This window comes from Acinetobacter sp. YH12136 (assembly GCF_013418545.1).
In the GTDB taxonomy this organism is placed as follows: Bacteria; Pseudomonadota; Gammaproteobacteria; order Pseudomonadales; family Moraxellaceae; genus Acinetobacter; species Acinetobacter towneri.
Window position 1 is genome coordinate 1 of record NZ_VPBV01000002.1, and the last position, 57,671, is coordinate 57,671.

Sequence of the window (57,671 nt, forward strand, 5' to 3'; positions counted from 1 at the left end):
TGTAATTTAAAACCATAAAACCACCCCGTACTACTTTTTCCTCGACCAGCCAAACCTTTAAATACACGATGTCTTTTAATCCGAAGATTATGGCAAACCACCAATTTAGTGGAGTCAATGATACTGATTCCCGTATCTTTTCCTTTCACTTGATGGAAGAAACTACTCAGCGCTTGCAAACAACGGGGCATGATTTCAATAAATCGGTTGTAGCTAAGCAGTTTAGGAAAAGCAGATTTCCAGAATGGAACGATCATTTGGCAATAAAAATATTTAAAGAATCTAAACCCAGATTGATGAAATAAAATGACAATGGTCATTGCTTCAGACAAGCTTAAAGCTGACTTTTTCAACCTAGTTTTTTGATCAGAAATTAAAGCTTTCTCTAAAGATTCATTAAATTTTTTGCAGAAATCATCCAAAATACAAAATAATTCGGTAATATGATCCATTGAAAAGCCTTGTTTTATCACATTTTGTCTTGAGAACCAATATGTTACAAATACAGGGCTTTTTTTCTACTCTTTTTTTATATCGAACTCAGGTTATTTTAGTTTTAGACGTTTTATTTACTTAGGCTATTTTTGATAAAAGATATAGAGGTACAAAACATATTTCAATTTTAATTCATAAAAAAACCGTTCTTTTAGAACGGTTTGTAATCAGGCATTTTATCATGCGGGGTCGCGATACATTTTTCAGTAAATTGCGTACGGACTTTTTCACGTGCCGCATCAACATCACCATTAATTTCTTCAAGTGGCAATGCATATACTTGCTCAATAATCTCTGAGATAAAATTACGGGTAATGTCATCTTCAATTTTATTGGCATGCTCAATGGCACGTTCTTTTTCAATCGCATTTTGACGATCTAGCATGATGGTACGCGCAGCATTGCCAACACTTCGGCAATAGCCTTGCCATTGTTCTTCAGGGGTTAAGGGTTTCTTTTCTGCACAACCCATTAATGCAAGCACTGCAGTCACCACCAAAATCTTTTTCATTGAAGCTCTCCTGTTGTGCTTATGATAATCAAAAGTTGACATAAATACGAAACTATCCATGCACAAGCTTAAAAAATGCGCTCTGATAGAACGCATTTTTAAGTGAGGTTGCCGTTAGAAGCGCCAGTTATAGAAAATATCCACTGCGCGTTCTAAAGCTTGGCTGGCTTCTAAGTACAGTCGCTTATTCATTTGATAACGCAAAGTCAATTTATTGACAGGTGTGAAAACCCCCACACCATAACGAATAAACAAGTCTGGGGTGATATAACCCGTCAAACTGACTTGGGTATCATCGCCTGTACCTTGGGCATCAAGTGCCAAACCACTTAAACCGAAGGTACGTCCAATTTGATTGGTCAAGGCACGTGTACCACCCAATCCCATACTAATACCTGCCGCTGCAATAGTATTGTTGACGTCTGACTTAAAGCTTTCGGTCTGACTTAAACCACTGGTACCTTCATTGATACGACCTGTGATCAAAGCATTTAATGCTTCTTGTTCAGATAAGCCTGCATCGTTATAGACCTGAATGTTCGGACTGCTGGCTGTGCCTGTAACTCTAAAGCCGACCATGCTGCCCTGTACATTTTTATTGGCATCCATATCTAAAGTTGGGTTAGAAATTGGGCCATTAAAACGCGCAATGGCACGGTTCAAATCCAGACTTTGTCCATAGGCTTCAATTTTCACACGCTGGCTGACCCCAATCGCACCATTGGCACGCATCGCAGTTTCTAAACCACGTTGAGATAAATACAAACGTCCAATCAGTGGAATACGGCTATTAAAACCTTGGAAAATGACCAGATCACCCAAATTCAATTCAAGATCGGCACGAATATCCCATGGACGAGCTGAACGTATTAATGCCAGTTGATCTTGTCCTTCATGTACCACACGCACATCCGAAGACACGTTAACCACAGGTGCAGACACTTCAGGCATAGAAATTAAAGCCCGTGGTACATCTACACGGCCTTTTAAACTCAGTTTTTTCTGGAAAGGTAAAACATCTAAGGATACATCTGGCGTAATCATTGCAGTAATCAGCGGTGCTTGACGAATCAATAAATCTTTACCGTTTAAATTTAACTGAATACGCGGATCATTTTTCCAATCTACACTGCCTGTTAAACGCCCTACACCACCACCGCTGTTAAATGCGCCATTAATACTGGCCTGATCTTGGCGGATAGAGGAATAGACCTGCACATTGGTCAGATTTACAGGTAACGAAATCATGCTGATCGCACCATCTTTCAGGCGCATTTCACCTGTGAGCAATGGTGAAGTTAAAGTCCCATTGATCTTGCCAGCAAAGGACAAAATGCCTGCCATTGATCGCACATCGGCAATAAACGGTTTAAAAACTTTAAGTTGTACCTGATCAAAGGCAATTTCACCGCGCATTGGCATGTTTTTAGTGTAAGGATCAATCAGCACATTGGCATAACCTGTACCAATTTCAGGTGTTTTCACATCTATGCGTAATTTCAAGCCTTCGGCAATGCTTTTTGCGACCACAGCCACTTGTTCATAGCGCAAGGTTGAGCCTATATCTTGTGGATCGTCCGCAGCAAGTCCAATGACGCCATCACGCGTGACCAAATGTGCATCAATTTTTGGCTTCTGTCCTTTTGCCCACGCCGCTTTGGCATACCCATTAACCTTGCCTGTAATCGCCAAACCTTCAGGCATAAATGCAGAAAAGTCATTTAAGTCTAAGTTTTGAGTCACAAATGATGCATTGGCTTTGGTTTTACTCACACGAATAGGTTGATCAAAACACAATTGGCTTTGCTGACTCATCCAACAATGCGCACCAACATACAACTCACTGGTTCTATGTTGATATATCACGGCCGCGTTTTGGCGCTGTGCCAAATGGGTTCTTAAGGAGTCAAAATCCCCTTTCTGAATTTGTCCCATCCAATCATTTTGTGCATTTAAACCACCCGCCAATTGCACATAAAACTTACTCAACTTATTTTCAGCTTCCAGTTTTAAAATATGCGCCTGACGTGTGCCTGCTAAAGAAATCTGCCCTTGCTCAATGCCACGGTTACCACTGCGTAAATTTTCCATGGATGCCGTCATCAGCGTTGGCGTATTTTCAGAAGTTGGCAATTCACCTTGTAAGCGCAACTTACGCACGCTGAAAATATTATTGAGGCTGAACTGATCAACAGCGAAATTGGCAGTGGCTTGTAAGCGTGGCTGCGACTGCACATTAATATAGCCATACGCACGTCCACGTAAACCTGAATAGATTTCGTATAAAGCAGGCGCATTGACTTTAATACGCAGATTTTGTGCATTCCCCGTTGCTTGTAACTGATTTTTGGCATAAGACAAAAATAGATTATTGGCTTCAAACTGTTGAGGTAAAAAGCCTTTTTGATTGGCATCAATCAACATGGCTAAATTCCCCGTACCACGTACAGGTTTATTATTGAGCATGCCTGCCAAATTCAGATGTTCAATGTTGATCCGTTTTTGAGTGTCTGACCAAATACCTTGAGTGCGGATATTGCCCGATAATTCACCACGCACACTGGACACAAAATAGTGCGGCTTAAAGCGAATTAATGAGGCATTTAAATTCCAACCTATGCCATTATTCAAATGCAGCAAACCATCCGCCACAATTTGCCCTGCAACACCATTATGGCGTAAGTCGCTAATTTTAATTAGTTCCGGCGTACCCGATAATTTTAGTTTTAAATGTCCTTCACTGCCTTGAATGGCACTGGCATTTAACCCACCATCATAATTCACGGCAAAACTTTTAAAGCCACCACCAGCTTTCACATCATGGAACAATAAAGCGATGGTGCTTTGCCCAGTTAAATGTACGTTTTCATTTTGATTGACCAAACGCCCTGTCAAATTAATATCTTTCAAATGAATAATTTGCTGATTCGGCAATGCAAAACCATTGGCTTTAAACTGCCCATTTAACACATTAACAGGTGCTGCGGTGCTGATACTTTGCGGATTAAAGTTTTTCGCAGCCAATACCGCATTCCATTTCAACTGACGTTTGTCGGTTGGTAAATCAATGACGGCGCTGCCTGCCAAATGACTATCTGCGGTATCAAATTTAAAATTAGGAATATTTAAGCGATTATTCTTTAAATTCAGTTTAGCTTGGTACATACCTGCAGGTAACATGGTTTTTTCATGTGTGCTGACTTTGGTCGCCACAAAAATATCTTGCTGACCTTCTACCAAGGCCATTTGCACATCACCCAATTCACTTTTTAACCAACCCACATACGGCACAGCACGGTCTATGTTGTTCCAGCGCACATCAAGCAACATCGGATTTGCCGCTTTGCCCTGCGCAGGTTTTTGATCGAGTTTTAAATTCCAAGTTTCATATTGGTCAAAATCGACTTGTGCAGTTAAGTGTGTGCCTTTTTCCAAATGACCTTTAGATGCTAAATTGGCATCTAAACTTGGCGGTAAAAAGTCTTTGACCACTTGAGGAATTAGTGGATCTTTAGGATTAATTTTATCCAGACGTCCTGTTAAATCCCAATTGACTTTTTTATCCCAACTGACAATGCCCGCTACATTGGCAGCACCTTGCATAAGTTGTGCATTTAAATTGCTGATATTCAGTTGATGAACTAAGTCGGTATACATCAAACCTGTATATTGACCTTTAGGAATGTGTTTACCGCTCAAATCTGTATTGACATCAATATCTAAACGCTTGATATCACCTTTAAATTTGGCTGCACCTGCTTGGGTAAAAAGCTCCTGCTCGGTCAAAATAGGCCAACGGTAGTCTTTAAATTGTAACTCACCAAACATTGGCACTTGCTTACGCATTGGATGCAGCACCACCCATCCCGTGAGCAAGTCAGGCGTATTTGTTGCAACACCCGCCTGAATCGTGTCGAGTGTGCCTTTACCCACCACTTTAATATCGTGAATATTTAAGCTGTCATGTAAAGAGGGAATATTTAAATCACCCACCACATTAAGCGGATATTTACCTTCAAATTTCATATCGCCTGTGGCATTGCGTACATTCAAATATCCCATATCCATATTGGAATCTTCAAATTTCAGTTCTGTACCCGACCACAAGGCATTATTTAAATGAATATCGTAAAAATCGACCTGCGTACCAGAGGCGGTTTGAATCAATAAATGATCGACATCGGCAGTATCTAAACGCAAAACAAAAGGTAAGCGAATTTCATTGAATTTGAATGGATCATCACTTGGTGGGCCTTTCGGATAAATCCGCAGATTACGCACATCGGCACGATTGAGATGGATTTCTTTATCTAAAATGGCACGCCAACCAAGAATGACATCGGCACGGTCAATTTTGACATCAACAGGTTTTAAACTGACGATGATATTGCGCAGAATAATCCCGCGCCATAAATTACCGCCTTCATATTCATAATGAATAATTTCTTGGCGCTGCAATACGCTGTCTAATAAGAACTTTGAGCCACGGTCTGTTGAGAACATCACCACCAAAGCGGACACCAATAAAACCAGCATCAACAGCAGTGACAGTAAAACACTCCTGAGTATTCGACGCTTTTTAGGTGGCGTTACTGGAGTTTCTGGTTGCTGTTCAACTTCAGCCATAATGTTCTCTAAGTCTTAAATTTATAGTTGAGAGCCAATAAAGAAATGTAAACGGATTGGATGGTTATCATCTGAAATACCAGAAGCCACATCAATCCGAATTGGGCCAATTGGTGATGCCCAACGTACCCCCAAACCTACGCTATATTCGGTGTCGTTGCTAAAGTCTTTATCGTAAGCATTACCAAAATCACTAAATACTGCTGCGCGCCACCCCTCTTTAAATTGATAGTTATATTCTAATGAACCAACCGCCAAAGCCTGACCTCCAATTTTAAAGCCTTCAATTTGTGGTGTTAAAGACTTGTAGTCAAAGCCACGTAAAGACTGGTCACCACCAGTAAAATAACGCAAATTATAAGGCACTTTATTAAAATCTTCGGTGTAGATATAACCTAAGTCACTGCGTCCGACAAACTGATGATCGTCATTTTCACCCAATGAATAAATAAAACGCCAACCTGCATTTAGAATGGCTAAATCTGCATCGCTGAGCAGTGATTCACTCCCCAGTTCTATTTTATAAATTTGGCGGAAACCTTTGCTTGGGTTAACACGACGGTTACTGTCGGTACGTGAAACTTCATAGCCAAGCAATAACGATTGTTGCTCGACATCACCATTGGCAATAAAGGCATCAGGCACTTTTTCCAAAAATACAGTGCCATCTTCAGTTAAGCGATCCAGTCGATAACGCAAGCCAAAAGTATGTTGCCAACTGCCCATTGGGTTTTTAATCACACGGTCTACACCTGCAACCGCAGATTCAATCATCAAGCCGCCACCTTGTGCAACATCGTCACGTTCTTCACGCTCATAACCGCCAACCAACGCGACATAATCATTCAGTGGATGGTTATAAGGAATGTTATAGCGTCCATCAATGGCTTGACGAATTTGTGAAAGCTCCAAGTTGGCATCGAAAGAGTGACCACGTTTATTGACAATGGCACGGCGATATTGCCCACGCAAACGCACGCCTGTGTCAGTTCCGTAACCTGCACCGACTTCGGCACTATTTAAGCGGTCTGCATTTAAAGTCACAATCACAGGAATTTTTTTGTCTATGCGTGCTTGCTGTTTTAAGCGTTCTTCTTCTGATTGTTTGTCTTCTTGCTGTGCTTGTAGCATGCGCAGCTTATCGTTGCTCGCACCTTCTTCTGTGCCAGCAAATTCAGCTTCGTTCACCACAGATTGCGTCACTTCCTGAGATGACGCCACCCGTTTTTGATCGACGACTGTGGCATCGTAAACTGAGATTTTTTGTTGATCGACCAAAGCCTGAATATCAGGTGGCAATTCCAAAGGATGCTCTACAGGATCAGGACGGATCGTATCAACTAAGGTGTAGTTGAAATAACGCGAGTTGGTGAGGTTATTGGCCAAACCATTTACACGCCAAAAAGTATAGTCAGCATTGTCCTGCCAAGTGACCATACTTTGCAGAATATCCATATCCAAAGGGAATTCTTGATTTGGATCGCTCATACGAAATTCAACATTTCCGAGTTTATAACGCTCGCCTGTTTCATAACGTAAATTGATATCGGCTGTATTTTGAGGTTGAGCGACTTTAACGTCATGCAAACGCCAGTAACTGTCAAAATAACCGTTATCTGAAGCGGCATCGGTAATTCGTTTTTTGGTTTGCTCATACAAACCATGATTAAACACATCATCTACTTCTTGATCAGGCAAGACACCAATAACCTGAAATTGTGCCTCGTATTGTCCTTCACCTGTAAATTCAATATTTTGCTGTTTAATCGCCACAGGTGGATTTGGCACAACCTGCACACGCACGCGGCTATCACTGAGTTTTTCAAACTTAAACTCGGCATTATAAAAACCCACCGCCTGCGCAGCCTGATTTGACAACGTACGCAGTTGCGGCAATGCCGATGGAAAATCTGCAAAAGACTCCTGGGTAAAACTGGACAGTTTGGCCTTAATATTGGCACTTAACTGATCTACCGCTGTACGATAAGCATCGGGCGATACCTCTCCAATTGAGTTTTGTGTACCATTGGCGCCTTTTGCGGTAATGACTACATCTGCACTAATACGCGGCACTTTGGCTGTATTTAGCTCACGCGGTGGACGGACTTTATACAGTAAACGTCTGAAAAAACCGAGTTTATCGACATTTTCGACCTGCGTCATCCAGCCCAATTCAGTCATTAAGGTATCGTTAGGATTGGCTTCCACTACAAAATTACTGTCTGCCTGAATATTGGTTATGAGCTGATCGACATTTACAGGCGCTTGATCAATTTGCAGTAGCTCCTGCTGTGTTGCGTCTTGAACCAACGTTTCTGGCACTTGACCATTGCGGTCTAGCATCGCTTCTTGTTTGGCTTGTTCTGCCACCTGAAAAATTTCATTGGCAAGCCCCTGATCTACAGGTGCAATGGGTAAATATTCTAAGTCTTCAAATTCGATAGGCTGAAATTCAGCAAAAGATGCCCCTGCCTGTTGTTGCTGTTGCAGCATTTCTAGACTATTAAATTCAGGTGTTTGCGCTTGCTCTAAAGCTTCTTCTATTTTTTGTAGATCTTGGGCACTGTCTTTACCTTGTGCTGCTGCCAGTTGTTTAATTTCTTCAGCTAAATTTTGTGCTTCTTCTGTAGTTGGAGTCTGCAGTGATGTAGGATTTTCAGCGAGTTGGGTGTTGGAGTTAGATACCTTAAGACTTTCTGCAAAACTTGAGGATGCAACTAAACCTAAAAACAGACTTAGTCCGAGCTTTTTCGGCATATTCCAGCATAAAATTGCATGCATACTGGAACACAGTACTGATTTTTTAAAGTTTGTATTTACAAGCATAAAAAACTCTAAACTGATTTAATTTTTTGGATAAACCCCAATCAACCCACGTATAAACACTATTTGTTCGATTTTTTCATTAGTGAAATACTTGAAACATCATACATGATTTTCTGTACAATTATATCAAGTGGTCACATTTCTTAATAAAACTAAACGAAGTTAATCACGCATGAAAAAAAATGAACATTTGTTAAAGAGTCGTCGCTTTTTGCCGATGTTTCTCACCCAATTCTTTGGCGCACTCAATGATAACGTATATAAACAAGCGCTGCTTTTGGTCTTTACCTATGGATTGATTAGCCAGCAATCTGCAAATGTCAGCACCCTGAACAATTTGGCTGCCTTGCTGTTTATTTTGCCTTATTTCATTTTTTCTGCCACCGCAGGACAGCTGGCAGACAAGTATGAACGCGCCCAATTGGTACGTGCCATCAAATTGCTGGAAATTATTATCATGCTGATTGGTACCGTTGGTTTTATTTTAGGAAATTTGTGGCTATTGCTGATTGCCTTATTTTTAATGGGCGCACAATCGACCTTTTTTGGCCCAATCAAATATGCCATTTTGCCTGAAGTACTCAAACCGCATGAACTGATGTCGGGCAATGCAATTTTCCAGTCAGGTACATCCATTGCAATTTTATTGGGGATGATTTTAGGCGGTGCAGTGATTTCGGTATCTGCAGGCAATTTAGTCTGGATTAGCTTAACTGTGGTGATTATTGCACTAATTGGTTATGCCTCAAGTCGTTTTGTGCTGACGCAGCGCGTCACGGCACCCGACATTCAAATTGACTGGAATTTTTTCCGTACCAGTTTCCAGACTTTAAAATATGCCAAAAGCCTGCCGATGATTTTTCTAATATTATTGGGCAATTCTTGGTATTGGTTTTATGGGGCAACGTATTTAACCCAAATTCCACAGCTCACTCAACAAAACTTGCATGCTTCTGAAAATGTGGTGAGTTTATTACTGACACTCTTTTCTGTCGGTATTGGCGTAGGTTCTTTGCTCTGCCGTAAAATAGGCGGTACCGAGGTCAATATTAAAATGGTGCCTATTGGCGCAGTCGGTTTAACCGTCTTTGCTTTTTATTTGGCAGGCACATTGGCTTTTGTACCAGAAAAAACAGGCGCACTACTGGGCTTAGCCGAAGTCTTTCAGCAAGGCTGGAGTTATTATCATGTCATGTGTGCAGTCACTTTACTGGGCATTAGTGGCGGTTTTTACATTGTGCCCTTGTATGCCATGATGCAAGCCTATTCCCCTCGCTCGCACCGCGCACGTGTGGTCGCAGCCAACAATATTTTAAATGCGGTATTTATGGTGTCATCTGCCATTTTTTCGATTTTAATTTTAAGCATTTTAAAAATTGATTTAAAAATTTTATTTAGTATTACGGCTGTTTTAAGTGCTGTTTTCACCTTTTGGCTCTTGTTAAAGCTCAAGCCAATGTTAGATACTGCACAGGACTCTTTGGAGGATTAATTTCATGCGTCATTACACAGGCATCGACAAGTTTATTCATTCATTTGACCAAGCCTTACGTAGTTTAGTACCTGGCACAACTTCGGCTCAACGTGAAAACCCGGGCAATACGGTTGAAACCAAATTGGCTGTGAGTGAAGCACGTCATGTTGCAGGCTTAATGCGAGTAAACCATAGTGGTGAAGTCTGTGCACAAGCCTTATATCACGGTCAGGCTTTAACTGCGAAATTGCCCAATGTACGTCGTGAAATGGAACAGGCTGCAATTGAAGAACAAGACCATTTGGCGTGGTGCGAAGACCGCTTAAAAGAGTTAGACAGTCACACCAGTTTGCTTAATCCTGTATGGTATGGCTTGTCTTTTGGGATGGGTGCAATTGCAGGTATTGCGGGCGATAAATACAGTTTGGGTTTTGTGGCAGAAACTGAACGTCAAGTCAGCTTGCATTTAGAACATCATATTAGCCAATTGCCTGAACAAGATGATCGTTCACGTAAAATTCTAGTCCAAATGAATGAAGATGAATTGCATCATCGCGATACGGCGCTCAAAGCAGGTGGTGTAGATTTGCCTGTACCTGTACGTTTGACCATGACTGCGATTTCCAAGCTCATGACCAAGACCAGTTATTATATTTAATGAATTGATAACACTTAAACGCTCACAATTGTGGGCGTTTTTTTATGTCATTGGAATAGAAAACATCTCGATTAAAACGATCAAAAAATAACAGAGAAAGAGCCGATCTTGAGTTATCCCAAGATTTATCCGCAGATTTTGTGGATATTTTTTAAGTGCAAAGCCGTATAAATACAGAAAAATATTGTTTTTGATGGTTTTTCATACAAATATATCAGAAAGATATGACACGGTGATGTTAACCGAAACGAGATCACAGATCACAGCCAAAATTTAAAGATGTGTAGTACGAATCTACACCTTTTATTGGCTGATTTATTCTTCACAACTCACAATGGGATAGTCATGCGCAGAATGCACAAAAGCCTCATCTTGCCAAATATCCCACATTGGAATTTTAACATCTAAAGCAAGTGGCATTTTTTTCGGATTGAATTGCATTTGAGCTAAATTTTCACCCCACGCAATAATATCAATATCCAGCGGAATATCATGCGATGGGCGCACACGCCCTGCTGCAACTTCCAATTCCTTAAGGATGACGTTTAGATGCTCAAAGCTTAAACGGCTTTTTAGCAAACAAGCAGAATTCCAATAGTCTGCACCAATTCCATCACGGCATGGAATCAGATAAATGTGCGAAAAATGCACTTCACCCAATGCAGCAATTTGCTGATAGGCATTTTTAAACTGACGCGGTGCTTCGCAGTTACTCGCCAGAGCGAGGGCAAAAATCGTTTCGGTGGCGTTCAAGACGAATTCCTACAGAATTGGCTTCTGGAATAATGGCAGGTTTGCGAATGGTGATGGTAATGGATTCAATGGCGGCAAAAGTCGTAAAAAGTGCATCCAATACCAATTGTGCGGCATGCTCAATCAATTTGGGCGCAGCCTGCTGAATCACTTGCGCTGAAATGCTGCAAATTTCTGCATAATTGAGCGTGTCTTGCAACTCATCTGAAGCTGCAGCTTGGCTTAAATTGGTGGCAATAATCAAATCCAACATAAGCGGTTGTTGAATCTGACGCTCCCATGCAAAACAGCCGACGACTGTTTCTACCTTTAAGCCTTCAATGATAATTGCATCCATGACCACACTCTATATTTCATTTTAAATCCTTCTATCTCTTTCTATTGAAAGGGATATTTGCCGTATTTTAAAGCCACACTGAACTCATAAAACAAAAGATCGGTGGCTTTAAAATATGCAACCAGAAAGCTTGATTCGACCAATATGGGTAATTAATGCTTTAACAACAAATTCGGATCAATGCTTTGTACCATCTGCAATCGTTGATCGGCATAAATATCGGTATAAGGTGCTAAAACGCGCATGAAACGGTCAAAGTACAGCATTTGCTTGAACAGTAAAGCAAAGTCACGCGGGAAACGAATCCCATGACGCTCACCCACTGCAACCATATCGAGCATAATGTCATTTAAATCGGCAGGGTTAGAAGTCAGCAACTCTTGAGGATCGGCCAGCAATACGCCACTAAATAAACGCTCTAAATCTGCTGCCAAAACCTGAGTATCAATTTGCGTGTCAGTCATGCCCATTTTGAGCATATTTTCCGCCATAAGCGTGTAGTTGGTATTTTGCAAGGCATCCATAAAAGCCATACATGCAGTCCACACTTCAGGATTCAGCTGTCCAACAATACCAAAATCAATAAAGCCGACACGCCCATCTTCAAGCAACATCAGGTTGCCTGCGTGTAAATCGGCATGGAAACTGTTACACATCATCAAGCTACCAAACCATGTATTCATGGCAGTAATCAACACTTGCGATGGATCGTTAGATACTTGTTTCACCACGTCAAAATCGGTCAAAGGTACGCCATACAAACGCTGCATGGTCAATACGCGACGGGTGGAATATTGATGATAGACCTTAGGTGCAGTAGCTTTTTTGTTTTGGGTCAAATTCAGATAATTAATAAAATCATCTAGGTTACGCGCTTCTTCAATAAAATCGACTTCACGCACCATACGGGTTTTGATTTCTTCGACAATATCGGCCAATGACGCAAATTTGACTTTGGGCACAGCTTTTTCGAGCAGTTTAGTCGCCCAGTGCAAGACGTTTAAATCGGTATAGAGAATAGTTTCTACCCCCGGTTTTTGCACTTTAATCACCACATCTTCGCCACTTACCAATTTTGCAGCATGCACTTGTGCGATAGATGCTGAAGCTAAAGGCTTTTCATCTATTGAGGCAAATATTTCATCTAAATTGCGCCCTGCAAATTCAGATGCCAATACTTGCTGCACATAGCTAAACGGTAAAGTTGGAGTTTGGTCTAAACAACCTTGAAACTCTTCGACATATTCACGCGGGAACAATGACGGTGTACTGGCAATAAACTGCCCAAGTTTAATGTAGGTTGAACCTAAAGATTCAAATGTTTCGCGCATGAGTTTGGCATTACTTGGCTTTTCAGTGGCATATTTAATGCCTGCTTTGGCTGCCACTACGGCAGTTTCACCCATGCGAGCAACTGAACGTAAACCATCTAACCAGATATTATTTTTCATCATGTCTGAGTCATATTAAAGTAGTGAGAGTTTAACAAAAAATTGCCAAGTAAAAAGGCTATCTTGCCTGACAAACTGGACAGTTGTGGTCTTGATCAAACGACAATAAGCGTTGTTTCATGCTTAAACCATCCCAAAGTAATAGCTTTTGTTTCAGCGCGGTGTTGCCTAAACCCAAGTACAATAAGGCATGATGCGCTTGTAAACTGGCCATGACGTTGGGAGTGGTTGCCAATACGCCACTGTCAGCGCAGCGCAAACTTTCATTGGCATGTTGTTCTTTCGGGAACAGACATTCATAGCAAGCAGAATCACCTTCGACCATGAACATTTGCCCTTGAAAACCAATGGCAGAGGCACTGAGTAAAGGTACATTCAATTGTCGGCAATATTGATTGACCAAATATCGGGTACTGAAATTATCACAACCATCTAAAACTAGGTCTTGTTGGGCAACTAAAGTGCCTGCATTTTGCGCATCTAACAGCGTGGTTAAACAAACAATCTCGATATAAGGATTAATTTGCATTAATCTTTTTGCGAGAATTTCGGCCTTATAAAAGCCTAAATCTGCGGGGGTATAGGCGATTTGTCGTTGCAAATTACTGGTTTCAATCACATCAGCATCAATCAGAGTGATTTTTCCCACGCCTGCACGTGCAAGTAATTCTGCGCTTAAACAGCCAATCCCGCCACCCCCCACAACAAGTACGTTGGCCAGTTTTAATTTTTCTTGGGCTTCAATATCCCAGCCATCCAATAAAATTTGTCGGCTATATAGATGCATTTCTGCATCGCTCAATTCCAACTGAGTATCGAATATGCTTTCCAAGAAAATGCCCTATTCTGCAAAACCAAAACGCCAAGTATAACGGGTATTCAAAGCAAACCGCCATGACGGCGGTTGAATTGTTGCGTATTTGAACAGATGGAGATGTGCAACGACTTGCTTAAAAGTGCATCCGCATGCCTACGTTATAAGTAACGCCATCGGCATCGCCTATATATTCATTATAATAGGCAATTCCACCATTCCAGTAACATGCCGTATTCCCGACTTTGTCTGAGGTTGCCCCATCTTTACAGGTGGTATTCGAGGTGCTGTCATATAACCATTTATAACCGGCAGTGGCGTAAATCGAGAAATCAGGAACAAAGTTCAAACCGACTTCTACGCCCACAGGTAAAGTGACAAAATTGACATCATTGGCAAGCAGCTTTGAACTTGCGCCGCTATAACCTAGACCTGCGTATGTATTGAAATACAAACCATGATAGCTGATCAGGTTTAAATTCCCACCCATATTGAATTCATAATAATCCAAATCGTATTCATTGTTTTTTAAGAATTCCAATCTGCCATAAAAACCTGAGCGATGTGGCGTGGTGGAAACACCCAAAGCAAAACCATCTAGTTCTACTGTATCGCCACTGTCAAAATCTGCTTCAAAATTGGCGTATTCGGCAAAGACTGCATAATTTTTTTGTGGCGTTTTTGCTGCTGGATAGCTGGAATAGGCTGTACTTTCAGCAGTTGGCGCTGGGTTCCAGTTTTGTGCATAACTGCCAGAGGCACACAACAGTAAAGCTGCGCCCATCCATATCGACTTCGTAAATATCCGCTTTGACGGCTGCGTGAAATTTAAATGAGCTGTTACCATGATGTTCTCCCCCAATATGTATTGCGCTGCCTACATGCTTTTATCGTAATCGAAGTACATGCAGCCTTGTTCATTGTGTCAGCATAAAGTTGAAAATATCACATCACCAATATGATGCACACATTTTCTATCGATTCAGTTCGTGCTTGCATAATCGGGTGGTTTAAATAAAGAATACAGATTTAAAAAAACGCCAATCTGTATGAATGGCGTTTTTCTTATGGCGCAATAATTAACAGGGCCTATTGGCTGAATTTAGCTCACTTTTTTAAAAGCATTTTGTTTTGCAATTTCTTGTTGCTTCAATAAATTACGCTGAATTTTTCCACTGGATGTTTTAGGCAAACTGCTGACAAATTCAATTTCTTTAGGATAGGCATGTTTCGATAAGCGTGAACGCACATACTGTTGCAGCTTTTCCTGCAATGCAGTGCTTGGTTGATATTGATTTTTTAACACCACAAAGGCTTTTACCACTTCTGTACGCTCTGGGTCTGGCTTACCAATTACTGCGGATTCAAGCACTTCCTCACATTCAAGCAAAGTACTTTCTACATCAAAAGGCCCGACACGATAACCCGAAGTTGTAATGACATCGTCTGCACGACCAATAAAATCAATCCCACCAAATTCATTTAAACGTACCGTATCACCCGTTAAATAATACTGTCCCACAAATGATTTACGGTCATCCCCATCGTAACCTTTGAACCACATTAAAGGCGATTGTGATTCATCCAGTGCAAGTGTGCCAATTTCGCCGTGAGCGACTTCCTGATGCTGTGCATTTAAAACCGCGAAACGATGTCCAGGAATAGCATAACCCGCAGAACCTACTTTTTTCTGATGTTCCAGTGCATGATGATTGGCAATCACCATCCCCAATTCGGTTTGTCCATATTGATCATAAATATTGACTTGTAAATCATGCTTAAACCAATGAATCACTTCTGGTGTGAGCGGCTCGCCTGCACTGCTAACCACACGCAGATGTCGTTGAATATCACCATCAAACTTTTCTTTAAAACCAAAGAACATTCTAAATGCGGTTGGTGAACCTGTTAAATTACTCACCTGATATTTACGGATAATTTCCAGTGCATGATCAACACTAAATGGACGTTCATCCATAATAATGCTATGCCCCAAACTCAGTGGCCCTGTAATACCGTAATACAAGCCATAAGCCCAACCAGGGTCGGCTAAATTCCAAAATGAATCTTCTGCTCTTAAATCGACTGCATGCTGCATATAACCTTTAAATGCCACAATGGCTTTTAAAGGCACAGGTACAGATTTAGCTAAACCCGTAGTGCCTGATGTAAACATCATCAGAAAATCATCTTCAAAACTGCGATACACGGTTTCAAAGTAAGTGTCTTGAGTGCTTAGAACTTGCCAAAAATCTGTATCATGGTTTTGAGCTTGATTTGCTGCGTCCACAGTTAAAATTTTCACATTAGACAAGGCATTTAGTTTTGGACGCTGCTCAGTATTGGTCACAATGAGCTGCGTCTTTGCAGTTTGAATACGGTGCTCAATCGCTTTAGATTCAAAGGCTGTAAATAAAGGCTGATACACTGCCCCAATGCGCCATGTGGCAAAAACCGTAATTAACAATTCAGGCGTACGCGGCAATAATCCTGCAATACAATCACCTGCTTTTAAGCCCAGTTGAGTAAAATAATTTGCCAATTTTCCAGATGCTTCTGCCAGTTGATCAAATGTCCACGATGCAGTTTGACCGTGTTTGCCTTCCCAAATTAAGGCAGTTTGTTGAGTACCCGTATAGCGTCCGCAACATTCTTCATAGGCATTAAGTGCCGTTGGCGTTCCTGCCAATTGGGTTTGAATCAGTTGCTCAATATCAAACTGTTGATATGCCTCTTGCAAAGTTTTCATTCTTTTAAGCTCCGTCTTAAACTGATGACACTGCAATTCATTTGCAGCAATATGCGTTATTGTTTTAACCGTTTTTACAAGTTAGGATTGAATCGCTCTTTAAAATTTAAATTAGGTTTGCTGTGTTGAAGTCGATCATGCAACGCAATCACGACATGATCTTCGCGTATTTTGCAATCAAGTTAGCTAAACATGATTTGAACATTTTCTCAATTTCCACATCCTGCAATAACCTTGCAAGCTTTGGACACCGACTAAAGTTTTAGATACTCAGCTTTAACGCTTAGTCACTTCACGTGCAATCACCAAACGCTGAATATCGGATGCACCTTCATAAATTTGGCTAACGCGCACATCGCGGTAAATACGTTCAACTGGGAAATCAGATACATAGCCATAGCCCCCATGTATTTGAATCGCATCTGAACACACACGCTCTGCCATGGTTGAAGCAAAAAGCTTGGCCATAGATGCTTCTTTTAAACACGGTAAGCCTGCATCTTTGAGGCTTGCGGCATGTAGAATGAGCTGTCGTGCAGCTTCAATCTGTGTTGCCATATCTGCCAAGCGAAACGCGACTGCCTGATGTTGCACAATTTCAACTCCAAAAGCTTTACGCTCATTGGCATAGTCCACGGCTGCATCTAAAGCTGCTCGCGCCATACCCACCGATTGCGCGGCAATACCAATACGCCCCGACTCTAAATTAGAGAGTGCAATTTTGTAGCCTTCACCTTCTTGCCCCAATAGGTTTTCTGCAGGAATACGGCAGTTTTCCAACACGATGGTGGCGGTATCGGAACAGTGCTGTCCCATTTTGTCTTCTAAACGTGCCACGATATAACCTGGTGTGTTCGTCGGGACTAAAAAGCAGGAAATGCCTTTTTTACCCGCAGTTTTGTCCGTTACAGCAAAAACTAAAGCAACATCTGCATATTTGCCTGTGGTGATAAACTGCTTGGTGCCATTTAAAACCCAATCCTCGCCATCTTTTTCAGCTTTACATTCAATCGCGCTGGCATCAGAGCCGACTTGTGGTTCAGTTAAACAAAAGCAGCCTAACCATTCGCCTGTTGCCAGTTTAGTTAAATATTTTTGTTTTTGCGCCTCTGTGCCGTAGCGTTGTGTAATTCCGCATGGCAATGAGTTTTGCACACTCACAATCGTTGAAATTGCACCATCACCCGCAGCAATTTCTTCTAAGGCTAAAACGAGAGATACATAATCTAAACCTGCACCGCCCCATTCTTCTGCAACGGTCATGCCCAAAGCACCTAGCTCACCCAGTTCTTTTAACTCCTTTGCAGGGAATTCAGCAGTTTTATCACGTGCCGCTGCAGTTGGTTTAAGCTTTTCCTGTGCATAACTGCGCAGCATATCCTGAATCATTTTTTGTTCATGGCTTAAAATCATGGTGACCCTCTGTTTATATGGTAGATGTTGTTTTTGTCAGGAATGCGCGCAACATCCTTGTGCTGTATTGCAACGGTTTTTTAGTATCCAGTTTTTCAATACTTGAATTTTTGCTTAGGCTATTTTATGGATATAGCATCGTCATAACTTATTTCGGTTGCATACGAATTGCGCCATCCAAACGAATCACTTCACCGTTTAAATAACCATTTTCAAAAATATGACCCACCAATTGCGCAAATTCTTCAGGCTTTGCCAAACGTGGTGGAAATGGCACCATTTGCCCTAAAGCATCTTGCACATGCTGTGGAAATGCTTTCAGCATCGGGGTTTCCATAATACCGGGGGCAATCGTCATCACCCGAATGGCTTCACGTGCCAATTCACGTGCCAAAGGCAGCGTCATCCCCACAATTGCACCTTTCGATGCAGAATACGCACTTTGTCCAATCTGCCCATCAAATGCTGCAACCGAAGCAGTATTCACAATCACACCACGCTCTTCTTCATCGGCGGCTAAGTCATATTTCGCCATCAGTTGTGCCGCAAAACGGATCATATTAAAACTGCCCGTGACATTAATATTCAGCACTTTTTGGAACATTGCCAAATCATGCAAACCATCACGTCCCAAGACTTTGGCAGACGGTGCAATGCCTGCACAATTCACCAAGCCATTTAACTGTCCGTATTTTTGCTCAATATGGTTAAAAAGCTGCTGTACTTGGTTTTCATCGGTCACGTCTACAGCTACGAAGTCTGCATTTTCGCCCAATTGCTGTTGAAGCTGCTGCCCAAGTTCTTGATTCATATCAACCAAAATAACTTTTGCACCTTGCGCAACTAAATGTTGTGCAGTCGCAGCGCCTAAACCCGATGCACCACCCGTGACCACACAGACTTTTCCTTGAATTTTCATTTTATTTTCCTTATAAATTTTCAGGTTGATACAACTTAAGAAACAGATTAATCACACTCAAGCTAGAGTACAATTTCCAAACCCTGCATCGACTATGATGTATTTGAACACTCAACTTGTAAATGGAATACCACGCCATCCCATGAATGCAACTCAGCTCACTTACAGCAAAGGTACAATTTCAATTGCTTTAGTCCATGAAGCTTTGCATACTGCACAGCAACGCGGTATGGATACGCATGCTATTTTGCAGACGGCGGGTATTCCTGCAGAGCTGTTACATTCCAACAAAGCGAGGGTGTCAATTCTGCAATATGGTCAATTGTGGATTGCACTGGCAGATGCCATGAACGATGAATTTTTTGGCATGGACAGCCATGCTATGCGTCGTGGCAGTTATCAACTCTTGTCTAAATGGGTGTACCAAGCAGAGCATTTAAAGGCCGCATTACAGGACATTTTAAATTTCTTTAATTTAATACTGGATGATTTTTCAGGTGAATTAAACGTAGATGGTGAATATGCAATCTTAACCATTCACGATAAAGATCAAGTGAAACCGATGTTTAGTTATGCCACTTATTTAATGCTGATTCATGGCTTGATGTGCTGGCTGACAGGACAACGTATCGCTATTTTAAACATGCAACTCAAATGTGCTGCCCCGCAGGATGATGCTGATTATCGTGTCCGTTTCTGTGATGAAATTGAATATGCGTGTACAGCGCATAAGATTTATTTTGAGGCAAAACATCTTGATTTAAAAATCAAGCAGGATAAAAAAAGTTGGAAACGCTTTTTAAAACAAACACCTTTTAACCTTTTGGTGCGTTATAAAAACCCACATGCGCTGAGTCATAAAATCCGTAAACAATTAATGCGATTGCCGCCGAGTGAGTGGTTAGAACTGAACGAATTAACCCAACATTTCAATATGTCTGAAGCGACGTTCCAACGGCGTTTAAAGCAGGAAGGCACCAGCTATAAGCAATTAAAAAATGAAATCCGTCGAGATACGGCAATTGAATTGTTGAGCAAAACCCAACAATCACTTCAGGAAATTAGCGATCAATTAAATTTCCATGATCCTAGCGCTTTTCATCGTGCCTTTAAAAAATGGACTGGGGTCAATCCTGGTGCATATCGACAATATACCGAAAGCTCATAATTGAAAGCTCATAATTGCGTGACTTATCACCTACTACTCAGCCACTATTTTGTGTATTTTACAAACAACTTAATTATAAAAGAAAACTCATCGCTGTGATTTCAAGGTTGAGCAGTGAACTGGACGTTCATCGGCACTGCATTGTCAAAGTATTAAATTTAGTTTACTTTTCAATCAATTTAAAGCATAAATTTTATGCAATTCGGCTGTCATACTCCCCCTGTAATATTAAATGTACGAGCATCTTTGGAGGTTTCCCCATGCTTAAGATGATGGATGTACTTGAACACAATCTAGTTCAAAATTTCTCTCACTCCCTCAACCAAGCTTCTGACCAATTAGATGAATTACTCAATCAAAGTATTCTAAATACCTCAGAAGAACAGTTACGCAATGTCATGTCTGCGTTTTTCAAACGTGAAGATGCACTTGAAGCAGCGCAAGCCCTAGATATTTGCCAAGAAGATTTACAATCTTTACAAGCAGGTTTAGCACTCAAAGATGAACACCTGTGCGATACCGCTAAAATTGTTGCACTATGTTTAGCTTTAGAAACAGACAGTTTGGCACAAGTTGAAATTCCAGACTGTTTGCAAGATTACCCGATGTAAGCTAAAACTTTGAGCATTCAGTTGCTGAAAGTATTTAAAAAGTGATGTCTTCATGGCATCACTTTTTTATTGGCTGTTGCAATAATAAATAAGAAAAATTGACTTTAAGCCGCTTGCTGCTTTTTGAATCAAAAGCTAGCTATCATCTTGCCAAGCGTTGTTTGTCTATGAAACACTAAGGACAGCTTCAAGGATGCATCAAGATGATTATTCGCAATAAAAACAACAGTTTTACCCTACTGTTTGCATGGTATGGGACAATTTTACCCACGGTCTTACCTGCACTTGCAATTGTGGTCTTCCTTTCTACGGTCTTAGTGTATTTGTCTTCTCACCACTTTTTTCAAGTGCCGAGCGTACCAGCCATTGGCTTTACCATTTTCGGTATTATTTTGTCTATTTTCCTCAGTTTTAGAAATAACGCCAGTTATGAACGTTGGTGGGAAGGTCGAAAATTGTGGGGGACGTTAATTGCAACATCACGGCATATTTCACGTGACTCATACGTACTGCCAGATCAACAGCGTCGGGTCTTGATGTATCGGGTCATGTTGTTTAGTAATTTATTGCGTAACCGTTTACGCAATCAAAACCAACCTATCGATTTTTATCAAAACAAAGTCAACCTCACATCTGCAGATTATGAAGCATTATTTCCGCATATTAATGCCGCACAGTTTATTTTAGAAAGCATTCAAAAAGAGTTAGTCAGCGCACTGAAAACAGGTGAAATTTCCGATATTATTTATCAAGGCTTGAATCAACATATTGTTGAATTGGGTAATGTGCAAGCAGGTTGCGATCGAATTCTCAGCACACCCTTGCCTTTTTCTTATTCAGTCTTGTTGCACCGCACTGTGTATTGCTTCTGCTTTATTCTGCCTTTTAGTTTAGAAGCAAGTTTAGGAATCTGGACACCAATTTTGGTGGGTTTAATTGCCTATTTATTCTTAGGTTTAGATGCTCTCAGCGAACAACTTGAAGAACCTTTTGGCCTGCAAGACAATGATTTACCGCTCAACTCCATGGTGCGATTAATTGAACGGGAAATGCTGAGTTCACTTGGCGAAGAACTGCCACCTGCAATTTTGGCAGTGAAAGGCAACCTAAGCTGACATCAGTTGAGTTGAGGCTCATAAATTGGTCTTGCACTTAAACTTTGCTAATCATTCGTCTATGTTTGCAAGCTGATAAATAGATCTCACAAGATTTTTAACTGATATAACACATCAGCCAGCAAGCCATTGTGCTAAAGTCACCCGATCATTGCCTGCATAATCTTTGACTGTACGAATGTCAGAAAAACCGTGTTCTGCAAAAATCGCTTGCACTGCTAAAGCTTGGTCATAGCCATGCTCTAGTGCAATCCATCCATTTGCTTTCAGCCAGTGCTTACCCTGCGAAATAATCTGCAGAATATCTGCCAAACCCTGATCTGCTGCCACCAATGCACGTTCAGGCTCTGCTGCCAAAGCAGACATGTGTGCATCATTAGCATCTATATACGGCGGATTAGATACAATTAAATCAAAACGTGGCTCGGCTGCTGAACCCAATGCCTCAAACCATGCACCACGGGCAAATTGCACCTGATTTAAAGCATGCTTGCTTGCATTTTCTTGAGCAACTGCAAGCGTTGGCAGGTAAATATCGGTTGCGGTTACCTGCCAATCTGGACGTTCAGATGCTAAAGCCAAAGCAATCGCCCCTGTACCTGTGCCTAAATCGACAATTACAGCATCACGTTGTAATGACAAAGCCAACACAGTTTCGACCAAAACCTCGGTATCAGGACGTGGCACCAAAGTATCGTGCGTGACTTTTAAATCCAGTGTCCAAAATGGCTGTGAACCTGTGATATACGCCAAAGGCTCGCCTGCTGCTATACGTGCCAAAGCCTGCACATACATCTGCTCTTGCGCGGCACTCAATTCCTGATCTGCACGATATTTTAATTCAAGCGCACTGAGTCCTAAAAAATGCTCTAACAACCAAATATTTTCTTGACGCTCATAGCTATCGACTTCACCACGTAGCGCCAAGGCTTGCGCAATATTCATTAACCACCGTTTTGCTGAGCAAGCATCGCCAACTGATCTGCCTGATATTCACGATGCAGACTATCTAGTAGTTCAGTTAAATCACCTTCCATCACCGCATCCAACTTATATAAAGTCAGGTTAATACGATGATCTGTCATACGTCCTTGCGGATAGTTATAGGTACGAATACGCTCAGAACGGTCACCCGAACCCACCAAATCACGACGCATTTCTGAAGTTGCTGCATCTGCTGCAGCACGTTTGGCATTTTCCAAACGTGATGCCAACAACGCCATCGCTTTCGCTTTGTTTTTATGCTGTGAACGCTCTTCCTGACATTCCACCACAGTACCCGTCGGAATGTGGGTTATACGCACTGCAGAGTCGGTTTTGTTAACGTGCTGACCACCCGCACCCGAAGCACGATAGGTATCGATACGCAAATCGGCAGGGTTAATATCTACCGTGGTGTCTACATCTACTTCAGGTAAAATTGCCACAGTACACGCTGATGTATGCACACGACCTTGCGATTCAGTCGCAGGAACACGTTGCACACGATGCGCACCACTTTCAAACTTCAAACGGCCATACACGCCTTCGCCATTCACCAAGCAAATGACTTCTTTATATCCGCCGTGTTCACCTTCATTTTCAGATAAAATTTCGATTCTCCAGCCCTGACTTTCGGCATATTTGCTATACATGCGGAATAAGTCACCCGAAAAAATCGCAGCTTCATCGCCACCTGTCCCTGCGCGAATCTCCAAATAAGCCGAGTTGGCATCATTCGGGTCTTTTGGAATCATTAAAATATTTAAGTCAGCTTCAAGTTGCTGAATCAGCGCTTTATTGTCTTTAATTTCTTCTTGCGCCATTTCCTTAAAGTCAGGATCAGACAACATTGCTTCGGCTGTTTCAATATCGGCTTCGGCTTGTGTGTATTGTGACCACACTGCCGTAATTTCGTCTAAATCACTGTGTTCACGTGATAATTGACGAAAACGCTTGTTATCTGAAATCACTTCAACATCTGCCAACAAAGCAGTCAATTCTTCATGGCGGTCAGAAAGCTGATCTAATCGTAAACGTAACGATTCTTTCATTGTTTAAAAAATCTCAATGCAAAGGCTGTTACATGCAACACGCAGCACAGCGAAATAAAAAATTGCGCATAGTTTACCGATTCTACCACCCAAATAACATCATTATTAAGTCTGTACGATGTTTGAAATGCCTATCTGCAGATGTTCTAGCAGTATTTCTGCTTGATGATGCTGTGCATTGCGGTGAATGTACAACTCACCAAGTACCGCAATTAGCATCAGCATTTGGACATTTTTTTAGCAATTTTAATCAAACTCATACAAAGCCCACACCAAAGAACACCAATCTCGTCTGCACTCTCCACATTTTAAAAGCGGCGCTTTGTTAAATTGAGCCCATCAAAATTGATCATAAATAAGTCCTATAAATGGACATGGAGTTCAACATGAAACTTAATGCAATGTTAATGACAGCAGCTTTAGCCACAGCTTCAATGCTCAGTGCCAACGTTTATGCAGACAATACTACGCGCGTTGCCGCAGCCAGTGCTTTAGGCAGTGTTGCAGGTACAGCTATTGGTAAAAATATGGGTGGTACTACGGGTGCAACACTAGGCGCTGCCTTAGGCGGTGCTGGTGGTGCAGCCGTGGCGAGTGATAAGCGTCATCGTACTGAATCTGCAATTGGTGGTGCTTTGGGTGGTGGTGCGGGTTATACCGTAGGTAAAAATATGGGCGGTACCAATGGTGGTTATATTGGTTCAGCTTTAGGTGCAGCAGGTGGTGCAGCACTCGGCAATAAAATCTCGAAAGATAAAGAATATGACCGCTATCAAGAACGTAAATGGAAGAAAAAACGCAACCGTCGTTAATCTTGAACGATAGGCATAGAGCAGCAAAAAAGCATCAACACAGGTTTGATGCTTTTTTATAGGATTAATTTTTCTTCATATATCAGTTCAAAAAAACGACCATAATCAATATGAAGAAATTTAGCAGTGCAATTACAAAGTCTTTACCAAACTTTGCAGATTTACCTCATTGCCCTTCACGATCTTTGCCATCTGTTTCTATATCTTCATTACAAAACATATTAATCAATATTTGGAGCATCCGCATGAAACTTAATCGTATTTTATTGGGTAGCGTTATCGCAAGTTCTGCCTTGCTTATGAGTACTGCGCATGCAAACGATACACGTGTTGCCGTAAGTTCTGCCTTGGGTGGTGCTGTCGGAGCAGCAATTGGTCAACAAATGGGTGGACAAACAGGCGCGATGATTGGTTCAGCCATTGGTGGTGCGGGCGGTGCTGCAGCTTCTGCCAATAAACGTGACCGTAACGGTGCCATGATTGGTGCTGCCTTGGGCGGTGCAGGTGGATATAGCGTTGGTCGCAATATGGCAGGCAACAATGGTGGCTATGTCGGTGCAGGACTCGGCTCTGCAGGTGGTGCAGTATTAGGTCAAAAAGTTAGTGAAGACCGTCGTGATGATCGTTATGACCGCCGCTATGATAGCCGTGGCTATCGCTACAATGACTACCGTTATAATGACCGTTACCGCAAAGACAATGGCTTACATTTAGGTCACTATAAAAATGGTAAACGTCGTTAATTTCTCACGATACTTCTAACAATCAGCACCTTCGGGTGCTTTTTGTTTGCTGACTACTTGCTTGGATAAATGTTTTTTTATAAAGCGTGCTTTTTGGATGAATGTCGCGCGTTGTTAAATGGTAATATCTCATGACTCGCCCATATATCGAAAATTTTCGATATACAAAATCAGTGCAGCATCGTATGATAAAACTCTCTTTAATCAAGCTGGAATAAATGATGCGTTCCCTGCAAGACACAAAATTTGCCATTCTTGAACTCGCACCTGTACGTGATGATCAATCAGTACAGTTTTCACTGCATCATGCACTTGAATTAGCACGACACGCAGAACAACTCGGCTATGACCGTTTGTGGTTGGCGGAACATCATAATATGGATGGCATTGCCAGCTCAGCAACCGCAGTTCTTTTGGGTTATTTATTAGCAAATACGCAAAAAATTAAACTCGGTTCTGGCGGTATTATGCTCCCCAACCACGCACCGTTAGTGGTCGCTGAACAGTTTGGAACTTTAGCGACTTTATATCCTAACCGTATTGAACTCGGTTTAGGTCGCGCACCAGGCACAGATCAAGTGACCATGCGTGCGCTGCGTCGTGGGCGACAGGACACTGAAGATCAATTTCCGCAAGATGTTTTAGAAATTTTGCATTACTTTAAAGATGCTGAACCACAACAACGTATTGTTGCTACGCCAGGACAAGGGACACACGTTCCTGTATGGTTGCTTGGTTCAAGTTTATTTAGCGCACAACTTGCTGCAAAATTAGGACTACCCTACTCATTTGCCTCACACTTCGCCCCGCGTATGCTTGCTCAAGCCATTCAGTTATATCGTGACAATTTTGAGCCTTCAGAATATTTAGAGCGGCCTTATGTGTCTATGGGTGTGCCAACAGTGGTTGCAGATACCGACCAAGAAGCAGAATTTTTGGCGACTAGTGCCTATCAGCGTGTTTTAGGTTTAATGCGTGGACAAAGCCTAAAACTCAAAGCTCCTGTCGAAAGTATGGAAGGTTTGTGGTCGCCTGCAGAAAAAATGTCCGTCGATAGTTTTTATGGCATGGCACAAATTGGTTCTAAGGCTACAGTCAAAGCAGGATTAGAAAACTTATTGGCAAAGTATGATGTCGATGAGTTTATTTTTTCCTGTGATATCTATGACACAGAAAAACGCTTATACAACTTTGATTTACTCATGCAAATGAAGAAAAATATTTAATTCATTCAACACACCTTACAGCCAAATCAAGGGCTGTAAGGTAACTAAATTCTTAAGGTATTATTGGATCATATGTTAATTTTTAAACAGAAGCTTCTACCCGTTTTCTTTGGCACTTTGTTTACAGTGCTAGGCTGTTCTGAATCGTCACTGAATAATCAAACAGAAATCATCATACCAAAACTACAATATTCAGGTGATGGAAGTAATGCTAGCTACAGTGAAGCAATAATTACCCTTGAAGGAAAATGCTTGTATTTCACAGCAAACCAGACGAATTTTCTTCCTATTTTTGCGACTCAACAAGCTTACTGGGATTCGAGAAATGATGTATTAGTCGTAGATAATAAAACGTATAAAAATGGCGATAGAGTTGCCTATGGTGCAGGTGAAGCCTCTAATATTGATTTAGATTCATATTCATGGATCATAAAACCAAACTCTGCTTGCGTTAAAAATAATTCTATTATTATCAATAAATTAACATCTCCTTTACCAACTTCTGACTAAGAGTGTAAATAATTATAATTACAAAAAATTTGTATTTTCTTGTTTTCTCCCGCTTAAATCTCAGTTGAATTAATTTTCAATCTTTAGGAATGACTGGCTCGCCTGCACAAAAGACTTTACCAAACAGTACTGCCCCAACAAAATAGAGTAAATGTTCTAATTTATAAAATGAATAAATCAAGAGATTCAGCATGGTCAGTCCTAAACACGACGTACATAGACACGCTTTTCAAAACTGCTTGGCAGATTTTCAAGAATTCCAAGGCGAATGCATTCCTGCAACTGAAATCAAACAGCATGACTTCACAGGTTTACGCGTTGCAGTTATTGGTGCAAATCAGGACAGCGTGGCACAACTCGATAGAATTTGTCAGCAAGCGACATCTGTTCAAGTCTTTCAAATTGCACCGCATTTTGTCCTGCCAAGTACAGAACGTGGCATCCATCGCCTAATTAGCCATCCTTTGGTGTTTAAAAATCGACGTTTGTTTAATAACCGCGTCAAAAATATTTTGGCTTTACGCTTTTTAGATGCTCAAGTCAAAGACACGTGGCTTAAACGTCAACTCACACCAAACATTGCAGATACACATCAACGCTATTTTAAATCTGATCATTATTATTCAGCTTTACAACGCGAAAATTGCCATTTGATTACTTGGCCAATTGTCAAAGTCTGTGCACATAGCGTGCATAGTATTGATGGACAAGAACATCCAATTGATACCATTATCACTACATTTTAAGTCACACTAAAAGCATTATCATTTAAATAAATAGTAGCTTGATTTTTATTCTATTTAAATCCAATAAAAAAGAGCCAAAATAAAATTTTGGCTCTTTTAATACATATAGTTTCATTAACCAATACGACGTTTTAAACCTGTCATTTGTAAAACACGTGTTGAAATTTCTTCAATCGACATTTCTGAAACATTTAAATATTTAATCCCTTCTGAAATATAAATACCTTCAATCGCACGCAATTCCATTTGGCATTGATTAAAACTTGCATAACGGCTATTGGCTTTACGTTCAGTACGAATTGCCACAAGGCGTTCAGCATCAATCATCAAGCCAAATAACTTATGTTTATGCGGCTTTAATACGGCTGGCAAACGGTTGTCATCGAGGTCTTCTTCAGTCAATGGATAGTTCGCCACACGAATCCCGAACTGTAAAGAAAGGTAGATGGAAGTTGGCGTTTTACCCGAACGCGACACCCCAATCAGAATCAGATCGGCCTTGTCGTAATGACGTGTACGTGCGCCATCATCGTTATCTAAGGCAAAATGCACCGCATCAATACGTGCCTTGTAAGATTCAGAATCTGTTACGGCATGCGTCTGCCCGACCAAAGTGGTTGGTGGTGTTCCTAACTCTTCAGAAAGCTTACTAATTAAGCCTTCAAATACATCTAAATTAATTGCTTTGGCAGTGTTGATGATGTCACGCACATATTGGTCAACCAAGGTATCAAACACCAAAGGTAATTGACCATCAATTTGTGCTCGGGCATTAATCTCTGCCACCACATTCATAGCCGCTTCTTCAGACGTAATATAAGGATGAATATGAATATCAAAGTCCACATTTGGAAATTGCGCTAAGAGTGAATGTCCAAGGGTTTCAGCCGTAATTGCAGTTCCATCGGAAATAAAAAAAACACTCCGCTTAATTTGTTTACCATCTGACATTAAAATTCTCCTTAAACATTTGTCTTAGTGCTATATAATCTTTATAGTAAACCGATCTTACATGACTGTCGCTTAGTAAAACCAAATTGCTAAGTAGATTTATTATAATTTCATGACAAGATAGTGATTAATACTGCAAAAGTGGAGTAACAACTTTGGAAGCGCGCGTAATTGGTCTGGAAAAATTAGGGAAACACGATGTTGAGCTCGTGGGTGGGAAAAACTCATCTTTGGGCGAAATGATCAGCCACTTATCTAATGCTGGTGTATCGGTACCAGGTGGCTTTGCAACAACAGCTGCTGCTTATCGTGAATTTCTCGAGCAAAGTGGCCTAAACGCTAAAATTCAAGCAGAGCTAAAAACACTCAATGTAGATGACGTGAATGCGCTTGCTGAAACTGGTGCAAAAATTCGTCAATGGATTGTCGACACTCCGCTTACTGCATCACTAGAACAAGAAATCCGAGTTGCTTTTGAAGCACTCTCTAACGGCAACCCAAACATCGCGGTTGCCGTTCGTTCATCTGCAACTGCAGAAGATCTACCAGACGCATCTTTCGCAGGTCAGCAAGAAACATTCCTAAACATCCGTGGCATTGACAACGTATTAATTGCCATTAAAGAAGTTTTTGCATCTTTGTACAACGACCGCGCGATTTCTTACCGTGTACACCAAAACTTTGACCACGATGTCGTTGCTTTGTCTGCAGGCGTACAACGTATGGTACGTTCAGAAACTGGCGCTGCTGGTGTAATGTTTACCCTAGATACAGAATCTGGTTTCCGTGATGCTGTATTCATTACTGCTTCTTATGGTTTGGGTGAAATGGTGGTTCAGGGTGCAGTTAACCCAGATGAATTCTATATTTCTAAGCCTTTATTAAAAGCAGGCAAACACTCAGTTTTACGTCGTAACCTTGGCTCTAAACACCAAAAAATGATTTATGGTGAAGAAGGCGCGGCTGGTAAATCTGTAGTTGTGGTCGATGTTGAAAAACAAGATCGCCAACAGTTCTCTTTAAATGATCACGAACTACAAGAATTAGCGAAACAAGCGTTAATTATTGAAGAACATTATCAAGCGCCTATGGATATTGAATGGGCAAAAGATGGTGATGACGGTCAAATCTACATCGTTCAAGCACGTCCTGAAACTGTAAAAAGCCGTGAAAACGTCGGTACTATGGAACGCTACCTATTGAAACAAAAAGGTACGGTCATTTGTGAAGGTCGTTCAATTGGTCAGCGTATCGGTTCTGGTAGAGTCCGCGTTGTAACGTCTATTAAAGAAATGGACAAAGTTCAGGAAGGTGACGTTCTTGTTTCAGACATGACTGATCCAGACTGGGAACCAGTGATGAAACGTGCTGCTGCAATTGTCACTAACCGCGGTGGTCGTACTTGTCACGCTGCAATTATTGCCCGTGAATTAGGCGTACCTGCAATTGTAGGTTGTGGTAATGCAACTGAAGTTTTGACTGATGGTCAGGAAGTTACAGTTTCTTGCGCCGAAGGCGACACAGGTTTCATTTATGAAGGTGCTTTAGATTTTGAAGTTCAAAAGAACTCAATCGAATCTATGCCTAAACTTCCGTTCAAAATCATGATGAACGTTGGTAACCCAGACCGCGCATTTGACTTTGCTCAAATTCCAAACGAAGGGATTGGTCTTGCACGTTTAGAATTCATCATCAACCGTATGATTGGTGTGCATCCTAAAGCATTGCTTAATATTGACAGCTTACCACGTGAAACACGTGCAGCAGTTATGGCGCGTACTGCGGGCTATTCATCGCCAATCGAATTCTATGTAGAAAAATTGGTTGAAGGTATTTCTACCCTTGCTGCTGCATTCGCTGACAAACCAGTGATTGTGCGTATGTCTGACTTCAAATCAAACGAATACGCAAACTTAATTGGTGGTAAGTTATATGAGCCAGAAGAAGAAAACCCAATGTTGGGCTTCCGTGGTGCAAGTCGTTATGTGTCTGACAATTTCCGTGACTGCTTCGAGCTTGAATGTCGTGCCTTGAAAAAAGTACGTGACGAAATGGGCTTAACCAACGTACAAATTATGATTCCATTTGTACGTACCGTTGCTGAAGCAAAACGTGTGATCGAATTGCTTGCGCTGAATGGTTTAAAACGTGGTGAAAATGGTCTGAAAGTGATCATGATGTGTGAATTACCAACCAACGCATTGTTGGCTGAACAATTCCTTGAGCACTTCGATGGTTTCTCTATCGGCTCAAATGACTTAACTCAGTTAACACTTGGTTTAGACCGTGACTCAGGCATTGTTTCTCACCTGTTCGATGAACGTGACCCTGCAGTGAAAGCATTACTTTCTATGGCAATTCACGCATGCCGTAAAGCAGGTAAATATGTCGGTATCTGTGGTCAAGGCCCTTCAGATCACCCTGACCTTGCACGTTGGTTAATGGAACAAGGTATTGAATCTGTATCTTTAAACCCAGACTCAGTTTTAGACACTTGGTTCTTCCTTTCTGAAGAAAAAGCTCAACAAGCGTAGTAAAACGTGTTAAAAGAAAACCCATGCACCTGCGTGGGTTTTTTTTCAAATTCATTTTTTGAGATTTTATATTTATGCAAATTTACTTGGCACGAAATAATCAACAAGCTGGGCCATACACCTTAGAGCAGCTCAACCAAATGCTCGCCAGCCAACAAGTGTTGCTGACAGATTTGGCTTGGCACCAAGGCATGAGCGAATGGAAAGCTTTAGGTGAACTCACCCAAGGTAAACTTGTATATGAACCACAAGGCTACGTCAGCACACCACCTGCCCCTGAACATTCACCTTTTCAAAATACAGATTACACGGCTACAAACACATCACGACCAAGCTCAGCATCATCAAATTCAAGAACACAGGCAACAAAAAATGAATTGGCGAGCATTAACCAACGTGCTTTAGCCAAAATTATAGACATGTTGTTATGGTTGCCTGCAGCAGCACTTCCCTCTTTTTTCTTAAATGCGGACCAGTTTGAACAATTGTCTGGTTTACAACAAAAAATGCAGGCAGCGACAACGTCTGATCAAGCCATGCAATTGCAAACTGAACTCTTTCAGCTCATTCCAATGCAAGCTTGGCAAGCGGTGGCAATTTATTTATTGATTATGCTGGGCATACAAGCCTTCCTGCTGGCTAAAACTGGACAAAGTATTGGCAAACGTCTGACTAAAATTAAGATTGTCGATGCTGAAACCGATGAAAAAGTCAGCCTAATGCGTGTGTTTACTATTCGCTCTATCATTTTCATTATTTTGAATATGATGTTTATGCCCTTCATCACAATTTTAGATTATGGCTTTGCATTTGGTGCAAAACGACAGGCTTTGCACGATAAACTCGCCAAAACCAAAGTCGTAAAGCAATAATTTGATTTTATTTATTCAGGGATGATTGATCATCCCTTTTTTCTTATAATATTGATAAATATAAATAAATTAAAATTAACACAAATAATTCCGAGTATAAAAATTGGTTTTCATTCCCTCCACTTAAAGCCGCTTTATGTGTAGCTTAGTTTGTCGATATCAGGCATAATGCCCTACAACGTAGCGGTGTCCGATGATTAAGAAGACTTTTTCATCTTTTTTGATGTCTTTTTAATCATGCGACACTTTAATCGCTATCCCATATTAAATTAGGGAATGGGACTCTTCACCGAGGTTGTAAAATGAGACAAACGATTTTAGCTGTATTGTCTTTATCTACGATGGCTGCACTCTTAACTGGGTGTGGCGGTGATTTAGTACTTCTGAACTCAAAAGGTCCAGTTGCAGCAGGTCAAAGTAACCTGATGATGACTGCGATTTACCTAATGCTATTGGTGGTTATTCCATCTGCAATTATGGCATTGTGGTTCGGTTGGAAATATCGCGCATCGAATAAAGACGCAGACTATCAACCAACATGGTCACACTCTACTGCAATTGAAATTGTAGTATGGGGTATACCTGTTATTATTATTTGTATTTTAGCTTGGTTAACTTGGTGGGGTTCCCACAAGTACGACCCTTACCGTCCGCTAGAATCCGAAAAAGCTCCTTTAACTGTTCAAGTTATTGCTGAACAATTTAAATGGATCTTCATCTACCCAGAACAGAACATTGCTACTGTTAACGAATTACGCTTCCCAGAGCAAACGCCTGTAAGCTTACGTTTAACCTCTAACTTCACAATGAACTCGTTCTTTATCCCTGCATTATCTGGTCAGATTTATGCAATGGCGGGTATGCAAACTCACTTGAACGTTTTAGCAGACAACACGGGCGAATTCCGTGGTTTCTCATCTAACTACTCAGGTTATGGTTTCTCGCAAATGCGCTTTAAAGCTCACTCTGTAACTCAAGCTGATTTTGAGCAATGGGTAACAGCTGTTAAAGCAGGTCAAGGTACGACTATCAATCCTCAAGCTGTTCAAAAAACAGTTTTAGATCAAGCTGAATTTGCTTCTTTACGTGACGGTAACCGTTCACAGAAACAAATTGATGCAATGGTTCGTAACGCCAAAACTGAATTAGAGAAAAAACTTGCTGCAACGGCTTTAAAAGAAGGTCCATATAAGACTCAGCCACATCCTGTGACTTATTACTCTTCTGTTGAGCAAGGCTTGTTTGAATCAGTGATCAATAACTATATGAGTAACTACCATGGTGCTGACCATTCAGCTCCTGTAGTGGCTGGTGAAGCGCCTGCTTCTGAAACTCATGTAGCAGTTGAACATGCGACTGCTTCTCAAGGGGAATAAGACATGAGCTTATTAGGTAAGTTAGGTCCAGATGCAATTCCTTACGATCCAATCGTATTGGTAACTGTTGCAGCGATGATCTTAGGTGGTCTTGCAGCGATTGCTGGTATTACCTACTTCAAAAAATGGGGCTACTTGTGGAACGAATGGTTCACATCTGTAGACCATAAAAAAATTGGTATCATGTATATCTTTGTATCTGTAGTCATGTTACTTCGTGGCTTCGCAGATGCGATCATGATGCGTCTTCAACAGTTCCTTGCGAAAGGTGGTGGTGAAGGCTATTTACACCCAGAACACTATGACCAGATTTTCACCGCACACGGTGTGATCATGATCTTCTTCGTGGCAATGGGTCTTGTTGTTGGCTTAATGAACATCTCTGTACCATTACAGATTGGTGCTCGTGACGTAGCCTTCCCGTTATTAAACTCTTTAAGCTTCTGGTTATTCGCTGGTGCTGCAGGTTTAATGATGGTTTCACTTGCATTAGGTGAATTCGCTGCTACAGGTTGGATGGCTTATCCTCCTCTATCTGGTATCGAATACTCTCCAGGTGTTGGTGTTGACTACTATATTTGGGCACTTCAGGTTTCTGGTCTAGGTACGCTTCTTACTGGTGTTAACTTCTTCGTTACCATCATCAAAATGCGTGCGCCTGGCATGAAACTTATGGACATGCCTGTTTTCACTTGGACAACATTAGTTACTGCGGTACTTATCATTGCAACATTCCCAGTTTTAACTGCGACAATTGCAATGTTAACGCTTGACCGTTACTTCGGTTTCCACTTCTTTACGAACGACATGGGTGGTAGCCCAATGTTGTATGTAAACTTGATTTGGACATGGGGTCACCCAGAAGTTTATATCTTAGTATTACCAGCATTTGGTATTTACTCAGAAGTAACTGCGACTTTTGCTCGCAAAACATTGTTCGGTTACAAATCAATGGTGTACGCAACTGTTGCAATTGGTGTGTTATCACTTGTTGTATGGGTTCACCACTTCTTTACCATGGGTGCAGGTGCCAACGTTAACGCGTTCTTCGGTATCATGACCATGATTATTGCGATTCCTACTGGTGTGAAAATCTTCTCTTGGTTATTCACCATGTACAAGGGTCGTATTACCTACACTACCCCAATGCTTTGGACACTTGGCTTCCTTGTGACTTTTGGTATCGGTGGTTTAACAGGTGTATTAATGGCAGTTCCACCAGCGGACTTCCTTGTACACAACTCTTTATTCCTAATTGCTCACTTCCATAACGTAATTATTGGTGGTGTAGTATTCGCGATGTTCGCAGGTATCATTTACTACTGGCCAAAAATGTTTGGTTGGAGACTCAATGAAACTTGGGGTAAAGCAGCATTCTGGTTCTGGTTCTTCGGTTTCTACTTTGCATTCATGCCACTTTATATCCTTGGTTTCATGGGTATGACTCGTCGTTTGAATACATATGACAACCCAGAATGGGATCCATACTTGGCAATTGCGTTCTTCGGTTCTGTGTTAATTGCTATTGGTCTATTCTGCTTCGTTATGCAGATTGTGGTTGGCTTCCTACAACGCAACCAACGCTTAGACCTTACTGGAGATCCATGGGATGGCCGTACGCTTGAGTGGGCTACTTCTTCTCCAGCACCGTTCTATAACTTTGCTCACCTTCCAAAGATCAATGGTATTGATACTTTCTGGACTGACAAAGAAAATGGTGTTGCATACGCTCGTCCAACTAAGTATGAAGATGTCCATATGCCAACTAACCGTGCAGCTGGCTTCATAATTGCAATGTTTATTACAACTATGGGCTTCGCATTAATCTGGCATATTTGGTGGCTAGCAATCGTTACGTTCATTGCGGCAATCATCAGCTTCATCGTGAGTTCTTTCACGAAGAAAGTGGACTACTATGTTCCTGCTGCTGAAGTTGAGCGTATTGAAAACGAACGCTATGCGATCCTTGAAAAACACTTGAAGAAGGACTAAGACATGGCTGAAGTACTTCATCACGACAACCACGGACATGATGATCATCACCACGATGATACAGACATCACCGTCTTTGGTTTCTGGACCTACTTGATGAGTGACCTTGTAATTTTTGGTACACTTTTCATCGCGTTCGCTGTATTAAGTAGCCACGTTCCAGTAGGCACTCCAACAGCTAAAGATTTGTTTGGCGAGTCATTAGGCTTCGTTTTAACAGAAACTTTTGCCCTGTTGATTTCTTCTGTAACTTTCGGTTTTGCCGTTTTAGCTGCTTACAAGAAAGATGTTGCTAAAGTTCTAACTTGGTTAGGCGTGACTTGGGTTTTCGGTGCGATCTTTATTGGTATGGAACTTTATGAGTTCAACCATTTAGTTCACGCTGGACATGGTCCAAGTGCGAGTGCGTTCTTATCTGCGTTCTTTACTTTGGTTGGTACGCACGGTATTCACGTAACTTCAGGTTTAGTTTGGATGATCGTGTTAATGGTTCAAATCAAGAAATATGGTTTGACTATTCCGAACATGCGTCGTTTAGCTTGCCTAAGCTTGTTCTGGCACTTCCTTGACATCGTTTGGATCTGTGTATTCAGCGTAGTTTACTTGATGGGAGTTCTCTAATGAGTCACGATCACAACTCTGCTGGTGCATCACACGGTAACACTAAGCAATATACGATTGGCTTTATCCTTTCTGTTATCCTTACCATTATTCCTTTTGGTATGGTTATGGCAGGTGGTTTTGGCCGTGGTATTTTGATTACTGTTATTTCGATTACAGCAGTTGCTCAGATTCTTATTCAATTAATTTATTTCTTGCATATGAATTCTTCTTCAGAGCAACGTTGGAACGTGATTGCATTCGTGTATACCATTCTGACCATTGCCATCCTTTTGGTTGGTTCTGTATGGATCATGAACTACCTACACTACAACATGATGATCTAAACTGGTTGTCATGCTGAAAAAGTATTTATTCCTGACAAAGCCAGGAATTCTCTTTGGTAATTTTATTACCACTTTGGGTGGCTACTTTGTAGCTGCCCAAGGTTCTGTAGATTTCCTTCTCCTACTGCTTACTCTGCTTGGTACAACGCTTGTTGTCGCCTCAGGATGTGTGGTCAACAATATTATTGACCAAGACATCGACCAAAAAATGCAACGCACACAAAACCGTGCTTTAGTGAAAAAAACTGTTTCTGTTCCTATTGCGCTGATTTATTCAGTGGTATTGGGCATAATTGGTTTTAGCATTTTATGGTTTGGAGTTAACGCATACGCTTTTCTTTTTGCACTGATTGGTTTCGTGGTTTATGTCGGCTTTTACAGTCTATGGACCAAACGCACAACAATTCATCAAACCATTATTGGCAGTATTTCAGGCGCAAGCCCACCTGTCATTGGTTATACCGCTGTTGCAAATCAATTTGACTTAGCTGCACTACTTATCTTTTTAGGTTATGCACTTTGGCAAATGCCCCACTCTTGGGCGATTGCAATTTACCGTTTTGATGATTACAAAAATGCGGGGATTCCAATTTTGCCAGTTGCTCGTTCAATTTTACGAACGAAAATTGAATCACTAATTTATGTGGTGTTATTTACCGTTGCCATGAATGGACTGTTTGTATTTGGTTATGCAAACTGGCTATATCTGGTTATTTTGAATGCACTTTGTATTTATTGGTTCTATATTGGCGTCATTGGCTTCAAAGCAGAAAATGATCAATTATGGGCAAAACGCTTTTTCCTATTTTCGGTTATTTTAATTACTGTTGTGAGTTTATGTTTTAGCTTTACAGCAACCGCACCAAGCACGCAAATCATACTTTTTTAAAAGATAGAGTTTAGCTCTATCTTTTAATGGAGTGCCTACCCTCTCCACACTTCAATATTTAAATAATAACAATTTATCTGTCTTTGATTTATTCGTCCTTAATAATTTTCGAATTAAACACTCTAAAAGTTAGTGACATACAAATACAAAGTATAAAATTTAAATTCCAATCATAGATGCAAAATATTACATTCCCTTTTTACCCAAGCCGATCTTTTCTTAGACCAAGCCTTGTATTTACTTGGTAAAAGCTCTAAAATTCACGCTTCGCAATTTTGCGACACAACTTCGGTTGTGACTCCTTGCTTCTGGCTCAATTTAGTCAGGGGCTGCATAAACCGTAAGGAGCTGACAATGCGTCACTACGAAATCGTACTTTTGGTACACCCAGACCAAAGCGATCAAGTTGTGGGTATGGTAGAACGTTACCTAACTCACATCAAAGAAGCTGAAGGTCAAATTCACCGTTTAGAAGATTGGGGCCGTCGTCAATTGGCTTACCCAATTAACAAAATTCACAAAGCGCACTACATTCTTATGAACGTTGAATGTGGTCAAACTACGCTTGACGAGTTAGAAGAATTGTTCCGTTATAACGACGCGATCCTTCGTAGCTTGATCATCCGTCGTGAAAACGCTATCACTGAAGAGTCATTATTGGCTAAGAGTGCTGAAGAAAAACGTGCGCGTAAAGCTCAACGTGAAGAAGCACAACACGCTAACCAAGACTCTGCTGAAGCTTAAGGAGAACATCAATGGCACGTTTTTACCGTCGTCGCAAGTTCTGCCGCTTTACAGCTGAGAACGTTACGTACATCGACTACAAAGATATCGATACACTAAAACAGTACATCACTGAAAATGGCAAGATTGTTCCTAGCCGTATTACAGGTACTAAAGCTCGTTACCAACGTCAATTAGCGCTTGCTATTAAACAAGCTCGCTACTTAGCGTTGATCCCTTACACTGACAATCATAAGTGAGGTTGAGCTGTGGATATTATCTTATTACAACGCATTAAGAACCTTGGTAAATTAGGCGATAAAGTTTCAGTTAAAGCTGGTTACGGCCGTAACTACTTGATCCCTCAAGGTAAAGCAGTTGCTGCAACTGAAGCAAACACTGCTGCATTTGAAGCTCGTCGTGCTGAACTTGAGAAGCAAGAAGCTGAAATTTTAGCTGCTGCTCAAGCACGTGCTGACCAATTGAACGAAGTTAACATCGTAATCACTGCTAAAGCTGGTGATGAAGGTAAACTTTTCGGTTCTATCGGTACTCGTGACATCGCTGACGCGTTAACGAATGCTGGTCTTGAAGTTGACCGTGCAGAAGTTCGTTTACCAAACGGTGCGCTTCGTCACACTGGTGAATTCAACATCGCAATCCAATTGCACCATGATGTTGTTGCTGAAGTTCTCGTTACTATCGTATCTGAGTAATTTGCTGCAAAAGAAAAGAGCATGCCTAATCGCATGCTCTTTTTTTGTCTTTAGAATATACGATTAGTACAATTTTCCTAAATCATCATGCACGCTTTGACTTATCCTTCGCCAAAATCTACTCGCTTTTTTTTCTAGAGGGCGTATCATCGGGAAGTGGAAAGAATATGAGTTTCAAATTCTATCCCCGTGCATTATTCAGCATTTACTGTTTTAAAAATCAGGGATTTATATGTCACAGGCGACTGCTAGCGCAAAGCAACATACTGCAAAGTCTGATCTAAAACCAAATGAGAACAGCCCGCTTAAAGAGTTTCGTACCCCACCGCATAACTTAGCCATCGAACAAGCTGTTTTGGCTGCGTTAATGACTGTGGCCGAATCTTTTGAACAAGTGGGTGATGTGCTACAAGAATCTGATTTTTACGCGACACGCCACAAATATATTTTCCGCGCCATTGATTCTTTGTCTAAAGAAAACTCACCTTATGATGCCGTATTGGTGAATGACTGGCTGATTAAACAAAATTTACTTGAAGCTGCAGGCGGGGAAGAATACTTAATGCAGCTCATGGCAGACTCGCCTTCTAGTTTTTATAACCTAGAAACCTATGCCACGAAAATTAAAGAATTCTCGACCCTCAGAAACATGATTAAAGTCAGTTCTGAAATTTTACAAAATGCCTATGACACCAAAGGTCGTAGCGTAAGTGAAATTTTAGACTTGGCCGAAACCAATATTTTCCAAATTGCCGAACAACATAATAACAATGCCAAAGCACAAGGCCCAAAAGCCATTTCGAGCGTGGTTGCCGATGTATTCGACAAACTTGATGAACTTTCTAAAATGGAAGGTAACATCACAGGCTTAACCACAGGCTTTGTGGAGTTAGATAATAAAACTTCGGGCATGCAAGCGGGTGACTTGATTATTGTCGCTGCGCGTCCATCTATGGGTAAAACCACCTTTGCCATGAACTTGGTCGAAAGTGTTTTGTTTAACAATGATTTGCCTGCCCTTGTCTACTCTATGGAAATGCCTGCAGACTCAATCGCAATGCGTTTAATTTCTGCATACGGCAAAGTGCATCAAGGGAACTTACGTTCAGGTAAACTCAGTGGCGATGAATGGTCAAAAGTCACAGGCACGATTTTACAACTGCAAGAAAAGCATTTGTATATTGATGACTCATCTGCCCTACCACCTACGGAAGTACGTGCACGTGCACGACGCATTGCCAAACAACATGGCGGTAAAATTGGCTGCATCATGGTCGATTACTTGCAGTTAATGAAAGTTCCAGGCATGGGCGATAACCGTGTCGGCGAAATCTCAGAAATTTCACGTAGCTTAAAAGCCTTGGCCAAAGAGATGAACTGCCCTGTGATTGCTTTGTCACAGCTCAACCGCTCATTAGAGAACCGACCTAATAAACGCCCTGTGATGTCTGACTTGCGTGAATCTGGTGCAATTGAGCAGGATGCGGATTTAATCATGTTTATTTACCGCGACGAAGTTTACAATAAAGAATCTAAAGAAGCAGGTACTGCCGAAATTATTATTGGTAAACAGCGTAACGGCCCAATTGGTACGGTACGTCTTGCTTTTGAAGGGCAATATACGCGTTTTAGTAACTTATCTCCTGAGTATTATGCTCAGTATGATGATGAAGAGTAATGCTTGCATTGCTCTTTTTTATTAAAACCATGTTTTAATCTGACTTATTAACTTTGCCCACCATAGTTTCCAACTTGAGAGTAAATTATAATCTTGACTATTTTCTTCCATTTCAAGTGATGGAAATGCTTTATTTAATTGCTTGCATGTCGGATACTTTTGTTGCAGTTGCGCCAAATAATGTGTCTGATCATAGTCTATAAAACCATCTAAAATCCCAACCTCTGATCTATCGACTGTAGAACAATTTGAGGTCTGCTTATTCCAAGCTAAAAATGGGACAATCGGTTTAGATAAAACAAGCTGGTCATTCTTACAGTTTAATGTTGCAAATGAAACTACTTGATATTGCTGGGGTTTAGCACCATCTGGTGCATAAGCTAAACCAATAATTAATTGGTTTTTAGCTGTACTTTTACCTGAAAATCCACTGTACCATTGAGTAGGCTTTTTATATTTAACCTCATCTAGTATTGAGCGAAAAATAAATTGACCTGAACTGAGTTCAAAAATGAAGTCTGAACTCTCCTGTACTGCCAGTGAACCTTGGTAACGGGCAATAAAAACGTCATTGGGTGAATGTGGCATACAAGCCATAACTGACTGACAAAAAAATAAAGTACTCCATCCCAGATAACAAAATATTTTCATCATTTATTCAACATATCCAAGTTTAAAATGCATTGTTTAATCTCTCTTTGAGTTCATTTAAATTACGAACCCACTCTCCACAATCTTCTGAGTCTTGCCATAACTCGTACAGTTCAGAATTTTCCTAAGTGAGAGCATCTAACGCCATAATAGCTTTTAGAACGTATAGTTTTATATGAAAAATAAAGTCTGAAACTTTTACAAATTATTTGCAATCAATAACCTAATAGATTTTTCGATCTTAAATTAATTTATGATCAAAAACTTAAATGTTCATGTCTATTTGAGGTTGATAGGTCTACAATAGTGAATATTTTTAAATAGAACTATTTTTAGTATTTATTTATCACTCCACAGTGTATCTAACACAAATTACCAATTGTCATTCCCAAGGAGTAACGAGGGTGCGCCAAGCAACAGTTTATATTGACAGTCAGGCACTGCAATATAATTTAAACCGTGTCAAACAACTTGCCCCAACAGCGAAAATTGTTAGCATGGTCAAGGCCAATGCTTACGGACATGGTGTAAAAGACTGCTTAGCAGCCTTAAAAGACAGCGATGCCTTTGGTGTCGCTTGCGTTGAAGAAGCCTTAGAAATTCGTGAATTGGGATATACGCAGCCCATCACCCTGATTGAAGGTGTTTTTTCTGCCGATGAAATGCAAAGTGTGTTAGCACACAAATTAGAATGTGTGGTGCATCATCAAGCACAGCTCGACTGGCTGCTACAACATAAAGCTGATTACATCACACAAGGCTTAAAAGTCTGGGTCAAACTCAACAGTGGCATGAATCGTTTAGGTTTTAAAATTCCTGAAATTATTGATGTGATTCACATGCTCAAAGCCGAAGGTTTTACCTGTGTGTTGACCATGCATTTTGCCAATGCCGATGGTGATCATGCTTTAAATGATCAACAAGTCGCGCAATTTTTGCATGTCAAAGACAATTGCAGCCCTATTCTTGCTTCTTGCTGTAACTCTGCTGCAATCTATCGTTATCCCGAATTGCATTTTGATTATGTACGCCCAGGCATTATGCTTTACGGTGCAACGCCTTTTGCCGCACATAATGTGCATACACTCGACTTAAAGCCTGTGATGACTTTAAGCGCAGAAGTGATCGCACTAAATGAAATTGATGCAGGCGAACACGTCGGCTACGGTTCAACCTTTACTGCAGAACAAGCCATGCAAATTGCGATTGTTTCAATTGGCTATGGCGATGGTTATCCACGTACATTTGTGCAGCCAAATTTTGTTGCGATTGGTACAAAATTAACGCCTGTACTTGGTCGTGTGTCTATGGATATGATTGCCATTGATGTCACAGGTTTAGACGTTGAATTAGGCACACAAGTTGAACTATGGGGCAAATACCGTTTGGTGGATGATGTTGCCACAGCCAATGGTACGATTGGCTATGAGTTGTTGTGTCGTTTAAGCCCTCGCCCACAGCGCAAGGCAACCAGCATTTAACTTTCTTTTTTCGATCTGTTGCATGTAGCAGTTTTGCTGCATGCAATCGTCTAAGCCATTCTCTTTTTCTTTCTTATATTTTTCTTTTCGCTTTTTATTTTCTTAAATTCACTGTATTTCCATTCATATTGATAAAAATTTGTGGTCACCCACATTTGCATTTAGCGCTTTACAGTCATCCAAATATTTAGCTGAAAATCACACTCAAAATCTCAAGAAAAAACAATATGCTCGCGCACTGTCTTTAAACTGCCACATCGCTTCAAATTCATGGATTAATCACATTTCACCAGTTCTCAGAAGTTTGTGCTGCGCGCTACGATGAATCAATGACTTCACGACTATTTAAGCCATTTATAAAAGCATCCACATGATAAGAAAATAATCTATTACCAATATTTGTTTACTTTTGACTTCAAAGCATCATCAAACTGCAGCCTCTTTGAAATATAAAACGCTTAATTTCTAAACAAGAATAAAGAGGAAAAACTCCTTAATTTTTATAACCTTATTCTGCTTAGGAAAAGAATATGTCTGAACAAAAAGTAGCTTTAGTGACGGGTGCATTAGGTGGTATTGGCAGTGAGATTTGCCGTCAACTGGTTACAGCAGGCTATAAAATTATTGCAACGGTTGTACCAAGAGAAGAAGATCGCGAAAAGCAATGGCTTAAAGACGAAGGCTTTACAGAAAGTGATGTGCGCTTTGTTTTAACCAACTTAAATGAGCATGAAGCGGCTACAGCAGCCATTCAAGAAGCAATTGATGCTGAAGGTCGTGTAGATGTGTTGGTCAACAATGCTGGTATTACCCGCGATGCAACTTTCAAAAAAATGAGCTATACGCAGTGGTCTGAAGTGATTGAAACCAACTTAAAAACACTTTTTACCGTGACTCAGCCTGTATTTAACAAAATGTTAGAACAAAAGTCTGGTCGCATTGTGAACATTAGTTCGGTGAACGGTTTAAAAGGTCAATTTGGTCAAGCCAACTACTCTGCAACTAAGGCAGGCATCATCGGCTTTAGCAAAGCTTTGGCGCAAGAAGGCGCACGTTCAAATATCTGCGTGAACGTCGTTGCACCAGGTTATACCGCAACCCCGATGGTCACAGCCATGCGCGAAGAAGTAATTAAAAGCATTGAAGCACAAATTCCTCTGCAACGTCTTGCCGCCCCTACCGAAATTGCGGCAGCAGTTATGTATTTAGTGAGTGATCATGCTGCATACGTAACAGGCGAAACCTTATCAATCAACGGCGGCTTATACATGCACTAAGCGTGTAACACCTCATTTTAATCTACAAGTTTATTTACTGGAGTGACACCCATGCTATACGGCGACTTATTTTCAAACATGAATGCTCAATACAAAAACGTGTTTGAACCGTACACCAAATTCAACAGTATAGTTGCAAAAAATTTTGCTAACTTAACCAACCTACAATTAGAAGCAGCACGCAACTATGCCAACATTGGTTTAGCACAAATGTTTGCCAATAGCGAAGTGAAAGACATGCAAAGCATGGTGAACTGCACCACCAAGCAATTAGAAACTATGAACAAACTCAGTCAGCAAATGATTGAAGATGGCAAAAAATTAGCAACACTGACTTCAGAAGTCAAAGCAGAATTTGAAAAGTTAGTCAGCGATTCAATGCCAAATAACAAATAAACACTGCTCTGAAAACCATGCGTTATCAGGACGAATGTTACGGGGAAGTGTGAAAATTTCCCCGTTTTAGTTTCAGCCTTGCACTCAATTTGATTGCTAAAAGCCATGTGCCATGGAGCGATGAAATGAAACAGAACTCATTTCAATTCAAAGAAAATATATTACAATTTTTCTCTAGCCACGATGATATCTGGAAAAAACTACAAGAATTTTATTATGGGCAAAGCCCTATTAATGACGCCTTAACACAGCTCAACAAAGAAGATATGTCGATGTTCTTTGAAGCTTTGTCTAAAAATCCAGCACGCTTGATGGAAATGCAATGGAGCTGGTGGCAAGGTCAAATGCAAATCTACCAAAATGTGATGATGCGCAGTGTGGCAAAAGACATCGAACCATTCATTCAACCTGAAAGTGGTGATCGTCGTTTTAACAGCCCATTATGGCAAGAACAACCCAATTTTGACCTGTTATCGCAGTCATATTTGTTGTTTAGCCAACTGGTACAAAATATGGTGGATGTCGTAGAAGGCATTCCAGACAAAGTGCGTTACCGCCTTCACTTTTTTACCCGCCAAATGATTAATGCTTTATCACCAAGCAATTTTCTTTGGACTAACCCTGAAGTGATTCAGCAAACCATTACCGAACAAGGTGAAAACCTTGTCCGTGGCATGCAAATTTTCCATGATGATGTGGTCAATAGCGGAAAATATTTATCTATTCGCATGGTCAATAGTGACTCTTTTAGCTTGGGTAAAGATTTAGCCTACACGCCAGGTGCAGTGGTATTTGAAAATGAAATTTTCCAGTTGTTGCAATATGAAGCAACCACAGAAAATGTATATCAAACTCCGATTCTAATCGTGCCGCCATTTATTAATAAATATTATGTGCTGGATTTACGCGAACAAAACTCGTTGGTGAACTGGTTACGTCAGCAAGGTCATACGGTCTTTTTAATGTCTTGGCGTAACCCAAATGCTGAACAAAAAGAACTCACTTTCGCAGATCTGATTACCGCAGGTGCAGTTGAAGCTTTGCGTGTTATTGAAGAAATTACAGGCGAAAAAGAAGCCAACTGTATCGGCTATTGTATTGGTGGTACTTTACTTGCTGCAACGCAGGCTTATTACCTGGCAAAACGCCTGAAAAGTCATGTGAAATCTGCCACGTATATGGCAACCATTATCGACTTTGAAAACCCAGGCAGCTTAGGCGTATTTATTAATGAACCTGTGATTAGTGGTTTAGAAACCTTAAATAATCAATTCGGTTATTTTGATGGTCGCCAGTTGGCAGTCACGTTCAGTTTGTTACGTGAAAATACCCTGTACTGGAACTACTACATCGAGAACTATTTAAAAGGCAAAGAGCCTTCAGATTTCGATATTTTGTATTGGAACAGCGACGGCACCAATATTCCTGCCAAAATTCATAATTTCTTATTGCGTAATTTGTATTTGAATAATGAATTGATTTCACCAAATGCAGTAAAAGTGAACGGTGTTGGACTCAACCTTTCTCGTGTCAAAACTCCAAGCTTCTTTATTGCTACGCAGGAAGATCATATCGCGCTTTGGGATACCTGCTTCCGTGGTGCAGATTACTTAGGTAGTGAATCTACACTGGTACTTGGTGAATCTGGACACGTGGCAGGCATTGTGAATCCGCCAAGTCGTAATAAATACGGTTGCTATACCAATACTGCCAAGTTTGAAAATACCAAGCAATGGCTTGATGGTGCAGAGTATCATCCTGAATCTTGGTGGCTACGCTGGCAGGCTTGGGTCACACCGTATGCAGGCGAACAAGTCCCTGCCCGCGCCTTAGGTAATGCGCAATATCCAATGATAGAAGCAGCACCAGGTCGCTATGTTTTGGTAAATTTATTTTAATCAGTCATATAACAACAGCAATGCACATGCTATATATCATGTGCATCCACAGAAACGTAAACATAAAATTTAAGGATATAAAAAATGAAAGATGTTGTCATTGTTGCTGCAAAACGTACTGCAATTGGTAGCTTTTTAGGTAGTCTCGCTTCTTTATCTGCACCACAATTGGGGCAAACAGCAATTCGTGCAGTCTTAGACAGTGCTAAAGTACAGCCTGAACAAGTCGATCAGGTGATTATGGGTAACGTACTCACTACAGGTGTAGGACAAAACCCTGCACGTCAAGCCGCAATTGCTGCAGGTATTCCTGTACAAGTGCCTGCATCAACGCTAAACGTGGTGTGTGGTTCGGGATTACGTGCCGTACATTTGGCTGCACAAGCGATTCAGTGTGATGAAGCAGAAATTGTAGTTGCTGGTGGTCAAGAATCAATGTCACAAAGCGCACACTATATGCAGTTGCGTAACGGTCAAAAAATGGGGAATGCCCAGTTGATCGACAGTATGGTGGCTGATGGTTTAACCGATGCCTATAACCAATATCACATGGGTATTACTGCAGAAAATATTGTAGAAAAGCTTGGTTTAAACCGTGAAGAACAAGACCAATTGGCACTGACTTCACAACAACGCGCGGCTGCAGCACAAGCGGCTGGTAAATTTAAAGATGAAATTGCAGCTGTAAGCATTCCACAGCGTAAAGGCGACCCAATTGTATTTGCTGAAGATGAATACATCAAAGCCAATACCACCCTTGAAAGCTTGAATAAATTGCGCCCTGCGTTCAAAAAAGATGGCAGCGTAACCGCAGGTAATGCTTCTGGTATCAACGATGGTGCAGCAGCAGTGTTAATGATGAGCGCAGACAAAGCTGCAGCATTAGGCCTACAACCTTTAGCACGTATTAAAGCCTATGCAATGTCGGGTATTGAGCCTGAAATTATGGGTCTTGGCCCTGTTGAAGCGGTTAAGAAAACCTTAAATAAAGCAGGCTGGAGCTTAGATCAGGTCGATTTAATTGAAGCCAACGAAGCCTTTGCCGCACAAGCACTAGGTGTTGCCAAAGAATTAGGCTTAGACCTAGATAAAGTAAACGTGAATGGTGGCGCAATTGCCCTCGGTCACCCGATTGGTGCTTCAGGTTGCCGTATCCTCGTGACGTTACTACACGAAATGCAACGCCGTGATGCGAAAAAAGGCATCGCAACGCTTTGCGTAGGCGGTGGTATGGGTGTTGCACTTGCGGTTGAACGCGACTAAGTAACCGAGCCGAAAGTACTGCACGAGTCAAAGCTATTGAATTTGATAGCTGTTCAAAGCCAGTAATAAGTTAAGACATAATGGGAGCTTCGGCTTCCACTATTTTTTTAACTACACAGAGCTTAAAATAATATTGTTGTCGATTAATTTGACATGACAAGTTCTGCTTAATCCACCGAAAGTAAGTGCTGAATATGATCACTAAAGTGATAAAAATGCATGGTATCGGGTTGCTGTTTCAGCTGTTGCCATGCGTCTACAAACGACGTCCAACCTAAATCTTTTAGGCATTGCACAATCATTTCCAATTGCGACAAAGTCTTTTCAGTCGATTGTTTTAACCGAATTTGTCGGTCTAATTGTTCAATTTTTTGCCCCAATTGGAAAAATAAATATATCTGCTGTGGTTCTGCATCTAATAGTGCTTCGCAGTCTTGTACCACATCACAAATATAACTCGCGTTATCGCACGCATTTTGAATACATTGCTGTAATTCAACATAAGTAGCTTTAGAAAACACCTGTGCCAAGTTTTGAATTTTTGTCCGTGTTTGCTCAAACTGCATCGCAAATGAAGCAGGCTGTTCTTCGTTTAAAATCAATTCATTTAAAGAAGCTGCATCAAATGCAGGCAAACAAAAGGCATGTGCATAAGTCAAAGCAGCATCATTTTGTTTAAATGGAAATTGCTGACATACATATTGAATACGGGTTAAATATCGGGCTAACCAAAAAATTTCTCGCGCATCGCTGCTAGATAAATTCACGGTTGTTTCATCCTCCTAACTCTAAGGTCTGTTGATAATTCATCGCGATAAAGCACCTCAATCGCCTTGCCCAATTAACCTACAGCACTCATCCACTCAGACCGCTTTTATTTACATAAACCTGTATCTACCATACAAAACAATGACAGGTTTTCACTTAAACACAACTATTCAATCTTGCTTTTCTAATTGATCCAAGTATGGCTTAAGGTCATAGTTTCTGATTCACTTCTATTATTTGATTAACTTTGCCCGTCCAAATTTTGTGATATTTACTGCAAAATCTGCGGTTATATTTTGCCCTTTTTCAGTAAAAAACTTGCTAATCATTCCGAGTTTTCTTATTGTGTGGAAGAACAAGTTTTCATCCGTATGAATTGACCTAGTAAATATTGAATATGTCTATACAAGAAAAAGAAACATCTAATAGTTTATATCGCCAATGGCAAATTTTATCGCGCCTTTCTACAGGTAAATGGATGGGCACACGTGAATTACACGATGTCCTGCAACGTGAAGGTATCGACATTAGTTTGCGTACGATTCAACGTGACTTAAATCAAATTTCTCAGCGCTTTCCAATTGAAAGTAATGGTACCGTACCACAAGGTTGGCGCTGGCGTTCAGATGCACCGATTCAAAGTTTACCGCACATGACCAGCTCTCAAGCGGTAACGTTTATGATGGTCGAGGAACATTTAAAACATCTGCTGCCGCCAAGTTTGATTGAAGAAATGAACCCATGGTTTGATTTGGCACGACGCAGTCTATCGACCCAAAACAATGTCCGCCAATGGATTAATCGTGTGCGAATTGTGCCTGCAACACAACCTTTAATTCCACCAGTCGTAGACCGCAATGCACAACAGGCGATATATGAAGGCTTGCTCCAAGACAAACAACTAGAATGTATTTATCAATCACGCAGCAATTCAGGCGAAGAAAAAACTTATGTGCTGAATCCTTTGGCTTTGGTGCAAAAAGGTGCGGTGATTTATTTAATCTGTACTCGATTTGACAAAACCGACATTCAAACCTTTGCCCTGCATCGTTTTAAAGCAGCCAAAGTTTTAGATTCACGCGCCTTGCATCCTGTTAATTTTGATATTGATGCCTATATTGAATCTGGCGAATTAGGTTTTAGAGTCGATTTCAGTAAAGCTACTGAAAATATTCAGCTCAAACTTACCATGCAAAAAGCTGATGCCATATACTTCGATGAAAGCCAATTAAGCAAAGATCAAACTATGGAAACACTGGAAAATGGTAATGTGTTGGTGACTGCCACTGTGCCGTTTACCTCACAATTGGTTTGGTGGTTGCGTAGTTTTGGTAAAAAGCTAATTCAGATTGAACCTGTAGAAGTTGCCAATGCGGTGCATCAAACTCAGGAATAAAAAAGCCCCAAATATATTGGGGCGATAGCATTATCGTTCTCTTTTAAATCAAATTATTGTGATTGCTGATTGAAGTTAAAATTAAAATTGACTCGGCATCGTTCAGCGTGGGCATGCCAGTTCAGCTGTACTATAACGAATGCTTTTTAAAGTCATATTTTGCTCCTATCTATGTTGATAAGTGTCACTTTAAATGCTCCTGATCTAGCTGTGAAATCATAAGATATGCAGTCGAAATCAGATTTATTCTTATACGCAACTTCTTCTTTGCTTAGCATCTGATTTACTTTGGCGCATAAAAAAGCCCGCAATTTAAATTGTGGGCTTCTTCATCAATCCATCAAACCTTAAGCAGATTTACGTGACTGTGCATTTTTACGAATGGTGATCATCACCAATTGAACTGCGGCAGGTGTCACACCTGGAATACGACTGGCTTGTGCCAAAGTTTCAGGCAAAACATGCTTCAATTTTAGCGTGATTTCACGCGATAAACCTGACACTGCATCATAATCAAAATCGGCAGGGATTTTGGTTTCTTCCAAGCGTTTTAATTGTGCGACATCTTCATGCTGACGGTTGATATAACCTGCATATTTCACTGCAATTTCAATTTGATCGCCCACTTGTGCAGAAACGTCTGAACCCGTTAATTCTGCGATTTGCGCAAAACTGATATTTGGACGTTTTAACAGATCAATCGCAGAACATTCTTTGGATAAATCTGCACCTGTCATTTCAACAAATTTTTTACCCATTGGGTTGTTTGGTGCAGCCCACAAATGTTGTAAACGCCCTGTTTCACGTTCTACTGCTTCCATTTTTTCACAGTAAGCTGCCCAACGAGTGTCATCCACCAAACCAAGCTCACGACCAATTGGCGTCAAACGCTGATCGGCATTATCTTCACGCAACATCAAACGGTATTCCGCACGTGAGGTAAACATGCGGTACGGTTCTTTGGTACCTAGCGTGATCAAATCATCAACCAATACACCAATATAAGCTTCGTCACGTTTTGGTGTCCATTGTTCCTGATCCCAAGCGCGACGTGCCGCATTCAAACCAGCTAACACACCTTGCGCACCCGCTTCTTCATAGCCAGTCGTACCATTAATTTGACCTGCAAAATACAAGTTATTAATGGCTTTGGTTTCCAAAGTGAATTTCAAGGCTTGTGGATTGAAGTAATCATATTCAATCGCATAACCTGGACGCAAAATATGCGCATTTTCCATACCACGAATTGAACGAACTAACTCGAACTGCACATCAAACGGTAAAGAGGTTGAAATCCCGTTTGGATACAATTCATGTGTATCTAAACCTTCAGGCTCCAAAAATACCTGATGCGAGTCTTTATCAGAAAAACGGTGAATTTTATCTTCAATCGATGGGCAGTAACGTGGGCCAACACCTTCAATCACACCTGTATACATCGGTGAACGATCTAAACCACCACGAATAATTTCGTGAGTACGTTCATTGGTATGGGTGATATAGCAGTTCACTTGTTCAGGGTGCATCGACACATCACCCATGAATGACATGGTTGGTGATGGGAAATCACCTGGCTGCGGAATCATGACCGAAAAATCGACTGAGCGTGCATCAATACGTGGTGGCGTACCTGTTTTTAAACGCCCAACAGGCAAATTTAATTCACGTAAACGTGCCGCCAAAGCAATTGATGGAGGATCGCCTGCACGACCACCGCTCGATTTTTCTAAACCGATGTGAATCACACCACCCAAGAATGTACCTGTGGTCAATACCACGGTTTTCGCATCAAAACGAATCCCCATTTGAGTGACTACACCTTTTACAGTATCGCCTTCTACAATCAGGTCATCGGCTGCTTGTTGGAAAATATCTAAATTGGCTTGGTTTTCTAAAGTGGCACGAATCGCAGCTTTAAAACGAACACGGTCTGCCTGCGCACGTGTTGCACGAACCGCAGCACCTTTACGCGAGTTTAAAATACGGAATTGAATCCCGCTTTTATCGGCAGCCAATGCCATTGCACCGCCTAAGGCATCAATCTCACGTACCAAATGCGACTTACCAATCCCGCCAATTGCAGGGTTACAGCTCATCTGCCCTAAAGTCTCAATGTTATGAGTTAAGAGTAAGGTTTGACGACCCATACGTGCTGCTGCAAGCGCCGCTTCGGTGCCTGCGTGACCGCCACCAATAACAATGACATCGTAAACTTTAGGATAGTGCATAATGGTCAATGAGAGATAAAAAATAAAGACGGAATATTATAGCAAAACTTGTGGCATAAGTTGACAGATTCAGTCGATTTTATTGGCTTAACCGCGCTACAAAATTAATATTTTGTAATCCAAATTTGCATTTTTACTGTACATAAAAACATTTAGACCTAAAAATTAACCAGATCACCGTTGTTTTAATTTGTCTATTTTTTATCCTAATAACACAGATATGAGAAACAAAGGGAAACATCATGAATAAGAAAATTTTGCTGTCCTCTATGCTTTGTGGCTTATTTTTCAGTCCATTTGCAGTGCAGGCAAATGATAAAGTAGAAACCGTCTATAACGCGCAAAAATTCCAGCAAGTCTGTAAAGGTAAAACTCAGGGCGCACCTGTAAGCTTTGCTTATCGTGGGATTATCTGGAATGGTACCTGTGAACCACAATTCTTTAGTTCATCTAAAGCAGTGCAATTACAAGGCAATGAGCCTGAATTATACCGTTCTTGTATGGCAGATGCGCAAAGCACCGTCATTACAGTCAATGGTACTGAGTTAAAAGGCAAATGTGCCTTAGGCTTTACGCCACCACGCCCTGCTGCAATGTGATCAATCACTTAATCTATATTTTCATGAACAGATCGGGTATTCATTCAAACTGAAAGCATGAAAATAACACCAAAGCAGTCATTTATAAGAAGTGACTGCTTTGTTTATTGCACAAGCTCAAAAAACAATTACACTGCAAAGAGAGGGAAAATTATACCCATAAGAAAAAAATAAAGGATGTGCTATGGATTCAGGCTTTTTTACCTTTTTTCTACCACTGACCTTGGCTGTGATGATGATGGGCTTAGGCTTACAACTCACGCCTAAAGACTTTATTCGGGTCAATCAATTTCCTAAAGTCATTTTTTTAACGCTTTTTTCACAATTGGTCATTTTGCCTGTTTTAGCATTTTCAATTTGTTTATTTTTAGAATTGCCACCGCTCTTGGCAATTGGCTTAATGCTGCTTGCTGCCTCACCAGGGGGGCCTACTGCGAACTTATTTAGCTATGTCTATAAAGGTGACGTTGCCCTAAATATTACCCTAACCGCAATGAACTCTGTGATGGCAACCTTTACCCTGCCTTTTATTGTTAATTTGTCTTTTCTATATTTTATGACCGATCAACAACAAATTGGCATGCCTATTGAAAAAATGGCACAGGTTTTTTTACTGATTATTGTGCCTGTTTGTGTAGGAATGGCGGTGCGTAATGCAATGCCACAAATTGCATTACAGTTGGGCAAACCTATGCGTTTGATGTCCATTTATTTCATTTTCGCTTTATTCTTTTATGCGCTTTTCCGCGAACGCGCCAATGTCTTTGACTATTTCAGTGCGATTGGTATCGCCACAGCGCTTTTTTGCTTTTTAAGTTTACTTATTGGTTATCTGGTGCCGTATTTGGCGGGTGTGCCTGATCAACAAGCACGCTCTTGTTGTTTTGAAATTGGCATTCATAACACTGCTGTTTCTTTAACCGTTGCGCTATCGGTTTTGCAAAGCACTGAAATTGCCATTCCTTCTGCGATTTACACCATTTTTATGTATATGTTCAGCTTTATTTTAGGGAGTATGTTAGCTAGACAATCGGCCAAACTTGCCCATCAACACAAACAGGAGCAGAGTTTAAACCACAATAAAAATACAATTTAAAACGTGAGCAAAATTAACTACATATTAAACAAACAGTTAAATATCAAATAAATTATTGTAGATGTAAAAACAAAGGAGTGTTTATGGATTCAGGATTAATCACAATATTTTTGCCGCTGGCTTTGGCCGTGGTCATGGCTGGACTTGGCTTAGAACTCACTCCTAACGACTTTAAACGGGTGAGCAAACACCCCAAAGCAGTGTTTATTGCTTTATTTTGTCAATTGGTCGTCCTGACAGCAATTGCATTCTTTATTTGTAAACTGCTGAATTTACCACCACTGCTTGCAGTCGGACTCATGCTACTAGCAGCATCTCCAGGTGGGCCAACAGCCAACTTATTTAGCTACTTATATAAAGGTGATATTGCCCTAAACATCACCCTCACTGCCGTGAATTCCGTGATTGCAGCATTTACCTTGCCCCTGATTGTCAACTTTGCCATTCAACATTTTATGCAGGATGGGCAACAAGTTGGCTTACAATTTGCCAAAGTATTGCAGGTGTTTTTAATTATTATTATCCCTGTCACTTTAGGGATGTTAGTACGCCATTTTAGCCCTCAAACGGCAGACCGCTTAAACAAACCTGTGCGTATTTTTGCTGTGGTTTTTCTAATTGTGATTATTATTGGCGCAATTGCCAAAGAGCGAAACAACATCATGCTTTATTTGGCAGATGTAGGACTTGCCACTGCCCTGTTCTGTGCCTGCAGTTTATTGATTGGTTATTTTGTCCCGCGTTTCTTTGGCGTAAATAGCCAACAAGCCCGAGCCTGCGCCTTTGAAATTGGCATTCACAACAGTACCCTTGCAATGACTATCGCCCTAACCGTTATGTCAAGCTCAACCATTGCCATGCCTGCTGCGGTTTATTCTATTTTCATGTATATTTTTGCCGCAATTTTAGGCACATTACTAAATAAATTTGTGCCGACACCTGCATCGGAGCAATCTGCATCCTAAACAAGTCTCTCAATCATCCCCAATCTAGCAATTTGACTGTTTTGGGGATGATTGAGCGATGATGGTTCAAACAAATTCTTAACTTATATTTTTTAGAGTTATATTTTTGTCACATTATTCGACTATAAGCATAAAGCGAATTTGAAACTTCCAATCGTATAGAGTTTTCCCTTTCGCAATCCGAATAAAAAATAACAGCGTCTGCACCAGTTCAGTTACAATAGCGCTTTCGCATTAAATTTTAGGTTATCTCCGTGAAGTGGTTACAAATACATATTACTGTTGATCAAGCGCAAGTCGATTTTACTGAAACCCTGCTCAGTTCATTGGGTGCAGTCAGCGTAACCTTAGATGATGCGGAAAATCAGGACTTACTTGAGCCACTGCCAGGTGAAACACCACTTTGGAACAAAGTCATTGTGACAGGTATTTATGCACAAGACGAAGGTGAAGAAATTGATGTTGCAGCCTTAGAAACCTTTATTCGTGCGCAAATGCCAGATGCCCCTTTACGCAGTGAATTTTTGGAAGATCAGGTTTGGGAACGCTCATGGATGGATTACTACGAGCCAATCCAGATTGCAGAGAAATTCTGGATTGTACCTGAATGGTTAGAACCACCTGAGGCAGATGCAGTCAATATTAAACTTGACCCAGGTTTGGCTTTTGGTACAGGTAACCATGCCAGTACGTTCCTGTGCCTGCAATGGTTAGGTAAAACCAATGTAAAAGATAAAGTCGTGATCGACTACGGTTGTGGTTCAGGTATTTTAGGAGTAGCGGCTTTGTTGCTCGGTGCAAAAAAAGTCTATGCGACTGATATTGACCCGCAAGCAGTTTTAGCGACCAAACAAAATGCAGAACTCAACGGTGTACTTAAAAACTTATATGTGGGACTTCCAGAAGAGTTCAATGAAACCATCGGTAATGAAAAAGCAGACATTTTAGTTGCCAATATTTTGGCAGGCCCATTGATGATGCTTGCGCCAGAGTTTGCAACTTTAATTAAATCTGAGGGCGAGTTCGCACTTGCAGGTGTAATTGAAGAGCAAGTTGCTGAAGTTTCTAGTGTTTATTCTGAATTTTTTGATATAGTACAAGTCGAAAAACGTGAAGAAAACTGGTGTCGAATTTCTGGGAAACGCCATCCCCACTAACTGTAATTTTTGAGTTATGAGTGACAAGCAAACCAAGTGCCCTGAATGCCAAACTGTTTATAAAGTATCCGTTGCGCAGCTGACCGTTGCGCAAGGGATGGTTTGTTGTCCTAAATGCGACAATACCTTTAATGCTCTTTCGCATTTGGTATTTGCCTTTCCTCAAAATAAAAACTCAGTCACATCACAATTACATCACATTCAAAACCGCAGTTTTATGCAGGCAACTGCTGAACTTGCGCAACCGCAACATATTTTAGATATTTTTCAGCGTAAAGTTGAACATTCCAATATTGATCTGAAAACCTATCTGAATAACCTCAATTATTTCAGTACTGAACCGATTGGCAACATTCCTGCCATGAAGTTGTCTGCGCCTGATCTTGAAAGTGAAAAAAAGCATGGCAATGGTTACTACTTACTTTGGGGAATTATTAATCTTTTATTGATTGGCTTGTTGATCTTCCAAATTTTGTGGTTTAACCCAAAGTTTTTAAACAGCAGCCCTGCACTGAATTCTGTGTTTACCCAAGTCTGTCAATTTTTTAACTGTAGCAGTTTAGAAGAACGCTATAGCTTAATTTCAGCAAATCGCGTGAAGGTTAAACGTGTAGATCGTATGAATACACAATTTACGGGTGAGCTGATCAATTACTATGATAAAAGCTTGGCTTTGCCTAATATCAAAGTCACTTTAAAAGAAAAACAACAAACATTATCGACTTACATCTATTCCCCACAGGAGTATTTGGTCGAAAGTCTTTCGAGCATTCAACGTATTCCTAAAAACAGTCCATTTAAGTTTGACATTTTAGTTCCAATATCACGAAACGACTTCGATGCCTATACTTTAGAAATTATCAAGCCTTAATTCACAAAAAAATAGTGAAAAAATAGCGAAAAAAATTAAAAAAATTGCAGTTTTCTTGCTCACTTTTTCTCATACAATGGTATCATACGCGCCACGAAAGCTTTGTGCTGCAAACTCCTCGCAAGATTCACAACAAATATAGATCTGTCTAATGCGCTTTATTTTTATATATCGCGTACAGAGTAGATTTTTTGTTTTGATTTTGGTCTGTAACAATTATTAATGTATTGTTACGCTTAAATTTCGACCAATGCCTAGAGTTGTGGCAAGCTAAATGTTCCAGTTTTAGAACTTCCCGTTTTAGGATCTAAAACGGAGTTCATTTAATTTATAGACCACATTGATATATCACTTTATCCCAGTGATATCTGATTTTCGGATTAATTCGCATGAATAGCAAATCTCCTATTTTTACTGCACAATCTGATGTTGCTTTACGTATTCACGTAGATCGCGCAGTTCGCCATTATTTTGCACAACTACAAGGTGAACAACCTTCACAAGTGTATGACATGGTGTTAGCAGAAATGGAGAAACCTCTTTTATCTGTTGTTCTTGAATACACTCGCGGTAACCAAACACGCGCTGCTGAAATTCTTGGACTAAACCGTGGTACTTTACGTAAAAAGTTAAAAGCTCACGGTTTAATGAGTGAATAAGTGATAAAATGCTTGCGACCTCCGCAGGCATTTTTTTTACCTGCATTTTGCTAGTTTGTTTTAATCTGTAATTGAAAACTGTGACGAAGATCATGACTATTAAACGCGCTTTAATCTCTGTTTCTGACAAAACAGGTATTGTTGAATTTGCACAAGACCTTGCTGCTCTTGGGGTAGAAATTTTATCTACTGGCGGTACTTATAAGTTGCTTAAAGACAACAATATTGCTGTCGTAGAAGTATCAGAGCATACTGGTTTCCCTGAAATGATGGATGGTCGTGTAAAAACGTTACACCC

General features: G+C 40.8%; 52 protein-coding genes (1 of these 52 running past the window's edge). 34 read left to right on the plus strand and 18 right to left on the minus strand.

Annotation, left to right across the window (positions count from 1 at the left end; translation table 11 throughout):
* The 4 genes from FTU71_RS01300 to FTU71_RS01315 all read right to left on the minus strand — a co-directional run.
* A partial coding sequence (locus tag FTU71_RS01300; protein ID WP_306669734.1) for a transposase occupies positions 1 to 452 on the minus strand: 452 nt, incomplete at its 3' end.
* Positions 453 to 646: 194 nt separating this feature from the next.
* Entirely contained in the window at positions 647 to 1,006 is a 360-nt protein-coding gene (locus FTU71_RS01305) for a hypothetical protein (RefSeq protein WP_104852111.1), read from the minus strand.
* Between the two features lie 114 nt (positions 1,007 to 1,120).
* Positions 1,121 to 5,632 carry a translocation/assembly module TamB domain-containing protein gene (locus FTU71_RS01310; RefSeq protein WP_180111187.1) on the minus strand — a complete coding sequence of 1,504 codons (4,512 nt, stop codon included), beginning with the start codon at positions 5,630 to 5,632 and terminating at the stop codon, positions 1,121 to 1,123.
* A gap of 21 nt (positions 5,633 to 5,653) precedes the next feature.
* Entirely contained in the window at positions 5,654 to 8,458 is a 2,805-nt protein-coding gene (locus FTU71_RS01315; protein WP_179993795.1) for an autotransporter assembly complex family protein, read from the minus strand.
* 172 nt (positions 8,459 to 8,630) lie between these two features.
* Between FTU71_RS01315 and FTU71_RS01320 the strand changes: the two genes are divergently transcribed.
* Both FTU71_RS01320 and coq7 read left to right on the plus strand, forming a co-directional pair.
* Positions 8,631 to 9,950, plus strand: coding sequence for an MFS transporter (locus FTU71_RS01320; RefSeq protein WP_179993793.1), 1,320 nt, complete (start codon positions 8,631 to 8,633; stop codon positions 9,948 to 9,950).
* A 4-nt stretch (positions 9,951 to 9,954) separates the two neighbouring features.
* Positions 9,955 to 10,590, plus strand: coding sequence for a 2-polyprenyl-3-methyl-6-methoxy-1,4-benzoquinone monooxygenase (gene coq7, locus FTU71_RS01325; protein ID WP_004973212.1), 636 nt, complete (start codon positions 9,955 to 9,957; stop codon positions 10,588 to 10,590).
* Positions 10,591 to 10,905: 315 nt separating this feature from the next.
* Here coq7 and FTU71_RS01330 read toward each other — a convergent pair whose 3' ends face one another.
* From FTU71_RS01330 to FTU71_RS01365, 8 genes are all read right to left on the minus strand, one after another.
* Positions 10,906 to 11,343, minus strand: a complete 438-nt coding sequence (locus tag FTU71_RS01330) for a 2-amino-4-hydroxy-6-hydroxymethyldihydropteridine diphosphokinase (protein ID WP_004973211.1) — start codon at positions 11,341 to 11,343, stop codon at positions 10,906 to 10,908.
* Positions 11,300 to 11,680, minus strand: coding sequence for a dihydroneopterin aldolase (gene folB, locus FTU71_RS01335; RefSeq protein ID WP_004973210.1), 381 nt, complete (start codon positions 11,678 to 11,680; stop codon positions 11,300 to 11,302). Before folB ends, FTU71_RS01330 begins: the two co-directional genes overlap by 44 nt.
* 152 nt (positions 11,681 to 11,832) lie before the next feature.
* On the minus strand, positions 11,833 to 13,131 hold the full coding sequence (locus FTU71_RS01340; protein ID WP_096900942.1) for an AarF/ABC1/UbiB kinase family protein: 1,299 nt from the start codon (positions 13,129 to 13,131) through the stop codon (positions 11,833 to 11,835).
* 58 nt (positions 13,132 to 13,189) lie between these two features.
* Positions 13,190 to 13,918, minus strand: a complete 729-nt coding sequence (locus tag FTU71_RS01345) for a HesA/MoeB/ThiF family protein (protein WP_167846466.1) — start codon at positions 13,916 to 13,918, stop codon at positions 13,190 to 13,192.
* 163 nt (positions 13,919 to 14,081) lie between these two features.
* Entirely contained in the window at positions 14,082 to 14,792 is a 711-nt protein-coding gene (locus tag FTU71_RS01350) for a hypothetical protein (RefSeq protein ID WP_180111189.1), read from the minus strand.
* 255 nt (positions 14,793 to 15,047) lie between these two features.
* Complete coding sequence (locus tag FTU71_RS01355) at positions 15,048 to 16,694, minus strand: AMP-binding protein (protein WP_131260808.1); 1,647 nt, start codon at positions 16,692 to 16,694, stop codon at positions 15,048 to 15,050.
* A 276-nt stretch (positions 16,695 to 16,970) separates the two neighbouring features.
* On the minus strand, positions 16,971 to 18,107 hold the full coding sequence (locus FTU71_RS01360; RefSeq protein ID WP_004973203.1) for an acyl-CoA dehydrogenase family protein: 1,137 nt from the start codon (positions 18,105 to 18,107) through the stop codon (positions 16,971 to 16,973).
* A gap of 148 nt (positions 18,108 to 18,255) precedes the next feature.
* A complete protein-coding gene (locus FTU71_RS01365; RefSeq protein ID WP_004973201.1) occupies positions 18,256 to 19,026 on the minus strand; it encodes a 3-hydroxyacyl-CoA dehydrogenase in 771 nt (256 codons plus the stop codon).
* A 142-nt stretch (positions 19,027 to 19,168) separates the two neighbouring features.
* On the opposite strand from FTU71_RS01365, the gene FTU71_RS01370 reads away from it, so the two are divergent.
* The 3 genes from FTU71_RS01370 (at position 19,169) to FTU71_RS01380 (ending at position 21,920) form a co-directional block, all read left to right on the plus strand.
* A complete protein-coding gene (locus tag FTU71_RS01370) occupies positions 19,169 to 20,194 on the plus strand; it encodes an AraC family transcriptional regulator (RefSeq protein WP_180111191.1) in 1,026 nt (341 codons plus the stop codon).
* A 260-nt stretch (positions 20,195 to 20,454) separates the two neighbouring features.
* A complete protein-coding gene (locus tag FTU71_RS01375) occupies positions 20,455 to 20,805 on the plus strand; it encodes a hypothetical protein (protein ID WP_104852119.1) in 351 nt (116 codons plus the stop codon).
* A gap of 203 nt (positions 20,806 to 21,008) precedes the next feature.
* Positions 21,009 to 21,920 (plus strand): bestrophin family protein, encoded by a 912-nt coding sequence (locus FTU71_RS01380; protein ID WP_004973196.1) that lies wholly within the window; start codon positions 21,009 to 21,011, stop codon positions 21,918 to 21,920.
* 114 nt (positions 21,921 to 22,034) lie between these two features.
* On the opposite strand, the gene prmC is transcribed toward FTU71_RS01380, so the two are convergent.
* Both prmC and prfA read right to left on the minus strand, forming a co-directional pair.
* On the minus strand, positions 22,035 to 22,865 hold the full coding sequence (gene prmC, locus FTU71_RS01385) for a peptide chain release factor N(5)-glutamine methyltransferase (RefSeq protein WP_167846066.1): 831 nt from the start codon (positions 22,863 to 22,865) through the stop codon (positions 22,035 to 22,037).
* The gene (gene prfA, locus FTU71_RS01390; RefSeq protein ID WP_004973192.1) at positions 22,865 to 23,953 is read right to left on the minus strand and encodes a peptide chain release factor 1; all 1,089 of its coding nucleotides are present in this window, start codon (positions 23,951 to 23,953) and stop codon (positions 22,865 to 22,867) included. Before prfA ends, prmC begins: the two co-directional genes overlap by 1 nt.
* Positions 23,954 to 24,339: 386 nt before the next feature.
* On the opposite strand from prfA, the gene FTU71_RS01395 reads away from it, so the two are divergent.
* From FTU71_RS01395 to FTU71_RS01415, 5 genes are all read left to right on the plus strand, one after another.
* Positions 24,340 to 24,765 (plus strand): glycine zipper 2TM domain-containing protein, encoded by a 426-nt coding sequence (locus tag FTU71_RS01395; protein WP_004973189.1) that lies wholly within the window; start codon positions 24,340 to 24,342, stop codon positions 24,763 to 24,765.
* 245 nt (positions 24,766 to 25,010) lie between these two features.
* Positions 25,011 to 25,508, plus strand: coding sequence for a hypothetical protein (locus tag FTU71_RS01400; RefSeq protein ID WP_004973185.1), 498 nt, complete (start codon positions 25,011 to 25,013; stop codon positions 25,506 to 25,508).
* Positions 25,509 to 25,729: 221 nt separating this feature from the next.
* On the plus strand, positions 25,730 to 26,734 hold the full coding sequence (locus tag FTU71_RS01405) for an LLM class flavin-dependent oxidoreductase (RefSeq protein ID WP_180038039.1): 1,005 nt from the start codon (positions 25,730 to 25,732) through the stop codon (positions 26,732 to 26,734).
* A gap of 72 nt (positions 26,735 to 26,806) precedes the next feature.
* A complete protein-coding gene (locus tag FTU71_RS01410) occupies positions 26,807 to 27,244 on the plus strand; it encodes a hypothetical protein (protein ID WP_218945593.1) in 438 nt (145 codons plus the stop codon).
* Positions 27,245 to 27,435: 191 nt separating this feature from the next.
* Positions 27,436 to 27,990 carry a hypothetical protein gene (locus FTU71_RS01415; RefSeq protein ID WP_004973179.1) on the plus strand — a complete coding sequence of 185 codons (555 nt, stop codon included), beginning with the start codon at positions 27,436 to 27,438 and terminating at the stop codon, positions 27,988 to 27,990.
* 114 nt (positions 27,991 to 28,104) lie between these two features.
* On the opposite strand, the gene FTU71_RS01420 is transcribed toward FTU71_RS01415, so the two are convergent.
* On the minus strand, positions 28,105 to 28,941 hold the full coding sequence (locus tag FTU71_RS01420) for a pyruvate, water dikinase regulatory protein (RefSeq protein ID WP_004973178.1): 837 nt from the start codon (positions 28,939 to 28,941) through the stop codon (positions 28,105 to 28,107).
* A gap of 155 nt (positions 28,942 to 29,096) precedes the next feature.
* On the opposite strand from FTU71_RS01420, the gene ppsA reads away from it, so the two are divergent.
* The 11 genes from ppsA to dnaB all read left to right on the plus strand — a co-directional run bounded on the left by ppsA (position 29,097) and on the right by dnaB (position 40,668).
* Positions 29,097 to 31,475: a phosphoenolpyruvate synthase gene (gene ppsA / locus FTU71_RS01425; protein WP_004973175.1), complete on the plus strand. Its 2,379-nt coding sequence runs from the start codon at positions 29,097 to 29,099 to the stop codon at positions 31,473 to 31,475.
* A 74-nt stretch (positions 31,476 to 31,549) separates the two neighbouring features.
* Complete coding sequence (locus FTU71_RS01430; protein ID WP_004973172.1) at positions 31,550 to 32,347, plus strand: RDD family protein; 798 nt, start codon at positions 31,550 to 31,552, stop codon at positions 32,345 to 32,347.
* A gap of 302 nt (positions 32,348 to 32,649) precedes the next feature.
* Complete coding sequence (cyoA, locus tag FTU71_RS01435; protein ID WP_004973169.1) at positions 32,650 to 33,723, plus strand: ubiquinol oxidase subunit II; 1,074 nt, start codon at positions 32,650 to 32,652, stop codon at positions 33,721 to 33,723.
* A 3-nt stretch (positions 33,724 to 33,726) separates the two neighbouring features.
* Positions 33,727 to 35,715 (plus strand): cytochrome o ubiquinol oxidase subunit I, encoded by a 1,989-nt coding sequence (cyoB, locus tag FTU71_RS01440; protein ID WP_096900904.1) that lies wholly within the window; start codon positions 33,727 to 33,729, stop codon positions 35,713 to 35,715.
* A gap of 3 nt (positions 35,716 to 35,718) precedes the next feature.
* Entirely contained in the window at positions 35,719 to 36,336 is a 618-nt protein-coding gene (gene cyoC, locus FTU71_RS01445; RefSeq protein WP_004973159.1) for a cytochrome o ubiquinol oxidase subunit III, read from the plus strand.
* The gene (locus tag FTU71_RS01450) at positions 36,336 to 36,662 is read left to right on the plus strand and encodes a cytochrome o ubiquinol oxidase subunit IV (RefSeq protein ID WP_004973158.1); all 327 of its coding nucleotides are present in this window, start codon (positions 36,336 to 36,338) and stop codon (positions 36,660 to 36,662) included. The genes cyoC and FTU71_RS01450 overlap by 1 nt, the downstream gene beginning before the upstream one ends.
* Positions 36,663 to 36,672: 10 nt before the next feature.
* The gene (gene cyoE / locus FTU71_RS01455; protein ID WP_004973155.1) at positions 36,673 to 37,551 is read left to right on the plus strand and encodes a heme o synthase; all 879 of its coding nucleotides are present in this window, start codon (positions 36,673 to 36,675) and stop codon (positions 37,549 to 37,551) included.
* Between the two features lie 354 nt (positions 37,552 to 37,905).
* Positions 37,906 to 38,295: a 30S ribosomal protein S6 gene (gene rpsF / locus FTU71_RS01460; RefSeq protein ID WP_004973153.1), complete on the plus strand. Its 390-nt coding sequence runs from the start codon at positions 37,906 to 37,908 to the stop codon at positions 38,293 to 38,295.
* 11 nt (positions 38,296 to 38,306) lie between these two features.
* Positions 38,307 to 38,534: a 30S ribosomal protein S18 gene (rpsR, locus tag FTU71_RS01465; protein WP_004719336.1), complete on the plus strand. Its 228-nt coding sequence runs from the start codon at positions 38,307 to 38,309 to the stop codon at positions 38,532 to 38,534.
* Positions 38,535 to 38,543: 9 nt separating this feature from the next.
* Positions 38,544 to 38,990, plus strand: coding sequence for a 50S ribosomal protein L9 (gene rplI / locus FTU71_RS01470; RefSeq protein ID WP_004973150.1), 447 nt, complete (start codon positions 38,544 to 38,546; stop codon positions 38,988 to 38,990).
* Between the two features lie 232 nt (positions 38,991 to 39,222).
* Positions 39,223 to 40,668: a replicative DNA helicase gene (dnaB, locus tag FTU71_RS01475; RefSeq protein ID WP_004973149.1), complete on the plus strand. Its 1,446-nt coding sequence runs from the start codon at positions 39,223 to 39,225 to the stop codon at positions 40,666 to 40,668.
* 21 nt (positions 40,669 to 40,689) lie between these two features.
* Here dnaB and FTU71_RS01480 read toward each other — a convergent pair whose 3' ends face one another.
* Positions 40,690 to 41,256: a hypothetical protein gene (locus FTU71_RS01480; protein ID WP_026438364.1), complete on the minus strand. Its 567-nt coding sequence runs from the start codon at positions 41,254 to 41,256 to the stop codon at positions 40,690 to 40,692.
* Between the two features lie 467 nt (positions 41,257 to 41,723).
* On the opposite strand from FTU71_RS01480, the gene alr reads away from it, so the two are divergent.
* The 5 genes from alr to FTU71_RS01505 all read left to right on the plus strand — a co-directional run bounded on the left by alr (position 41,724) and on the right by FTU71_RS01505 (position 47,634).
* Positions 41,724 to 42,800 (plus strand): alanine racemase, encoded by a 1,077-nt coding sequence (gene alr / locus FTU71_RS01485; protein WP_179993782.1) that lies wholly within the window; start codon positions 41,724 to 41,726, stop codon positions 42,798 to 42,800.
* 530 nt (positions 42,801 to 43,330) lie between these two features.
* On the plus strand, positions 43,331 to 44,077 hold the full coding sequence (locus FTU71_RS01490; protein WP_004973144.1) for a beta-ketoacyl-ACP reductase: 747 nt from the start codon (positions 43,331 to 43,333) through the stop codon (positions 44,075 to 44,077).
* A 51-nt stretch (positions 44,078 to 44,128) separates the two neighbouring features.
* Entirely contained in the window at positions 44,129 to 44,473 is a 345-nt protein-coding gene (locus FTU71_RS01495; protein WP_004973142.1) for a phasin family protein, read from the plus strand.
* A gap of 125 nt (positions 44,474 to 44,598) precedes the next feature.
* A complete protein-coding gene (locus tag FTU71_RS01500; protein ID WP_179993780.1) occupies positions 44,599 to 46,371 on the plus strand; it encodes a class I poly(R)-hydroxyalkanoic acid synthase in 1,773 nt (590 codons plus the stop codon).
* A gap of 84 nt (positions 46,372 to 46,455) precedes the next feature.
* Positions 46,456 to 47,634 carry an acetyl-CoA C-acetyltransferase gene (locus tag FTU71_RS01505; RefSeq protein WP_179988648.1) on the plus strand — a complete coding sequence of 393 codons (1,179 nt, stop codon included), beginning with the start codon at positions 46,456 to 46,458 and terminating at the stop codon, positions 47,632 to 47,634.
* Positions 47,635 to 47,801: 167 nt separating this feature from the next.
* On the opposite strand, the gene FTU71_RS01510 is transcribed toward FTU71_RS01505, so the two are convergent.
* Positions 47,802 to 48,401, minus strand: a complete 600-nt coding sequence (locus FTU71_RS01510; protein WP_004973138.1) for a hypothetical protein — start codon at positions 48,399 to 48,401, stop codon at positions 47,802 to 47,804.
* A 398-nt stretch (positions 48,402 to 48,799) separates the two neighbouring features.
* On the opposite strand from FTU71_RS01510, the gene FTU71_RS14500 reads away from it, so the two are divergent.
* Positions 48,800 to 49,798, plus strand: coding sequence for a YafY family protein (locus tag FTU71_RS14500; RefSeq protein WP_004973137.1), 999 nt, complete (start codon positions 48,800 to 48,802; stop codon positions 49,796 to 49,798).
* 347 nt (positions 49,799 to 50,145) lie between these two features.
* Here the strand turns inward: FTU71_RS14500 and mnmG are convergent, their stop codons facing one another.
* Entirely contained in the window at positions 50,146 to 52,026 is a 1,881-nt protein-coding gene (mnmG, locus tag FTU71_RS01520) for a tRNA uridine-5-carboxymethylaminomethyl(34) synthesis enzyme MnmG (protein ID WP_096900911.1), read from the minus strand.
* Positions 52,027 to 52,268: 242 nt separating this feature from the next.
* Between mnmG and FTU71_RS01525 the strand changes: the two genes are divergently transcribed.
* From FTU71_RS01525 to purH, 7 genes are all read left to right on the plus strand, one after another.
* Entirely contained in the window at positions 52,269 to 52,625 is a 357-nt protein-coding gene (locus tag FTU71_RS01525; RefSeq protein ID WP_004973135.1) for a hypothetical protein, read from the plus strand.
* A gap of 184 nt (positions 52,626 to 52,809) precedes the next feature.
* Positions 52,810 to 53,721: a bile acid:sodium symporter family protein gene (locus tag FTU71_RS01530; protein ID WP_004973134.1), complete on the plus strand. Its 912-nt coding sequence runs from the start codon at positions 52,810 to 52,812 to the stop codon at positions 53,719 to 53,721.
* A gap of 83 nt (positions 53,722 to 53,804) precedes the next feature.
* Entirely contained in the window at positions 53,805 to 54,686 is an 882-nt protein-coding gene (locus tag FTU71_RS01535; RefSeq protein WP_004973133.1) for a bile acid:sodium symporter family protein, read from the plus strand.
* A gap of 254 nt (positions 54,687 to 54,940) precedes the next feature.
* A complete protein-coding gene (gene prmA / locus FTU71_RS01540; RefSeq protein ID WP_004973131.1) occupies positions 54,941 to 55,843 on the plus strand; it encodes a 50S ribosomal protein L11 methyltransferase in 903 nt (300 codons plus the stop codon).
* 16 nt (positions 55,844 to 55,859) lie between these two features.
* Positions 55,860 to 56,714: a DUF3426 domain-containing protein gene (locus FTU71_RS01545; protein ID WP_004973129.1), complete on the plus strand. Its 855-nt coding sequence runs from the start codon at positions 55,860 to 55,862 to the stop codon at positions 56,712 to 56,714.
* 389 nt (positions 56,715 to 57,103) lie between these two features.
* Positions 57,104 to 57,373 (plus strand): DNA-binding transcriptional regulator Fis, encoded by a 270-nt coding sequence (fis, locus tag FTU71_RS01550; protein WP_001086304.1) that lies wholly within the window; start codon positions 57,104 to 57,106, stop codon positions 57,371 to 57,373.
* A 92-nt stretch (positions 57,374 to 57,465) separates the two neighbouring features.
* Positions 57,466 to 57,671, plus strand: the 5' end (the start) of a protein-coding gene (gene purH, locus FTU71_RS01555; RefSeq protein ID WP_180111193.1) for a bifunctional phosphoribosylaminoimidazolecarboxamide formyltransferase/IMP cyclohydrolase. The gene runs 1,369 nt beyond the window's last position; only the first 206 of its 1,575 coding nucleotides appear in the window; its start codon is at positions 57,466 to 57,468; its stop codon lies off the right edge, out of view.

Coding starts and splice junctions, on each gene's coding strand:
- FTU71_RS01305 (WP_104852111.1), bottom strand. CDS start 1,006: ATGAAAAAGATTTTGGTGGTGACTGCAGTGCTTGCATTAATGGGTTGT.
- FTU71_RS01310 (WP_180111187.1), bottom strand. CDS start 5,632: ATGGCTGAAGTTGAACAGCAACCAGAAACTCCAGTAACGCCACCTAAA.
- FTU71_RS01315 (WP_179993795.1), bottom strand. CDS start 8,458: ATGCTTGTAAATACAAACTTTAAAAAATCAGTACTGTGTTCCAGTATG.
- FTU71_RS01320 (WP_179993793.1), top strand. CDS start 8,631: ATGAAAAAAAATGAACATTTGTTAAAGAGTCGTCGCTTTTTGCCGATG.
- coq7 (WP_004973212.1), top strand. CDS start 9,955: ATGCGTCATTACACAGGCATCGACAAGTTTATTCATTCATTTGACCAA.
- folB (WP_004973210.1), bottom strand. CDS start 11,680: ATGGATGCAATTATCATTGAAGGCTTAAAGGTAGAAACAGTCGTCGGC.
- FTU71_RS01340 (WP_096900942.1), bottom strand. CDS start 13,131: ATGAAAAATAATATCTGGTTAGATGGTTTACGTTCAGTTGCTCGCATG.
- FTU71_RS01345 (WP_167846466.1), bottom strand. CDS start 13,918: ATGCATCTATATAGCCGACAAATTTTATTGGATGGCTGGGATATTGAA.
- FTU71_RS01350 (WP_180111189.1), bottom strand. CDS start 14,792: ATGGTAACAGCTCATTTAAATTTCACGCAGCCGTCAAAGCGGATATTT.
- FTU71_RS01355 (WP_131260808.1), bottom strand. CDS start 16,694: ATGAAAACTTTGCAAGAGGCATATCAACAGTTTGATATTGAGCAACTG.
- FTU71_RS01360 (WP_004973203.1), bottom strand. CDS start 18,107: ATGATTTTAAGCCATGAACAAAAAATGATTCAGGATATGCTGCGCAGT.
- FTU71_RS01365 (WP_004973201.1), bottom strand. CDS start 19,026: ATGAAAATTCAAGGAAAAGTCTGTGTGGTCACGGGTGGTGCATCGGGT.
- FTU71_RS01370 (WP_180111191.1), top strand. CDS start 19,169: ATGAATGCAACTCAGCTCACTTACAGCAAAGGTACAATTTCAATTGCT.
- FTU71_RS01375 (WP_104852119.1), top strand. CDS start 20,455: ATGCTTAAGATGATGGATGTACTTGAACACAATCTAGTTCAAAATTTC.
- FTU71_RS01380 (WP_004973196.1), top strand. CDS start 21,009: ATGATTATTCGCAATAAAAACAACAGTTTTACCCTACTGTTTGCATGG.
- prmC (WP_167846066.1), bottom strand. CDS start 22,865: ATGAATATTGCGCAAGCCTTGGCGCTACGTGGTGAAGTCGATAGCTAT.
- prfA (WP_004973192.1), bottom strand. CDS start 23,953: ATGAAAGAATCGTTACGTTTACGATTAGATCAGCTTTCTGACCGCCAT.
- FTU71_RS01395 (WP_004973189.1), top strand. CDS start 24,340: ATGAAACTTAATGCAATGTTAATGACAGCAGCTTTAGCCACAGCTTCA.
- FTU71_RS01400 (WP_004973185.1), top strand. CDS start 25,011: ATGAAACTTAATCGTATTTTATTGGGTAGCGTTATCGCAAGTTCTGCC.
- FTU71_RS01405 (WP_180038039.1), top strand. CDS start 25,730: ATGCGTTCCCTGCAAGACACAAAATTTGCCATTCTTGAACTCGCACCT.
- FTU71_RS01410 (WP_218945593.1), top strand. CDS start 26,807: ATGTTAATTTTTAAACAGAAGCTTCTACCCGTTTTCTTTGGCACTTTG.
- FTU71_RS01415 (WP_004973179.1), top strand. CDS start 27,436: ATGGTCAGTCCTAAACACGACGTACATAGACACGCTTTTCAAAACTGC.
- FTU71_RS01420 (WP_004973178.1), bottom strand. CDS start 28,941: ATGTCAGATGGTAAACAAATTAAGCGGAGTGTTTTTTTTATTTCCGAT.
- FTU71_RS01430 (WP_004973172.1), top strand. CDS start 31,550: ATGCAAATTTACTTGGCACGAAATAATCAACAAGCTGGGCCATACACC.
- cyoA (WP_004973169.1), top strand. CDS start 32,650: ATGAGACAAACGATTTTAGCTGTATTGTCTTTATCTACGATGGCTGCA.
- cyoB (WP_096900904.1), top strand. CDS start 33,727: ATGAGCTTATTAGGTAAGTTAGGTCCAGATGCAATTCCTTACGATCCA.
- cyoC (WP_004973159.1), top strand. CDS start 35,719: ATGGCTGAAGTACTTCATCACGACAACCACGGACATGATGATCATCAC.
- FTU71_RS01450 (WP_004973158.1), top strand. CDS start 36,336: ATGAGTCACGATCACAACTCTGCTGGTGCATCACACGGTAACACTAAG.
- cyoE (WP_004973155.1), top strand. CDS start 36,673: ATGCTGAAAAAGTATTTATTCCTGACAAAGCCAGGAATTCTCTTTGGT.
- rpsF (WP_004973153.1), top strand. CDS start 37,906: ATGCGTCACTACGAAATCGTACTTTTGGTACACCCAGACCAAAGCGAT.
- rpsR (WP_004719336.1), top strand. CDS start 38,307: ATGGCACGTTTTTACCGTCGTCGCAAGTTCTGCCGCTTTACAGCTGAG.
- dnaB (WP_004973149.1), top strand. CDS start 39,223: ATGTCACAGGCGACTGCTAGCGCAAAGCAACATACTGCAAAGTCTGAT.
- FTU71_RS01480 (WP_026438364.1), bottom strand. CDS start 41,256: ATGCCACATTCACCCAATGACGTTTTTATTGCCCGTTACCAAGGTTCA.
- FTU71_RS01490 (WP_004973144.1), top strand. CDS start 43,331: ATGTCTGAACAAAAAGTAGCTTTAGTGACGGGTGCATTAGGTGGTATT.
- FTU71_RS01495 (WP_004973142.1), top strand. CDS start 44,129: ATGCTATACGGCGACTTATTTTCAAACATGAATGCTCAATACAAAAAC.
- FTU71_RS01500 (WP_179993780.1), top strand. CDS start 44,599: ATGAAACAGAACTCATTTCAATTCAAAGAAAATATATTACAATTTTTC.
- FTU71_RS01505 (WP_179988648.1), top strand. CDS start 46,456: ATGAAAGATGTTGTCATTGTTGCTGCAAAACGTACTGCAATTGGTAGC.
- FTU71_RS14500 (WP_004973137.1), top strand. CDS start 48,800: ATGTCTATACAAGAAAAAGAAACATCTAATAGTTTATATCGCCAATGG.
- mnmG (WP_096900911.1), bottom strand. CDS start 52,026: ATGCACTATCCTAAAGTTTACGATGTCATTGTTATTGGTGGCGGTCAC.
- FTU71_RS01525 (WP_004973135.1), top strand. CDS start 52,269: ATGAATAAGAAAATTTTGCTGTCCTCTATGCTTTGTGGCTTATTTTTC.
- FTU71_RS01530 (WP_004973134.1), top strand. CDS start 52,810: ATGGATTCAGGCTTTTTTACCTTTTTTCTACCACTGACCTTGGCTGTG.
- FTU71_RS01535 (WP_004973133.1), top strand. CDS start 53,805: ATGGATTCAGGATTAATCACAATATTTTTGCCGCTGGCTTTGGCCGTG.
- FTU71_RS01545 (WP_004973129.1), top strand. CDS start 55,860: ATGAGTGACAAGCAAACCAAGTGCCCTGAATGCCAAACTGTTTATAAA.
- fis (WP_001086304.1), top strand. CDS start 57,104: ATGAATAGCAAATCTCCTATTTTTACTGCACAATCTGATGTTGCTTTA.